The organism is Stutzerimonas sp. VN223-3 (assembly GCF_045999685.1).
GTDB lineage: Bacteria > Pseudomonadota > Gammaproteobacteria > Pseudomonadales > Pseudomonadaceae > Stutzerimonas > Stutzerimonas stutzeri_AR.
The window spans coordinates 1,316,636-1,373,197 of the sequence record NZ_RBEC01000002.1; the positions used below are offsets into that span (position 1 = coordinate 1,316,636).

The following is a 56,562-nucleotide window of genomic DNA, read 5'->3' on the forward strand; positions in this document are numbered from 1 at the left end:
GGAAGCCTACAAGGACACCCCAGTGGTTCTTGGTGGCATCGAGGCCTCGCTGCGGCGCATCGCGCATTACGATTACTGGCAGGACAAGGTCCGTCGCTCGATCCTCATGGACGCGACCGCCGATATCCTGCTCTACGGCAATGCAGAGCGCGCCATCGTCGAAGTGGCGCAGCGCCTTTCACGCGGTGAGGCAGTCGAGCAAATTACCGATGTACGTGGTACTGCATTCATCCGCCGGGATGCGCCTGAGGGCTGGTTCGAAATCGACTCCACCCGCATCGACCGCCCAGGCAAGGTCGACAAAATCATCAACCCCTACGTCAACACCCAGGATCTGCAAGCCTGCGCGATTGAGCAAGAGAAAGGCCCGGCAGAGGACCCGAACGAGGCCAAAGTCGTTCAGCTGCTGCCGAATCCGGCGATCGAACGAGACAAAACGGTAATTCGCCTGCCTTCGTTCGAGAAGGTGCGCAACGATCCGGCGCTCTACGCGCACGCCAACCGCGTTCTGCATCTGGAAACCAACCCGGGCAACGCCCGCGCCCTGGTGCAGCGTCATGGCGAGCATGACATCTGGCTGAACCCGCCGCCGATCCCATTGACCACTGAAGAGATGGACTACGTGTTCGCCTCGCCATACGCGCGCGTGCCGCATCCGTCCTACGGCGGTGAGAAAATCCCTGCCTACGACATGATTCGCTTCTCGGTGAACATCATGCGCGGCTGTTTTGGCGGCTGCACCTTCTGCTCGATCACTGAGCACGAAGGCCGGATCATTCAGAACCGCTCGCATGAGTCGATCCTGCACGAGATTGAGGAGATGAAAAAGCTGCCGGGCTTCACCGGCGTGGTCTCGGACCTTGGCGGGCCGACGGCGAACATGTACCGCATCGCCTGCAAAAGTCCGGAGATCGAAAAGCATTGCCGCAAGCCATCGTGCGTCTATCCAGGCATATGCGAGAACCTCAACACCGACCACAGCTCGTTGATCGAGCTGTACCGCAAGGCGCGTGCGCTGCCGGGCGTGAAGAAGATCCTGATTGCATCCGGGCTGCGTTACGACCTGGCCGTCGAGTCGCCGGAGTATGTAAAAGAACTGGTCACCCATCATGTCGGCGGCTATCTGAAGATCGCCCCGGAGCACACCGAGCGCGGTCCGCTGGACAAGATGATGAAGCCGGGGATTGGCAGCTACGACAAGTTCAAGCGGATGTTCGACAAGTATTCGAAGGAGGCGGGCAAGGAGCAATACCTGATCCCGTACTTCATCGCCGCGCATCCCGGTACTACCGACGAGGACATGATGAACCTCGCGCTGTGGCTCAAGGCCAACGGTTTCCGTGCCGATCAGGTCCAGGCCTTTTACCCGTCACCAATGGCCAGTGCCACGGCGATGTACCACAGTGGCAAGAACCCGTTGCGCAAAGTGACTTACAAGAGCGAAGGCGTCACCATCGTCAAGAGTGAGGAACAGCGCCGTCTGCACAAGGCCTTCCTGCGCTATCACGATCCCAAAGGCTGGCCGATGCTGCGCGAAGCCTTGCAGCGCATGGGGCGCGCCGATCTGATCGGCAACGGCAAGCATCAGCTGATACCAACTCATCAGCCGGCAACCGAGGGCTATCAGAGCGCTAGGCGCAAGAATTCGACGCCGGTAGGCAGCAAAAAGGCCGGGCAGGGCGGCAAGATTCTCACTCAGCACAATGGTCTGCCGCCTCGCAGTCATGACGGCAATGCCTGGGACAAGCGCGAACAGGCCAAGGCGGCTGCGGAAGCTCGACGCAAGGCCGCTGCCGGTGGTAGCAAACCGTCCGGCAAGAGCCGTAAACCGTCCCAGCGTCCCGCCGTGCCGCGCTGATAGAGAACGTCGACAAGCTGCCTCTCGCATCTTCCTGCTGAGGGGCTGCTGTTAACTTTTAAAGGCAAGCGTCGCCTGGTTCAACTCGCTGGCTAGGCGCAGCATTTGTTCGCTCTGCTCACGCCCTCGGCTGATGTGTGCCAGATTGCTGTCCCCCAGTTGATGGATACGCTCGCTGTGGCCGCGTATTTCACTTACGGCCTCGCTCTGCTGTGCAGTGGCCAATGCGATCTGCTCCGCCATCATTTCGATAGTGCTGATGGTGGCGACGATCTGATTCAGCGCCGAGTCGGCTGTTTCGGCGAGTTCGGCGGTCGCTTCGGCATGATTGACCTGTACGCGCATCGCTTCCACAGACTGATGGGCAGTCGTCTGCAAGTTGCCGATCAGCAGTTGGATATCCTCAGTAGCACCGCTGGTACGTTGCGCCAAAGTACGCACTTCGTCGGCAACCACGGCGAAACCGCGGCCCTGTTCGCCTGCTCGGGCGGCCTCGATCGCTGCATTCAAAGCGAGCAGATTGGTTTGCTCGGCGATCGAGCGAATCACGGTCAGCACCTTGCCTATGGTGCTGGTTTCGTCCGCCAAGCGCTCGATATCCAGCGCGTTGTGCTGTACTTCGTTGACGAGGGCGTGTAGGCCGGCAAGGCTCTGACTGATGACTCGCTGCCCTTCGCTGACTGCTTGGCCTGCCGCCCGGCTGGCTTCAGCTGTCTGGCCGGCACCGTTAGCCACATCCTGAATGGTTGCTTCCAGTTCGCCCAGCGAGTCGCGGATCTGCGCTGTGTCTCCGGTCTGATGGCTGGCGCCGTGGTGAAGGTCGCTGCTCATTTCCGCCAGTCTGCGGCTGCTGCTCGTGACCTCTTGAGCATGCTGATGCAGCGTATCGACAAGCGTCAGCAGGTAGCTGCGCAATTGGTTCAGCGATGCTGCAATCTCGATAATTTCGGGCGTTTTCGAATTGATCTGCACCGCTGTGCCGAAATCACCCCGAGCCCAGGCGGAGAGAGCGGGAGCCAATTGGCCCAGCGCGCGCGTCAGCCGGCGCTGCAGGCGGTCGATGGCCAGCGCGATCAATAGTATCAGGGCGATGATCGTTCCCTGGATCAGACCTACTTCCAGTTGGATGCGCCCATGCTCAGCGCGAATCACGGGCTCCAGCTGTGCGAGCGCCAGCTGCAAAGACGCTATCTTCTGTTCGCTGCTGGTCATCAGCTCGCTACGCTGGCGGATAAGTGCGCGGGTGCGTTGAAGCTCGGCGGGGTAGCGTTTAATCAGGCTGGAAAGGTCGCGCTTGATTGCAATGCCTTGGTCTTCGTCAGGTTGTTTCTGCTCCTGATTGTTGAGATCCAGCAATGCGGCGAAGGCGCTGCCACCAGAGCGCTGCTCGGTTGCGATCCCGAGCAAGGGAAGTGTATTGAGTGCAGCCGCTTCCTTACCCAACGCCTGCAAGGCTTGCTCGACTTCCGCCGCCAGATCGTCTCGTCCACTGCTTACCAGTTTTCCGCGCGCATGACTCAGACGCAGCAGTTGGCGGCTGGCTTCGAACAGAGGTGTCTGATATTCGACCGCAACAAGCTGGGTGCTCTGCGTGACGTAGCGTTGTAATTGTTCCAGCGCGCCGGCCATCTCCCGTTCAGCTTGCAGCAGCAGGCCCTGCGGATCCCCGGCGAGTTTGCCCGCGGCCAAGAGCTCGGTGGCGGTGAACTGGCGGAGTTGCTCCAGGCTCGGTCGTAGCCGGTCGGCGAATTGGTTCGGTAAGGCAGCGATGTTTGTTGAGAGATCGTCCAGCGCCTGCAATGCTGCGCTGTGGCGCACCGCATTGCCGCTGGCCAAGTAACCATGGATATTGCTTGCGGCCTGATGCTGAAACTGCTGAGAAAGGCCAAGATAGCGCTCCATCAGTTGATAGGGGCGCGCTAGTGCACGCTCCGACCACCAGAGCGTGACGCCCAATGCGAGACAGATCGCAACGAGCAGGAATGTGTTGAGCGTGGTGAGCGACTTCAGGTGCATCCTGACCTCCGGTGGGTTGGGAGGTCAGCAATGTATGGCTATTTGATGTCACTCGCGTGACAGGGTGAACCGCTCGACTCGATTACGGCCCCCGTGCTTGGCACGGTAAAGGGCTTCGTCGGCCTGTTGGGTAAGCGACTTGATGTCGGCATGGGGCGTCAGCTCTGCAATGCCGCAGCTGAATGTGCAAGAGAGATCGGTTGGTTGTGCCGGGTAACGGATTTCGGCGAAGCGCTGACGGATATCGTTCAGGACCTTGAGTGCATCCTCTGCGCAGGTATCCGGCAGTATCACGGCAAATTCCTCCCCACCGTAACGGCCGATATGGTCGGTCTTGCGCAGACGCTGTTTGAGGAACAGGGCGAGGCTTTTGATTACCCGATCCCCCATCGGATGCCCGTAGGTATCGTTGACCTTCTTGAAATGATCGATATCGATCATGGCAAAACATAGGGGCTTGCCGTCGCGGAGGGCTCGTGAGCTGGCATCCTCGAGCAGCTGCAGGCTATGCGTATGGTTGTAGAGGCCGGTGAGGCTGTCACGAACGATTCGTGCTTTGAGATTGCGCGCTCGCTCGGCACGGGTCCGTACTGTTGCGATCAGGTGGCTGGGTTTGATCGGTTTGGTCAGGAAGTCATCGCCTCCTTCATTCATTGCATCGAGCTGTTTGTCGAGATCGTCTTCAGCCGAAAGATAGATGATCGGTACGCTTACGTAGCGCTCATGCTGGCGAATCACCTTGGCCAGTTCGGTGCCCATGCATTCGGGCATGTACATGTCGAGAATGATCAGGTCGGGCTGAAACTCAGCCAGATAGGCAATGGCCTGAATCGGCTCGTTAAGCGTCTGGGTGATGATCCCCGCATTATTCAGGACTCGCTCGGTATGCGTCGCCTGAGCCCGCGAATCGTCGATGATAAGCACTCGGAACGGCTCGTAATGGGCGGTGCGGGTGAAAATCTCGATCTTTTCAAGCAGACTCGATGCATCGATGGCGCTGGTGAAGAATTCCAGCCCACCGGCGCGCACGGCGGCCAGGCGCATGGGGGTGTCGGTTTCCTGATGGCTGAAGAAAATCAACGGCAGTTTTTCTTCCAAGCCCTGTTGCACGCGTTCAGCTAGTTTCAATCCCTCACCGGGCCCATTGAAATCGACATCCATGACCAAAGCCGCGGGGTGGCGTTCATGCATGGCTGCACGAAAGTCCCTATCGCTGGCGAAAGCCTGAGCGGCCATGCTGAAAAATTCGAGCTGACGGACCACGTGGTTGGCGCGCTGATGATCCTCGAGAGCGATGTAGACAGGCTTGCTTAAGGGCGGAACGTAGCCGGACTGCCCGCGCGGATCGCTGTGGCGCAGGCCGGTACGAGCGAGGCGATAGATCAGTTGGCTGAGGGTAGCGATGGTGTCGCTTGACAGCCGCCCGCGGTTGTCTTTGATATCACTGAGACAGTCTTCGATGCCGAGCGCGAGTTGCCTGTGCTCGTTCTGCTCGAAGCGCTCGGCGAAACGCCGCAAGCGGTGGTTGGCGTCGGAAAGAGCGGCTCGATAGGCATCGCTCCATTCGCTGCGCTGCAGTTGCTGCCAAACTTCGAGCACTTCTCGTGCTTGGTGAATGACCCGCTGCGCGAAGTGCTGTTTAAGTTCTTCCTGGTCCGACATGTCCGGTTCCCTGGCCCCGCTGCGGCAGTCCTGTCAGAGGGCGCTAGTGGCGGCATGCTACCACCGATCCGGCCGTTGCAAGGCGATTGCATAAGCGGTCTGGTTCTCATTATGACGCTTGCCATGGACTGGCTGCGTTATAGTGGTTCTCTTGCCGCAACGCTCCGAGTGACCGGCGGTCGAATCCCTGAACTCCGAGAAAAAGAAAGGAAAGATGCCCATGTTGGATTGGAAGAACCGCTTCGGCCGCCTCGGCTTGTCGGGAAATGCAGCCACAACGGAGGGGGCAGCTCGCAATCCGCTATTGCTGGCATTTGCCGTGCTGGTTGGCCTTTGCCTGTTGGTGGCGCTGATTCTTGGCTGGTATTGGAGCTCCGAGCCTGATCGGTTCCCGGTACAGCAGCATGTTCGGCAGGCGGCGGAGGCTTCGCAGCGGCAGATCGTCAACGGCTATACCACGGTCGAGACGCTCAAGCAGGTGGCTACCACCCTGTTGGACAAACCAGGCGGCTATCTGACCAACGACATTGCACCCCCTGGCCTATGGCTGGATAACATGCCCAGCTGGGAGTATGGCGTGCTGGTTCAAGTGCGTGACCTCAGCCGAGCGTTGCGCAAAGATTTTGCTCGCTCGCAATCCCAGTCGACCGAGGATCCGGATCTTTCCAAGGCCGAGCCGTTGTTCAATTTCGACAACCGCAGTTGGGCGCTTCCCGCGAGCGAATCAGAGTACCGCAACGGGATCCGTTTTCTGGATCGCTACTTGGCGCGTTTGAGCGATCCGGCGCCCAAGGCACAATTTTATTCGCGTGCTGACAACCTCAATAATTGGCTGGGAGATGTGGGCACTCGCTTGGGATCACTCTCTCAGCGGCTATCAGCCAGCGTCGGGCGTGTGCGCCTGGATGCGCAGGTGGCGCCGGAGCTGGAGCGTGACGGCGTAAATCAAGTGTTAGAAGAAGAGCGCGTCGAGACGACCTGGTTGCAGATCGATAATGTTTTCTACGAAGCGCGCGGACAGGCCTGGGCGTTATCGCATTTGCTGCGCGCCGTTGAGGTGGATTTTGCCGATGTGTTGGCCAAGAAGAACGCCACCATCAGTGTTAGACAAATCATTCGCGAGCTAGAGGCTGCGCAGGAGCCGCTCTGGAGCCCGATGGTGCTCAACGGAAGCGGCTATGGCGTGCTAGCCAACCATTCCCTTGTAATGGCGAACTACATATCGCGCGCGAACGCGGCGATTATCGATCTGCGCAATTTACTGTCGCAGGGATAAGAAAACGGCTGCAAGCCTTAGCGACAAGCTTCTAGACAAGCTTCTAATGGATAGCATTGCGCGACTGACACAGCGATGTCGCACTCGGCCTAGCTAGCAGCTTGCTGTTAGTCCAAACCGAGCTTTTTCAATCGATAACGCATTGAGCGGAACGATAAGCCCAGCCGCTGGGCAGCCGCCGTGCGATTCCAGCGAGTCTCTTCCAGCGCTTGCATGATCAGCTTGCGCTCGACCTCCTCGAGGTGGTCTTCGAGATTATCAATCTGCGCCAGGCTTGCTTCGCCGTTCTCGGAAATGCCTGGTGCGTCGGACAAGCGCAAATCGCTGGGCTTGATCTCCTCGCCTTCGCAAAGTGTATAAGCGCGCTCCAGCATGTTTTCAAGCTCGCGCACGTTCCCCGGAAAGCGATAGTTCTGCAGTTTGGCCAGTGCATCGGGATGCAGGCGCGCCGGGCTGTCGCTACATTCCTGGGCGAGCCGACGCAGCATGACATCAGCAAGCTGGGTGATGTCTTCGCGTCGTTCACGCAACGGTGGTACGCGCAGTTCAATAACGTTCAGGCGATAGTACAAGTCCTGGCGGAAACGGCCGGCTGCGACTTCGCTGGCGAGATCCTTGTGGGTAGCACAAAGAATTCGTACGTCCACAATCACTTCCTTTGCACCGCCGACCGAGCGCACGGCCTTTTCCTGGATGGCGCGTAGCAGCTTCACTTGCATCGGAAGCGGAAGATCGGCTACTTCGTCGAGGAATAGTGTGCCGCCATTGGCCGCCTGGAACAGCCCTAGCTTGTCTTCGATGGCCCCGGTAAAGCTGCCCTTCTTGTGGCCGAAGAACTCACTTTCCATCAGCTCCGATGGGATCGCGCCGCAGTTGACCGGCACGAAAGGACGTTCGTGACGTGGCCCTTGTTCATGGATCAGTCGCGCCACCAGCTCCTTTCCGCTGCCGGACTCGCCGCTGATATACACCGGAGCCTGGCTGCGCGCCAGTTTACTGATCTGTTTGCGCAGTACGTTCATCGGTGGCGAGGCGCCGAGCAAACGGCTATCGACGCTCAGGTCATTAGGGTTCGGGTTGCGTAATCGCAGCGCAGTATTGACCAGCTCGCGTAGCCGTCCGAGGTCGACCGGCTTGGTCAGGAAATCGAACGCCCCGGCTTTCAGCGCGCCGATGGCGGTATCGAGGCTGCCGTATGCGGTGATCATAGCCACCGGGAGTTGCGGATACTGTTGCTGGATGAACTGCACCAGTTCCAGCCCGCAGCCGTCTGGCAAACGCATGTCGGTGAGGCACAGATCGTAATGCTCGCGCGCCAGACACTCTCGGGCTTCCTTGAGGTTGCGGGCGCTGCGGGTGTCTAACTTCATTCGCCCAAGGGTGATCTCCAGGAGCTCCCGGATGTCGGGTTCGTCATCGATGATCAACGCTTTCTGGCGGGTGGTCATGGTCTCGGTCTTTCAATTACGACGGTTGGCGAAGGCCTGCAATGTTAACGCTACCGCGCGCGCTTTGTACCGTGGCCATCACCGATGTGTGACCTGTGCCGGCTCGCAGGCCTCAGCCCAGCTTGCGCGGATGAGCAAAAACGATACGGAAACAACTGCCACCCTCGTCTCTTTCACGATAGTCCAGACGCGCCTGATTGCTTTCGCACAGCTCTCGTGAAATGTACAGCCCCAGCCCGGTGCCCTTGTTCTCCGTGGTAAAGAACGGCTCAAAGATGTTTTGCACCTGCTCGGTCGGCACGCCGGGTCCATCATCAAGCACTTCCAGCACTGGCAGATCACTGGTCTCGTCGCGGAACAAATGTAGCCATACCTGTGCCTGGTCATGTGTCTGGCCGCTGTAACGCAGACCATTCTGCACCAGGTTAGTCAGGATCTGGATCAATTGGTTGGGGTCCATGCGGGTCTGCAGCGATCTACCCCTGGTTTCAACATGCACGCTCTGGTGGGGCGGGAGCGCCCCGCGAAATTCACTGGCGAATCGATGCGCCCAGTATTTCAGATCCAATAGTTGCGGTTCAGCCTGGCGTCTGCGCGAAAGTTGCAGCACGTTCTCGATAACCAGGTTCATCCGTCGCGAATGATCCTGGATGATCTGCGTCAGGCGAAGGTCCGCGGGATCTAGCGCTTCGGATTCCTGCAACAGCTGCGCTGCATGGCTGATCGCCCCGAGCGGGTTGCGGATTTCGTGGGCGATGCTCGCCGTTAACCGGCCGAGCGATGCCAGCTTGAGTTGCTGGGCCTTTTGTGCGATTTGCGAGATGTCCTCAAGGAAGACCAGCGTGTCCTGCGTCACACCGTGCTGCAGGGCGGCGAAGCTCGGTTGCAGGGTGGCGCCGCTCGGCGTTGCCTTGAAGGTGGGAGGGCGCATCGTTGGATTATCACGCCATTGCTGTAACCCTTTGATTAATTCGGGGCAGCGGGGTGCCAGTCTTTCGCCGGTCAGCGCTTGTTGGCCGAGCAGTTCGAGTGCGCCTTGATTGGCAAGTAGCACGCGCTGCTGTGGGTCTAGCACGAGAATCCCGGTCCGCATGCGCTGCAGGATCTGCGCGTTCAGCGCTTCGAGATTGGCGACTTCCTCTGCGCGCTGGTGGGCCAGGGTTTCACTGACCTGCAGCCGACGCGTCAGACCTTGTACCAACAGCGCTGCGGCGAAGCATAACGTCCCTAGCGCTGCAGCCTGGATATATTGATTGCTCGCGGTGGTATCGCTGAGGCTGAGATAGAAGGTCAGGTAGATAAGGCCGGTAGCTGCAACCGCTGCAATGAAAAAACCGATGCGCCCATGTAGCAGAACGTTCGCAATGGCAACGGCGATGATCAGCAAATTGCCGATGCCGCTTGGCGTGCCGCCGGCGAAATAGAACAGCGCTGCGAGTAGCGTTACGTCCATCAGCGCGAGGGCGAGAACGGGTAGCTCCCGTTTCGGGTTTTGTAGCAGGACGGCGATAACGATATTGAGGATCAGATAGAGCCAGGCGCCGTATTGGAACGCCGCCGGATTGCTCATGCGCATCAGGTCATTGTGCAGATCGCTGCTGATCAGCAGGACCAGCACTAGCCCGATCGCGACGCGATAAAGATGATAAATGCGAAGGATTCGTCGACCCTGGTAGCCGAAGAATGTCAGCCCTTCAGTGCCCACCCGACTTGCTGTCCTGTTCTAGATGCGTCTGGCTGCAGTACCACTGGTCGTGGTTTTGTAATGCTTGCTCGCGTGGCAGATGCACACCGCACTGGGCGCAGCGAACCATCGTCACAGTGGTCTGTTGCGGTTTGTTGATATTTGCAGGTTTGCTTACCAAGCGACGCCAGAGCCAGAACGCCGCAGCAATCAAGATGATCCAGAACAACAGACGAAACAGACCCATATTTCTAGTTCCTGGCTAAACCGTAACCTGTCGATCTGGCAGGCTGTGCTCTGATCGGACCGGCCTTTTGCGTTGGGCCACTATCTCAGTCGAACAGACCGAAGGTCAGATAGCTCCACCAAGAGCGGCCTTCGCTTTGCTGTTCATCTTCGGCTTCTGCTTCGGCTTCCGCCTCCCTCAAGACCGGGCGCAGCTCATCAGGCAGATCCTGCGCGGCGTTTTCGTACTGGCGCACCACGTCACGGTTGGATTGCGAACTGTCGGGGGCTGCGTTTTCCGTTTCGATCAGGCCGAGGGTGGCGCGGGATAGCCAACTGCGATTGTCGGCTTCCTTTTCCCGTGGCACGAATTCGCCATCTTCCAGGCTGGGATGTTCCGGGTAGTTGAGCTTGAGGGTTTCCAGGCTGGTACTGGCGAGATCGTCCAGCTCCAGTCGTTGATAGGCCTCTGTCATCACCGCGAGCCCATCGCCGACAGCTGGCGTGCCCTGAAAGTTTTCCACTACGTAACGCCCGCGATTGGCCGCGGCAACGTAAGCCTGGCGGCGCAGGTAGTAGTCGGCAACGTGGATTTCGTTGGCCGCCAGCAAGTTACGCAGATAAACCATTCGCGCCTTGGCGTCCGGGGCGTAGCGGCTGTTCGGAAAGCGAGTGGTCAGTTGCGCGAACTCATTGAAAGAGTCGCGAGCGGCGCCTGGATCACGTTTGGTCATATCCAGCGGCAGAAAGCGCGCGAGCAGCCCGCGGTCTTGGTCGAAGGAGGCCAATCCCTTCAGGTAATAGGCGTAGTCGACACTGGGATGCTGAGGGTGCAGACGAATGAATCGCTCGGCGGAAGAGCGGGCGGCTTCCGGCTCGGAGTTCCGGTAGTACGCGTAGATCAGCTCCAGCTGTGCCTGTTCGGCGAAGCGACCGAAAGGATAGCGAGACTCCAGCGTCTTCAGCTTGTTGATGGCGCTGGTGTAGCTCTTGTTGTCCAGGTCGGTCTGCGCCTGCCGGTACAGTTCCGCTTCGCCGAGGTTTTCGCTGATGGTTTCGTTGGATGAGCAGGCAGCGGTGAGGGCGAAAATGGCGATCAGCAGCAGGTGTTTCACTTGCATGGCGGCTTGCGTCCCTGTGACGGCTGGCTGTCTCGCGCTGAGCCGTCCTGTTATGATGAGCGTCCCGGCTGGCCGGGACAAAGACGCCGTATTTAAACACAAGCGTGTTGCTGAAACCAAAGGCTCCACCTGTGCTGCAGCCAAAGGCTATGTTCATCGTGGTAAACAGCCTCGGCGCGCGCCTGAGGTCAATCGGTAGTTTGTACCGATCATGCTGCCTATGGCTAATGAGCGACCTGCAGCTAGGCTGCAGTTCTTGAATCCCATGGCTGCCTCCGTCGATGACACGGCCAGCTATCGAATACGGCGGCGCTCGCCTGCTGTTTCTTACTTAGCAAGACGGCCACGCCGCTAGCTCCCCCTTACTTTGAAGCGCTCATAATTATGTCCACGATCTCCACGCAGGCCATTCAACTTCGCGCCGAGGTGCCGTTCGATCTCGGTGGGCAGCGTCTCGATCAGGTCGCGGCTCAGCTTTTCTCGGAGCACTCCCGCTCGCGTCTCGCTGCATGGATCAAGGATGGTCAGCTGACCGTCGACGGCGCCTCGTTGCGCCCCCGCGATACCGTGCATGCCGGTGCCGTTCTGGAGCTTTCCGCTGAACAGCAGGCGCAGGGGGAGTGGGTCGCGCAGGACATACCGCTGGATATCGTCTTCGAGGATGAGCACATCCTGGTGCTGAACAAGCCATCCGGTTTGGTGGTGCACCCGGCGGCTGGTCATGCCGACGGTACGCTGCTCAATGCCTTACTGCACCACGTGCCGGATCTGATCAATGTGCCGCGCGCTGGCATCGTGCATCGCCTGGACAAGGACACGACGGGTCTGATGGTGGTCGCCAAGACGCTGCAGGCGCAGACGCGTCTGGTCGAGCAGCTGCAGGCACGCAGTGTCAGCCGCATCTACGAAGCCATCGTCATTGGCGTGATCATTACGGGTGGCACGGTCAATGCGCCGATCGGGCGGCACGGCCAACAGCGCCAACGCATGGCGGTGGTCGAAGGCGGCAAGCCGGCTGTCAGCCATTATCGAGTGCTTGAGCGCTTTCGCTCGCACACTCATGTCAGAGTCAAACTTGAAACTGGCCGCACTCACCAGATTCGCGTGCATATGACCCATATCGGTTATCCGCTGGTTGGCGACCCGCTGTACAGCGGCCGTTTCCGCATTCCGCCCGCGGCGAATCCAACCATGGTGCAGACCCTGCGAGATTTCCCGCGTCAGGCGCTGCATGCGCGCTTCCTCGAGTTGGACCATCCCGTCAGTGGCGAGCGGATGAAATGGGAGTCGCCATTACCGGATGATTTCGTCTGGCTGCTGACGCTGCTCCAGCAGGATCGCGAGGCCTTCGTCGGGTGAATCGCTGGCCTGACGACTGGATCACCCCGGATTGGCCGGCGCCTCTGCATGTGCGGGCTTGCGTTACGACGCGTAACGAAGGGCTGAGTCAGCCACCTTTCGACAGTTTCAATCTGGGCGATCACGTCGGTGATGACCCTGCGGCGGTGATGGCCAACAGGCAGCGCCTACGAAATTTTCTCGGTTGCGAACCCGCCTGGCTGAGCCAGGTGCATTCGGCCAAAACCGTCCAGGCCGATCCGGCTCTTGTCCCGATCGCGGATGCCAGCTGGACGGATGCCACCGGTATCGCCTGCACCGTGCTGACGGCCGATTGCCTGCCGGTACTCTTCTGCAATCGGGCCGGTACTCGTGTGGCCGCTGCGCATGCCGGCTGGCGAGGGCTGGCGAGTGGCATGCTGGAATCGACCGTGGCGGCCATGCAATCACCGGGCGAACAGCTGCTGGTTTGGCTGGGGCCGGCGATAGGGCCGGATGCGTTCGAGGTTGGCCCTGAGGTCCGTGAAGCATTCATCGAGCAGCACGCGGTGGCGGCAGAAGCCTTTCGGCCAAGCCCCAACGCCGGGCGCTACATGGCTGATCTCTACCATCTTGCCCGTATTCACCTCGCCGCTTGCGGCGTTACCGCGGTGTTCGGCGGTGAGCTCTGCACTTTCAGCGATCCGCGCTTCTACTCCTATCGCCGCACCGCCCGCACCGCCCGCACCGGGCGCTTCGCCAGTCTTATCTGGATAGATAAAAGCAGCGGCAAGCTTCAAGCCTCAAGCTGCAAGCCGTAAGTAAAAAGCCGAGAAAGCGCTGAGGGCTGGACGGCAAGGGCGGCAATAGGTTGCAAGCTTCAAGATATACGGAAAGCCTGACGGCGTTGACGCCGCGCCTGATGGTCCTTCTGGCTTTCGGTTCGGAACGCGTCCGGCGCTTCGACTTGAATCTCCATCGATCAACCTCATCTAAGTTTCATCACGCAGGCTTTGTCGAGGTGCGATTTGAGTGCGCCGGCCTGCCTTACTAGAAAGGTGATTACATGCGTATCGATCGTCTGACCAGCAAGCTGCAGCTTGCGCTTTCCGATGCCCAGTCCATCGCGGTTGGTCTTGATCATCCGTCCATTGAGCCGCTGCACCTGATGCAGGCGCTGCTCGACCAGCAGGGTGGCTCGATCAGGCCGCTGCTGATGCAGGTGGGTTTCGATATCAACGGCTTGCGCCAGGCACTGACCAAGGAGCTGGATCAGCTGCCCAAGCTGCAGAATCCTACGGGCGACATGAACATGTCGCAGGATCTGGCGCGCTTGTTGAACCAGGCTGATCGCCTGGCACAGCAGAAAGGCGACCAGTACATCTCCAGCGAACTGGTACTGCTCGCCGCGCTAGATAGCAACACCCGTCTGGGCAAGCTGCTGCTGGCACAGGGCGTGAGCAAGAAAGCATTGGAAAATGCCATCAGCAATCTGCGCGGTGGCGATGCGGTCAACGACCCCAATGCCGAGGAGTCGCGCCAGGCGCTGGATAAATACACCGTCGACATGACCAAGCGTGCCGAGGATGGCAAGCTCGATCCGGTTATCGGGCGCGATGATGAAATCCGTCGGACCATTCAAGTGCTGCAGCGTCGAACCAAGAACAACCCCGTACTCATTGGTGAGCCGGGTGTGGGTAAGACCGCCATTGTTGAAGGTCTGGCTCAGCGCATCGTCAACGGAGAGGTGCCGGACGGGCTCAAAGACAAACGTTTGCTGGCACTGGACATGGGCGCGCTGATTGCTGGGGCCAAGTTTCGCGGCGAGTTCGAGGAACGACTCAAGGCCGTGCTCAACGAGTTGGGCAAGCAGGAAGGTCGAGTCATTCTGTTTATCGATGAATTGCACACCATGGTCGGCGCTGGCAAGGCCGAGGGTGCCATGGACGCCGGGAATATGCTCAAGCCGGCGCTAGCCCGTGGCGAACTGCATTGCGTCGGCGCAACCACGCTCGACGAATATCGACAGTACATCGAAAAGGATGCGGCGCTGGAGCGACGCTTCCAGCGCGTGCAGGTCGACGAGCCGAGCGAGGAAGATACCATCGCCATTCTGCGCGGGCTGAAGGAGCGCTACGAGGTGCACCATGGCGTTTCCATCACGGACGGCGCGATCATTGCGGCGGCGAAGCTTTCGCACCGTTACATCACTGATCGCCAATTGCCGGACAAAGCCATCGATCTGATCGACGAGGCCGGCAGCCGCATCCGCATGGAGATCGACTCCAAGCCCGAGGAACTGGATCGCCTCGATCGCCGCCTCATTCAGCTGAAGATCGAGCGCGAAGCGTTGAAGAACGAAGACGACGAGGCGACCCGGAAGCGCTTGGCCAAGCTTGACGAGGAAATCGTCAAGCTGGAGCGCGAATACGCCGACCTCGATGAGATCTGGAAATCGGAAAAGGCCGAGGTGCAGGGCTCCGCTCAGATGCAGCAGAAGATTGAGCAGGCCAAGGCCGATCTCGAGGCGGCACGGCGCAAGGGCGACCTGGCGCGCATGGCTGAGTTGCAATACGGCATCATTCCCGATCTCGAGCGCAGCCTGCAGATGGTCGACCAGCATGGCAAGTCCGAGAACCAGTTGCTGCGCAACAAGGTGACCGACGAGGAGATCGCCGAGGTGGTCTCGAAGTGGACCGGAATTCCCGTATCGAAGATGCTCGAGGGTGAGCGCGAGAAACTGCTAAAGATGGAAAACTTGTTGCACCAGCGCGTGATCGGCCAACACGAAGCTGTTGTTTCCGTCGCCAATGCGGTCCGTCGCTCACGTGCCGGGCTGGCCGATCCGAATCGTCCCAGTGGCTCGTTCCTTTTTCTCGGGCCGACCGGCGTGGGCAAGACCGAGCTGTGCAAGGCCTTGGCGGAGTTCCTCTTCGATACAGAGGAGGCAATGATTCGTATCGACATGTCCGAATTCATGGAAAAACATTCGGTGGCCCGCCTGATTGGCGCGCCGCCGGGCTATGTGGGCTACGAAGAGGGTGGCTACCTGACCGAGGCGGTGCGCCGCAGGCCGTATTCGGTGGTGCTACTGGATGAGGTTGAGAAGGCTCATCCTGACGTGTTCAACATTCTCTTGCAGGTCCTGGAAGACGGGCGCCTGACCGATAGCCATGGTCGTACGGTGGATTTCCGCAACACCGTGATCGTCATGACGTCGAACCTGGGCTCGACGCAAATTCAGGAGTTGGTGGGTGACCCGGATGCGCAGCGCGCGGCGGTGATGGACGCGGTGAGCAGCCATTTCCGGCCGGAATTTATCAACCGCATCGATGAGGTGGTGGTATTCGACCCGCTGGCGCGCGAGCAGATCGCCGGCATCGCTCAGATTCAGCTGGGTCGCTTGCGGCAGCGTCTGACCGAGCGCGAGCTGAGCCTCGAACTGAGTGACGAGGCTATGGATAAACTGGTTGCCGTTGGCTATGACCCGGTCTATGGCGCACGTCCGCTGAAACGCGCCATCCAGCGTTGGATCGAAAACCCGCTTGCTCAGAACATACTGTCTGGTGAGTTCGGGCCAGGTTCAGCCATCGTTGGCAAGGTAGAGGCCGGCGAGATCCGCTTCGCCAGTGCTTGACCTCGCTTCGCAGAGCCGCTCGAACGGGGCGGCTTCGCGGTTGTGCTGGCGGGGTCCAGAGCATGCTTGTCCGCACGGGTCATGGTATCGCGCAACGCATTGTAGTAAATCGCATTTTTTCTGTTGACAGGCGCGCCGAGAACCGTAAAATGGCGCGCCTCTGAGGGGGGTTTGCAAAGCAGCATCGCAGACAATCCAATGAGCTGGAAGTAGTAGTTCCGCGATAGCTCAGTCGGTAGAGCAAATGACTGTTAATCATTGGGTCCCAGGTTCGAGTCCTGGTCGCGGAGCCAAATTCCAATCGGGGTATAGCGCAGTCCGGTAGCGCGCCTGCTTTGGGAGCAGGATGTCGGGAGTTCGAATCCCCCTACCCCGACCATTTTTGGGTCGTTAGCTCAGTTGGTAGAGCAGTTGGCTTTTAACCAATTGGTCGTAGGTTCGAATCCCACACGACCCACCAAAACCGCTTCGCAAGAGGCGTAAGAAGCCGGAAGGTCCGCGAGGGTCTTCCGGTTTTTTCTTATCTACGTTTTTCTCTTCGGCGTTCATGTCACGCGCCGTCAATCGTTTTCCACTGCCGCGCCAGCGCCTTCCCCTATGCGGTTCGCGGGAGGCGCGGCGGCAGGCTAATCAATGAAGTTTAAGACGCGGTACGGTGCTAGTGCTGAGCTTGTCGCCAATCATCATCAGCGTGGTACGGGCGATTCCATACAGTGCGATCTGGTGCATTCGGTACAGCGAGACATAAAACATGCGTGCCAGCCAACCTTCGAGCATGACATTGCCGGTGAGATTGCCCATCAGGTTGCCTACGGCGGAGAAGCTCGATAAAGAAATCAGCGAGCCGTAATCACGGTACCGATAATCGAGCAGACTTTTGCCTTCGAGCCGTCGGGCGATCGACTTGGCCAGCAGCGAGGCTTGCTGGTGCGCCGCCTGCGCTCGCGGCGGCACATTGCGGTCGCTGCCCGGTTGCGGGCAGGCGGCGCAGTCACCGAAGGCGAAGATGTTCTCGTCGCGGGTTGTTTGGAGTGTCGGCAATACCACCAGCTGATTGATCCGGTTGGTTTCCAATCTACCTATTTCATGGAGGAAGCCAGGCGCTCTGATACCGGCGGCCCATACCTTCAGCGTAGCGGGCACAAAGTCGCCGTTCTTGGTATGCAGCCCCTCTTCCGTGACCTCGCTGACTGCAGCGTTGGTGAGTACGGTCACGCCCAGGCGTTGGAGCGTCTGATGTACTGGCTGACTGATGCGCTCCGGTAGCGCTGGCAGAACTCGCGGGCCTGCTTCGATAAGGCTGATATGGACGTTTTCGGGTTTGATTCCGTCCAGGCCGTAGGCGGCTAGTTCGCGTGCGGCATGGTGAAGCTCTGCGGCCAGTTCGACACCGGTTGCGCCGGCGCCAACGATGGCCATGTTGATGGTGCTGTGGCGGCCCTCGCTGGCGTGGGCGCGCATATAGTGGCTGAGCAGGTGGCGGTGGAAACGTTCAGCCTGCGCGCGCGTATCGAGGAAAATACAGTGCTCGGCTGCGCCCTTGGTCCCGAAATCGTTGGTAGTGCTGCCGACTGCAATCACCAGCGTGTCATAACTGAGGGTGCGCGCGGGTACTAGCTCGACGCCTTGCTCATCGAACGAGGCGGCAAGGTGTACGCACTTACTTTCACTTTCCAGGTCGTTCATACGGCCCATCTGGAATTCGAAATGATTCCATTTGGCCTGCGCGAGATAGTTGAGCTCATCGGCGGATGAATTCAGCGAGCCGGCGGCCACCTCGTGCAGCAGGGGCTTCCAGATATGCGTCAGGTTGGCGTCGATTAGAGTGATGCGGGCCTTGCCGCGCTTGCCCAGGGTTCTACCCAGGCGGGTGGCAAGCTCCAGGCCGCCGGCGCCGCCGCCAACGATTACGATGCGATGTGTCATGGAATGAACTCATAAGGCTTTGCGGAATTAGGTCTGCGCCTGGGAGGGGTATCGAAATACTCATAACACCAGGCGACTCAGGAGGCGGCTCAGCAAGCCCAAGCCAATCACCACGGCCAGCACCAGCACAAGGAGCAGCCAGGGCCTAAAAGGCTGACGCTCGACTTGGTGCTGCGGCGCGCTTAGGTATTGATCAACGCGTTTCTGGTCTTCAGGTTTCAGGCGGCTGGGCATACGCACCTCGAAAGGGGGATGCAGGCATTCTAGCGGCGCGACGGCAAAAGCCAAGCGCGTAGCTGGTCGATAACTGCCAGTGAGTCAGTCGTGCCGGCAGGAAGCCGGCAGCTGGTTGTGGCAGCTTGCGTGGTGGGTGGGGCATACACCCCGAATTGAAAAAAGTTAGTGGCCGTTGCTCTTCAGGCTGCGCAGGTTACCGATTACCGATTCCAGCGCGCGGTCGAACAGCAGGGCATCGTTGAGCAGGCGGATGGCGCCACGACGGAACTCGATGGCGAGCCCCATGCGCGTCTTCTCGAGTACTTTCATGCCGGTGCGGTTGACGAAGATATATTTGCCCGTGGGCTTGATCACTGCGGCCAGTTTGCAACGCAGCTTGTGATCTTCGTCTTCCTGGAACTCAACCCAGCTGCCGACACGCAGATTGTCCACCTGAGTCAATGCCTCGTCATTGTCTGCCAGGTTTATCTCAGGCTCCTGCTCGCGGCTCTCGCCAGGGGCAAGCAGCACGATTTCCGCAACAACCTCAACCATTGCAGGAGCTTCGGCTTCATCGGCGTGCTCTTCGCGTGGAGGCAATTCCAGCTTCTGTTCGGTGACAATTTCCCCGCGGGCGAGCGGGTCATGAGTCGGTGCTGGTTGAGTCGGCTGCTTGAATTGCTGCAGCGTCTGTACATGCAGCGCTTCGAGCTGGGTGAAGAAGTCGCTGGTAGAAAAGGGGTCGAACGCTGCACTTACCAGGCCTTCACGAAGATTTTTCAGCAGGCTCGGGACCAGTTCCAAAAGCCGTGCTCGAGACTCCGGATCGTCGTGCGGTGCGACGCTCCAGATCAAATCGTCCATTGTTGCCAGGGCTGCTTGCCATTGCTCGGACTGAGTGCCGTGTTTCAGGCAGGTCAGCAGCAGAACCTTGCTCCAGGCCTCCTGGAGCAGGCGTACCACAACTTCGGGAAGAATTTTGCCGAGCAATCGTTGATTGAGTGCATGTTCGACTTCCTGGCGAGCCATTTCGGCCTTGGCGCGTCCTTCTTCCGCATCGCGAGTGCGCTGTTCAAGGAGCTCGCTACGACGGCGCTCGTCGCCGGTGAAGGCGAGGAAATCTGCAAGCAGCTCAGAGAAGATTGAGGGGTCATCGACGAAGTCGTTCAGCAGGCGAGCCACGACCTGCTCGATTTTTTGATACAGACTGTCTCGCTGGGCTTCATCCTGATCGCCCCAGCCCATTGCGGCGGAGGCGATTTCGTTGAGCAGGCGGCGGGCCGGGTGGCTACCGCGGCTGAAGAAGGTCTTGTCCAAAACAGCGACTTTCAACACCGGGATTTGCAGGCGGCCAATCAGTGCTTTCAGGGAGTCAGGCAGCGTGCGGTCGTCGAGAATGAACTCGAACAACATCGACACAAGGTTTATGACGTCCTCGTCGACTTCACCGACCACGCGGGATTTACCGCTCTTGGCGCTAACGCGATGCAATAGTTGCTCAAGTTGACCTTGTAGGTCGACTTCATCGACCTGCTGCGGCGTGCGTGATTGAAGATGGGAGAGCAGGCGCATCAGGTCGTTGCTGGAAATCGGCACCGCGTCGATGGGAGCGTTGCGTGCTGGAAGGGCGCTTCCGCGCAGCTCCGAAAGGAGAGTCTGCAAGGCGCCGAACGCTTCGTGGACACCCTCGTCCATATATCCTGGCGATTCGCTGAAGCCTTGTCGCGGTGCGCTGTTTCCCGGTGCGGCAGGGCGGCTGGGCGCCCGGCGCGGCTGGGCCGACTGCAGCTCCGGTAATATGCCGGCTGCAACCAGTGTCTGGTTCGATTCGGCGTAAAGCTGATCGAGATCCGTTAGCACGTAGCGCTCGAACAATTTGAGGATGATCAGTTTGACCTTGATGTCCACGCCCAGGCTGCGGCAGGCCTCCAGAAAGTACTCGCAAAGCTGCTGCGGACCGAGCGGATTGCTCTTGTCGTCGAGCTTCTTGCTCACCAGTGCATTCATTCGGGTGGTCAGGTGGCTCAGCGGCTGGGTGGCGCGGCTCATCACCTTGGCGACCATGGTATCGATCGCAACCGATTCTTCGAGCTCGTCGTTCTGCACCAGGGCCAGGCTATCGAAGGATGCTTCCTGCTGCGCAGGTTTGCCAATCTCATACTGATTGAGCTTTGCGAAGGATTCGAAAACTTGCTGCAGGAAGCCGCGCTCGATACTGCGACGCTTCATGCGCAAGTCGCGCATGGCTTCGAAGAACGCGTTCTGCTCGGCGTTACTGGTGGCGCGGTCGGCTATCTCGAAAAGCGAGTCGTCAGCATTGTCGAATAGGGTCTGTAGCGCCAGTCGCAGCTGTTGTGCAGCCTTGTCGCGCACGCTAATAAGCGCGACAGGCAGTCTACCTGCCGGTGAGGTCGGCTTTTGCTCAGGGGCAGCCTTGAGGTGCACCACTTTCGCATCGGTTCGCATCGAGACTCTCTCCGGGTCACCCTACTGATTCAGGTGCTCAAACAACACATAGCATGCCGCTGATCATGGATCGGGACAACGGCTTGTCAAGTTTTGGTAAATCATCGCCATTTCAGTGGCGCCAATTTATGAGGCCATTATAGGCATCTAGTTCAGCAGCCAAGCCCGGATTTGTTTTGGACATGATGCGGCTCACAGATACTTCCTGCAATTCCTACAGGCGGTCAGAAAAGTACCGCAGGCAGAACCCAGATCAGTCAGGCGTGACATCTTCTCGAAGCGGTGCGCCTCTGCGCGATCGCCGGGCGAAGCCTTATACTCTCGCCGAACTCAATGGGAGCGCGTCGTGACCAATCTCACTCTTGCGGACCTTTCCGCCGAAATTGAAACCAATGTACGTAAAGCATTGGCCGAGGATATCGGTACCGGCGACATCACGGCGCAGTTGATCCCTGCCGAACGGCTCGCCCATGCTTCGGTCATTACTCGCGAGGCGGCTGTTATTAGCGGCACGGCTTGGGTGGATGCAGTGTTTCGCCAGCTCGATCCGCGGGTTGCGGTGCACTGGCAGGTAACCGACGGCGAGCATGTTGCTGCCGATCGTGTCCTGTTCCATCTAGAAGGACCGGCGCGGGCACTGCTCAGCGGTGAACGTACGGCGTTGAATTTTTTGCAGTCGCTGTCGGGTGTTGCCACGCGATGCAGACACTACGCCGATCTCGTCGAAGGCACTGGCGTCCAGCTGCTCGACACGCGAAAAACCATTCCCGGCTTGCGTCTGGCGCAGAAATACGCGGTCACTTGTGGTGGTTGTCATAACCATCGAATCGGTCTGTACGACGCATTCCTGATTAAGGAGAACCACATCGCCGCCTGTGGCGGGATTGCCGAGGCTGTTGCGGCTGCTCATCGCATCGCGCCGGGCAAGCCGGTAGAGGTCGAGGTAGAGAGTCTTGACGAGTTGGAGCAGGCGCTACGAGCTGGAGTCGATATCGTCATGCTGGACGAGCTGAGTCTGGAAGACATGCGCACCGCAGTAAACCTTGCGGCGCGCCGGGCGAAGCTGGAGGCATCAGGAGGAATCAGTGACGAGACGCTGCGCGCGGTTGCTGAAACTGGCGTGGACTACATTTCGATCGGTGCCCTGACCAAACATGTCCGGGCAATTGATCTGTCGATGCGTCTAAAGCAATGATCTAGCAGGCGGCCACAACGTGTACCGCCATTCGGCTCAGTGCTTGCTTTTCAGACCGAAGTTCTCGTGTAGCGTGCCGGGGACGTCGGTGTCCTTTGGTGCGTAGTCTTTCGGCGGCTCCGTGAAGGTTGGTGAATTGAGGCGTTCCCGGTGGCTATGGGTCTCCTCGCTGTGCAGCGCGGCGAGCAGGCGCTGACGGGTCTGCTCGTCCAACGCGAGCTTGTCGGCGCCTTCGGACAGATGATTCTGCATGTCCTGGTAGCTGTTGGTCAGCTTGCGCAGCAGGCTGGCGGTTGTATTGAAATGGGTAACCACTTCGCTTTGATAGGTGTCGAGGCGCTCCTGCAGTTCATCTACCTGACGCTGCGTGCTGTTCGGCGCGCTGTTTCGTGCGATTAGATAACCAATAGCGATGCCGGCAATCACACCGACGATCGGGAGCAACCAGGTCGCGAGGGTCTGTTCCACGAGTACTTCCTCTATATAAACGGCTGTGCTGTTCAGACCGCGGAAAACCATGCGGTGACGGGCGGACAGGACGGCTATCAGGTCAGGACGCAACTGATAGCCGGGCTCTGCACGCCTGGTGCAGTGGTTTTTCCACGGCCTGATACGTTAACGTCTCGTACCTGCCCTGTATACCGCGACACGATGCGGTGATTATGAGTCAGCGTGTAGCAAGACGAGTCGATTTGCCCCAAGGTCACGGAGTTACTTAGTTGAAACGTGAAATCCCAATTTCCATAGAGGGTCCGGCCGGTGTGCTGGAAGGTCTGTATTTCGATCAGCCCGATGCGCGCGGGCTGGCGCTGATCTGTCATCCCAATCCAGTCAAAGGGGGGACGATGCTCAACAAGGTGGTGTCGACCTTGCAGCGCACCGCGCGCGATGCTGGCTACATCACGCTGCGCTTCAATTTTCGTGGAGTGGGTGGTAGTGCCGGTAGTCATGACATGAACATTGGCGAAATCGACGACGCCGAAGCTGCATTGCGCTGGCTGCAGGCGCAGCACCCCGGGCTACCGCTGACATTGCTGGGCTTTTCCTTTGGCGGTTTCGTGGCGGCGGCATTGGCCGGGCGGGTCGAGGCGCGTGGCGAGTCGCTGGAAAATCTGTTCATGGTCGCGCCGGCGGTCTCGCGACTGGCGGATCAGCCATTGGCGGAGCGTTGCGTACTGACCATTATCCAGCCCGCCGATGACGAAGTGATCGATCCGGAGTCGGTGCATGCCTTCTCCGCTGGGCTTCAGCGTCCCCACGAGCTGCTTAAAGTGGCAGAATGCGGCCACTTTTTCCACGGCAAGCTGGTGGAGCTCAAAGAGCTGGTTGCGCCGCGGCTGGGCTAGCAGTCTGTTTAAAAACTAGCTGCGTTGCCAACACTGCGTAAAAAATCGCTTCGAAATGCTCATTTACGACTTGTAAACTCGTACGCGAGCCCGGTCCGCTTTCTCAGCGATTTTTGCCTTGCTTTGGCTGCCTCGCCTACGTTTTTCAACGGCCTGCTAACTCCACCGCGACGAGCGCTGACTGAATCGAGACGATCGTATGAAAACCCGAATCCTTACCGGCATCACCACCACGGGCACGCCACATCTGGGCAACTACGCCGGGGCCATTCGGCCGGCGATTGTGGCCAGTCGCGAAGCCAATGCCGACTCCTTTTACTTTCTCGCTGATTATCACGCGTTGATCAAATGCGACGATCCGCTGCGCATTCAGCAGTCGCGACTGGAAATCGCCGCGACCTGGCTGGCCTGTGGCCTGGATGCCGATCGGGTGACCTTCTATCGCCAGTCGGACATCCCTGAAATACCGGAGCTGACTTGGTTGCTGACCTGCGTCGCCGGCAAGGGCCTGTTGAACCGTGCGCACGCCTATAAGGCGTCGGTGGACAAAAATGTCGAGAAGGGCGAAGACCCGGATGCAGGCATCACCATGGGACTGTTCAGTTACCCGGTGCTGATGGCGGCCGACATCCTGATGTTCAACGCGCACAAGGTGCCGGTCGGTCGTGATCAGATCCAGCACGTGGAAATGGCCCGCGATATTGGCCAGCGCTTCAATCATTTGTTTGGCAACGGCAAAGAGCTGTTCACCGCTCCCGAGGCGCTGATCGAAGAAGGCGTCGCGACGCTCCCCGGTCTCGATGGCCGCAAAATGTCGAAGAGCTACGACAACACCATCCCGCTGTTCGCCAGTGCCAAGGAGCTGAAAAGCACAATCGCCCGCATCGTTACCGACTCCAAACTGCCCGGCGAGCCCAAGGACCCAGACGATTCCCACCTCTTCACGCTCTATCAAGCCTTCGCCACCCCGACGCAGTTGACAGAGTTTCGTGGTGAGCTGCTTGCCGGGCTTGCCTGGGGCGAGGCTAAGCAGCGCCTGTTCCAGTTGCTCGACGACGAGCTGGGTGAGGCACGCGAGCGCTATCACGCACTGATGACACGTCCTGGCGAACTGGAGGATATTCTCCAGGTCGGAGCAGCGAAGGCGCGCAAGGTAGCTACGCCGTTCCTCGGAGAATTACGTGAGGCCGTAGGGCTGCGCAATTTCCGCAGCGATGTGAAAAGCGCGGCTCCTGCGAAGAAGAAAGGCGGCAAGATGGCCCGTTTTGCCAGCTTTCGCGAGAACGACGGCAGCTTCCGCTTCCGCTTTTTCGCCGCCGACGGTGAAGAGCTGCTGCTGTCGCGCCCATTCGGCGAGCCCAAAGCGATTGGCGTGATCAGCCAGCGCCTGATAGCGCAGGGTGTCGATGCACTGGAGCTACGTGCCGACGAAGGCAATCAGTTTACGTTGTGGCTTGATGGCGAATGCATCGCCGACAGCCCTGTCCACACCGATGAAAAATCGCTGGAAGCGGCCATGCTGCGCCTGCGTCAGGCATTGGCGACACTTGCCGTGTAATTATCCAGCCGTACCCGCCGGTCGCTGCACGGCCGGCGGTTCCGGCTGACCCCTGACTCCATCCGAGGCTCAAGCGCTTGAACGATCTGCGTAAATTGCCAACCACCGAGGGCACGGCTAAAGTGTCGGCCCCGTTTCACTACCCAGACCCCGCCATGACCCCTCTTGAGCGCTATCAGGCAGACCTGAAACGTCCTGACTTTTTCCACGACGCCGCCCAGGAAACTGCCGTGCGTCATCTGCAGCGTCTGTATGACGATCTGGTCGCCGACGATCGCAACAAATCTGGTCTGCTTGGCAAGCTGTTCGGCAAAAAACGTCAGGACCCGATCAAGGGTCTGTATTTCTGGGGCGGAGTGGGTCGCGGCAAGACCTATCTGGTTGACACCTTCTACGATGCCCTGCCGTTCGAGCAGAAAACACGTACCCACTTCCATCGCTTCATGAAGCGTGTGCATGAGGAGATGCGCACCCTCAAGGGTGAAAAGAACCCGCTGACGATCATCGGCAAGCGCTTTGCCGACGAGTCTCGCGTGATCTGTTTCGACGAGTTCTTCGTCTCCGATATCACCGACGCCATGATTCTCGCGACCCTGCTCGACGAGCTGTTCAAGAACGGCGTGAGCCTGGTCGCTACCTCGAACATCGTGCCGGATGGCCTGTACAAGGACGGCTTACAACGTGCTCGCTTCCTGCCGGCCATTGAACTGCTGAAAAAGCACACTGAAATCGTCAACGTCGACAGCGGCATCGATTACCGTCTCCGCGCGCTCGAGCAGGCCGAGCTCTACCACTTTCCGCTGGATGCCGAGGCGGAGCAGAGTCTGGAAAAGAGCTTCCGCAGCTTGCTACCTGAGAAATGCAAGATCCAGGAAAACGAAGCCTTGATGATCGAGAATCGCGAGATCGTTGCGCATAAGGTCGCCTGCGGTGTCGCCTGGTTCGAATTCCGCGAGCTGTGCGACGGACCGCGCAGTCAGAACGACTACATTGAACTGGGCAAGATCTTCGATGCGGTGCTGGTTTCCAATATCGAGCGGATGGATGTCTCCAAGGACGACATGGCACGGCGTTTCATCAACATGGTGGACGAGTTCTACGACCGCAACGTCAAGCTGATCCTCTCCGCGGAAGTCGAGCTGAAGGATCTATACGCTGGCGGGCGCCTGGAGTTCGAGTTCCAGCGCACCCTGAGCCGCTTGCTGGAAATGCAATCGCACGAATATCTGTCACGTCCGCACAAGCCTTGACCTGACTCATCTATCGAACGGCAAGCCAGCGCGTAAGCGCAACTTGCCGTTTTTTTTGCCGTCAGCTTTTGTGCCGATATTGTTGCCGATACTGGTTGGGCGACAGCTCTGTGTGCTGGCGGAACAGCCGCGCGAAGAAGCTCGCATCGTCGTAACCAACTTCGTAGCTGATGGTCTTGATGCTCTTGCGCGTGGTCGAGAGCAAGCTCTTGGCGGTTTCGATGCGCAGCCTTTGCAGGTAGTGCAGCGGCTTATCGCCGGTTGCCGTCTGGAAGCGCCGCATGAAATTACGGATGCTCATGCCGTGCTCTCGCGCCACATCCTCGAAGCGGAATTTTTCCGCGAAGTGCTCTTCCAGCCATTCCTGAATCTGCAGTACGCGTGTGTCCAGGTGCAGCTTCTGCCCACCGAAACCTATCCGTCCCGGACTGTAGTTGCGCTGCACCTCGAAAAGAATGTCACGCGCCATGCCTTGCGCGACATTCGAGCCGCAGAAGCGCTCGACCAGATGCATGTAAAGGTCCGAGGCTGAAGTGATGCCGCCCGCGCAGTAGAGATTGTCGCTGTCGGTCAGGTGCCTTTCCTGCGAAAAAAGCACACGCGGGAAGCGCTCGGCGAATTCCCCGGCAAAGCGCCAATGCGTTGTGGCCTCACGATCGTCGAGCAATCCTGCAGCGGCCATCCAGAACGCTCCAGAGGCTTCGCCGCAGATTGCGCTGCCGGCCGCGTGCCGCTCCAACAACCACGGGGTTACCTGCGGATATTGTTGGCAGAGCGCGTCGAAATCGCCCCAGAACGCCGGCAGTATTACTGCATCGGTTACATCCAATGCGCTGTCTACCTCGATGCGGGTACCGCTGAAGGTGCTGACAGGCTTGCCGTCGGGGCTGACTAAAGAGGTCTCGAAAGCAGGCTTGAGCCCCAGGCCGAGCTGTTTGCCGTAGCGCAGGCTGGCCATATGAAAGAAATCCTTGGCATGCATCAGGGTGGACGCGAACACCCCTTCAGTGGCCAGAATGCTGATGCGTTTCAATGGTTGTGCGGTGAGCATGCGTTTTCTTCTGGCTATTCCGATTATTTTTATAAGGGGCAAAGCAGGGTAAATCTGCCGCTATCCGGCAGGAGCGTCTTATTTTTTTCCGCGACTGTCCAGTCACAATCAGTCTAATGGGGCGGAACCGCTCGCGGCGCTACCCATCAGAGTTACATCAGAGGGGATTTTCATGACAGCAGTCGCACCACCAGGTCATCCCGATGCGTTTTCCGGATGGGATGGCAGCACCGCCGCCGCCCGGGAAATGCAGAAGCAACTGGCAGGCAAGGTCGTGCTGGAAGATGACTTCGGTCCGTTGCGGCTGATTGCCGGCGTCGATGTCGGATTCGAGGAGGGCGGCAAGATCACCCGTGCTGCAGTGGTTCTGCTCGATGCCGAAACACTTGAGCCAGTGGCGCAGGCACTCGCGCGGATTCCGACTTGCATGCCGTATATTCCGGGCCTGTTGTCCTTTCGCGAGCTGCCCGCTGTGTTGCAAGCGCTCGATTCGCTTGGTCAGGTGCCGGATCTTATTCTCTCCGATGGGCACGGCATCGCTCATCCGCGTGGGCTTGGCATCGCCGCCCACCTGGGTGTGATTACCGGCCTGCCGACGATCGGTGTGGCGAAGAAGATCCTTACCGGTCACCACGCGGAACTCGGCGAGCAGCGTGGTGATCAGGTTGATCTGTTGGCAAAGGATGGCAGGGTGATCGGCGCTGTTTTACGCAGCAAGGATAAGGTGCGCCCGTTGATCATTTCGCCCGGCAACCGGGTAAGCCTGGCGACCGCACCGCAGTTGGTGATGCGTTATGTCACCCGTTATCGCCTGCCGGAACCGACGCGGTTGGCCGACCGCCTGGCCTCGCGCCGGGATGAAAAGCGCGCCAGCACCCAGCAGACGATGAGCTTCGAATAGCGCGACGGCTTGCAGTAAGCCGCTTGCAGGCGCTAGCCTGCAGACCCGCAGGTTTTCCAGGTTCCGCCCCGATGCTGTTGGATCATGCGACAGGCTGGTGTCGAGGCATTCGCCATTGCCCCTCGCCCAACTTCAATCAGCGCCCCGACGGCGAAATATCGCTGTTGGTCATTCACAACATCAGCCTGCCGCCCGGTTGTTTCGGGACTGGCAAGGTTCAGCAGTTTTTTCAGAACTGCCTGCCCACCGAAGAGCACCCTTTCTTCGAAGAAATCGCGACCCTGCAGGTGTCGGCGCATTTCCTCATCGAACGTGATGGCGCCATCACCCAGTTTGTCTCCTGCCTGGATCGTGCTTGGCACGCAGGCATGTCGCGCTTCGACGGGCGCGACAGTTGCAACGATTTTTCCCTTGGCATCGAATTGGAGGGCACCGATGACGCGCCATTCAGCGAGGCTCAGTACGAAAGCCTGATCCAGCTCTGCCACCTGCTGCAGCAAGCCTACCCGGCGATCACGCCGGATCGGGTCTGTGGCCACAGCGACATCGCTCCGGGACGCAAGACCGACCCGGGACCAGCATTCGATTGGCAGCGCCTGCGCGCGACGGCGATCGTTGCGTGGGACTGCCCAGAAGGATAGATAGATGATTTTTCTCGTGGTGTTGCTGGTACTGCTGATCGACAAACTCACCGATTGGCGGCGAGATGTGCAGCAGGATGGTCCTTGGCTGCATCTGCTGCGACGGATCGAAAGTCGCCCTGCGCTGGCGTCCAAACCATGGCTGAGCCTGCTGGTGGCGGTGCTGCTGCCGATCCTGCTGCTCGGCTTGTTGTTGATCGCGCTCAAGCCATTGGCCTACGGCTGGCTCAGCTTGCCTCTGCATCTACTAGTGCTGCTTTACAGCCTTGGTCGCGGACAAAGCAAGCGCGAGCTCGGGCCGTTCCGCGATGCCTGGCGGCGTGACGATGGTGAGGCGGCCGCGTTGGTGGCCGAGCGCGATCTGGGCATCAATGCGTCGGACGCGCCAAGCCTGCTGCGAGCTGTAGAAGCGCAACTGCTTTGGCGCAGCCACCAAGGTTTTTTTGCTGTGATCTTCTGGTATGTGCTGCTTGGGCCCATGGCCGCACTGGCCTACCGCCTGCTTTCATTAACCGTCGAGCACGCCCGGAGCGAAGCCCTGCGCGAGCGGGCCGGGCAGCTACTGCACGCCTTCGACTGGTTGCCCGTGCGGGTCCTGCTTGCCAGCTTCGGGCTGGTTGGCAACTTCGTCGCGGTCAATCGCGCGTTGCTGCATGACTTGCTGCACTGGGAGATTCCCGCCAGGCAGCTGCTGGCGGATGTAGGCCCGGCTGCGGCCGATCTGAGCGACGCCTTCGAAGGTGAAGCGGGCCTCGCCCGACTCGACAGTCTCGCGGCCCTGCTGGTGCGCACGCGCATGCTTTGGTACGCGGCCATCGCTCTTTGGATCATTCTTCTTTAGCGATCACGGACAGATCTTTCGGCCGATTGTGTTCCTGCCTCGCAGCGTTCCGGCAACCGCCGCTGATCGTATAAATGCCGTGGATATGCCGGAATCGGCGAGCCTTCTGCCACTTGTCGGGCCACCATCCTGCCATTACCTTAAGTTACATAACCCGCGACCGATATCCAGTATAAGTTTTCTCGTGCCACCTCTTTGACGAGCCCTGCTGCAGCCATCGATGTTGCCAGCAATACAACAAGAAACTGGGAGACGTCTTTTGAAAAGCCTGTTGTATCCCGCTATCGCATTGATGAATCGCCTGAGCTTCGGAATGAAGTTCAGTCTGATCAGCGTCCTTTTCTTCGTTCCTATGTTGCTGACTAATTTCTATTTGGTACGCGACTCGTACCGGGAGTTCGTGGGCACCCGCACGGAGCTGCAAAGCCTCGAGCTGCTGGGTACCGCATTGCAGCTGCGACGCGAGATGGAGGACTGGAAAGACCTGGTCGAAATCGAGGGTATCATCGGTCAGACCGGTGAAGTCCAGGCGCTGGTGACCCGGCTGGCGGACGCTGAACGAGAGTTGTCGTCGCGGATGCAAAGCCTGGTGCCAGTCAGCGACAACCCCGAACAGGTCGCCGAATTCAACACCCGCCGAGATGAGCTCGACGCGGCCCTGCGCGAGGCGCAGGCGCAGCAATCGCTGCAGGCTAAGGCCGCCATGGCGCGTGCGTTGCTGGGCAAGGCGCAGGTGATGATCAAGCTGATTGCCAGTCAGTCCGGCTTGAGTCAGGACAGCCAGCGCGATGTGCGGATGCTCGCCGAACTGCTGACCTCGGTCACGCCCTCGATCACGGCCATCCTCGGCGAGGGCAGGGCGATCGGCTCCTACACCTTTGGCCAGGGCTACCTGAACTCCGACGCCAGCAACAAGCTGGACGAACTGCTCCTCGAACTGGAAAAGCAACAGGCTCAATACGGCGCCCAACTGCAGGACGTGCTGGGCAGCAGCGCCTCCGCGCAGCGCCAGCTTGAAAGCTACACTGCCGCTAGCCGCGATTCTCTGAAGATCAGCAGCGATATCTTTCAAGACCAAGTGATCATGGCCGAAGCGCTGGATCATCCGTGGGAGAATTTTTACGACCTGATCAGCGCCGAGATGGCGAAGACCTACGCACTCAACGATTCGATTCTCGGCTTCCTGGACGGTGAATTGGAGCAGCGTCTGGAGCAGAAACGCCTGCTGATGATCTCGCTGCTCACCGCGCTAGTCCTGGTGTTCGTGCTTGTGGTCTATCTTTACAGCGCCTTCTACATGTCCACTCGCGCGTCGCTGAAGAGCCTTGGTGCAACCATGGACCGCGTTGCTGCTGGCGACATGACCGCGCGTTTCCAAGTGCAAAGCCGTGATGAGTTGGGTGAGCTGGGTCAGGTATTCAACGAGACCGTGGCTAAGATACGTGATCTGATCGAGCGGGTTGGTCAGACGGTCGGTGAGGTGGAACGTCAAGCTTCACGCGTCGAAACCGTCTCGGGCGAAAGCAACCAGACGGTGTCCGAGCAGCGCGGACAAATCGAGCAGGTCGCTACTGCGATGAACCAGATGTCAGCAACCGCACAGGGAGTCGCCACCAGCGCCGAAGCGGCGGTCGGCAGCGCGCAGAGCGTCAATGAAGAAACGGTTAGCGGTCGCAGCCTGGTCGAGGCGCAGGTTGGCGGCATCGAGCGATTGGCCGCTGAGATCGAGCAATCGGTCAGCGTGATCAATCAGCTGGCCAGTGACAGCAAGGCCATCAGCCAGGTACTGGATGTAATCAAAGGTGTCGCTGAGCAGACCAACCTGCTGGCGCTCAATGCCGCAATCGAGGCCGCACGCGCCGGCGAACAGGGGCGTGGTTTCGCTGTGGTCGCTGATGAAGTGCGCAGCCTGGCCAAACGCACCCAGCAGTCCACCGAAGAAATCGAGCAGATGATCGGGCGGCTCCAGGGCGGTGTCGGCGCCGCGGTCAAAACCATGCATTCCAGCCATTCGATGGCCGAGGAAACGGTCAGCCAGTCGGCGCAGGTTCGTCAGGCGCTGGAGAATATCCTTGGCGCGGTCGGCGTCATCGTCGACCAGAACCAGCAGATCGCCGCGGCGGCAGAGGAGCAAACCGCGGTGGCTCACGACATCGATCGCAACATCGTCGCGATCAACGAAGCCGGGCAGCGAACTGCTGAAGGAGCCGGGCATACCGAGCAAGCCAGCCGCGAGCTGACCGAACTGGTGGGACGCCTGCAACAATTGATCGGTGCGTTCCGCGTCTGATCGTTGGCCTCAGGCGACGACGCGCAGCCGTCCATCGCATCCTTGTGAACAGCGCCTCACATACCCGGGTCTGCCAAAAAGGCGAACCCGGGAGCGCGCTATGTCCAGCACCGCGAAAAAGACCGATCCGCAACTGTGGGAGCGGGTCAAGAAAGAGGTCACCGATGGCGACAAGGGCGGCGAGCCCGGCCAGTGGTCCGCGCGCAAGGCGCAATATGCCGTGCAGGAATACAAAAAGCGCGGCGGTGGCTACGAAGGCAAGAAATCGGCCGACAACCATCTACGAGAGTGGACCCGCGAGGATTGGGGCACCCAGTCCGGTAAACCTTCTGGCGAAACCGGCGAGCGTTATCTGCCCAAGCACGCGCGAGAATCACTCAGCGACGAAGAACATGCCCGCACGACACGCAAGAAACGCGCGGACTCACGGCGCGGCAAGCAGCATTCAAAGCAACCGGCAGACGTCGCGCACAAGGCCAGCCGCGAGCGCGAACCGGCCCTGAGCGGACTGAACAAACCCGAACTGATGCGCCGCGCCGCCCAGCGCGGCATTCGTGGGCGCTCGAAGATGAAGAAGGATGAGCTGGTCGCGGCGCTGAAGCGGGAGGGCGAGCGATGAGCACACTTGATGACAATGCTCGGCGGGATATCCGCGAAGAGTTCCATCAGGTCGTGAACATGACGCCGTCAGCCCTGCGCCGTTGGCTTGAGAGTGAGATCAGCCGCAGTGTCGGCATGACTGCCGAGGGGGAAAAAGTCACCGCGCCGAGCGATGGCGAAGCGGTTGGCCATGCCATGGGCGAGCGCATTCTGGAACTCAAGGGGCGGCGTCAGGCTGATCTCGAAGAAGACGACTACCAAGCCATGCGCAAGGTCATCGGTTACGTCCATCGGCATCTGGCCCAGCGGCCAAAGGGCGACATCCAAGATAGCCGTTGGCGCCGCTCGTTAATGAATTGGGGACACGATCCGCTGGAGGACTGAGTTCCGCTGTTCCGTATTGAAGCTGGTGATCTCGGCTTCAACGTTGCCAGGGCGTTCCGTCTGATCGTAGTGATTCGCTGGCAGCTGCGGCGATGCGGCGTTCGATGAAGCACGTGCCGGTTTGGTCAGCTGATCCTCACTTCCAGCCGAACAGCTCGCAGCTGTTTCGGTAGCTGACATTAGCCAGTTCGTCGGGACTGATGCCACGCAGCTCGGCCAATTCACGGCAGATATCGGGAAGGAATTCCGGACTGTTGCGTTGGCCGGCATGGCTGTGCGGCGTGATATCCGGGGCATCCGTTTCCAGCACGATGCTTTCCAGCGGCAGTTGCTGAAGTACCCGATGCATGCGATGCGCTTGGGGCCAGGTGCCGGCGCCGCCGAGGCCGAGTTTGTAGCCGAGTCTGATGTATTCCCGCGCTTCCTCCCAACTACCGCTGAACGCGTGGGCGATACCCGCACGTTTGAGCTTGCGCTGCTTCAGCGCGGCAATCATCGGGGCATGGGCGCGGCGCACATGCAACAGCACCGGGTGTTCGAACTCGTCGGCCAAGTCGAGTTGAGCTTCCAATAACTGCTGCTGGCGCTCCTTGTTTGGGGTCTCGATGTAATAATCCAGACCGATCTCGCCGATGGCACAGAGCTTGTCTTGCCCGCTCAAGCGCTGCAGCCAATCGCGCAGATTGTCGATATGCTCGGGTCTGTGGTCTTGCAGAAATACCGGATGCAACCCCAGCGCGGCGTATACGGCCGGTTCGTCCAGCGCCAGCTGCCAGACCCTTTCCCAATTCGCCTGGTGCACGCCTAGCACCAGCACGCGCTCCACACCGACCGCCGTGCAGCGGGCCAGCACTTCACTGCGATCGGCGTCGAAGGGGTCGAAGTCGAGATGAGTGTGGGTGTCGATCAGGGGCACGGCAGATCTCCTGGCCTGGTATCGGTAGGGCTGAAAGGCGGAGGTGGCGGAACTCAGCGGAGCGTTTCTTCCTCGATCTGGATGTCGCTGACGCCCAGCTCGGCCATGCGGCTGTGCTCGCTCGAACGTACCGGAATTTCCCAGGGTGCGTCAGTCGTCGCGCGTGGCTCGCGGACATGATGCAGGAGAATTTCCAGTTCGGCCTGTTCCATGTCGGGTTCTTCGAAGGAGCTGAGCGTCAGCGAGGCCGGGTTTCCGTTGATGAGATAGTGAATGCGGTAGCGTTTCAGTTCGGTCATGGCGGCTCTCTGCTTCTTGGTTCGGGGATATGCAATATCCGACCGCCGAATCGCGCTCAGGCTCCCGAATCGTCACGCTCCGATTCAAGCAATGCCGCCTTGCGCTCGATGCCCCAGCGGTAGCCGGTCAGCGCTTGGTTGGCCCCAACGACCCGATGGCAGGGCACCAGCAGCCCGACTGGATTGCTCGCACAGGCACGGGCAACGGCGCGGGCATGGCTGCCGAGGCTTTCGGCCAGCTCGCCGTAGCGGCGGGTCTGGCCAGGGGGGATGTCTTGCAATGCCTGCCAGACGCGCTGCTGGAAAGCACTGCCTCGCAGATCCAGTGGTAGCCGAACGGCGTGTGATGGCTCGGCCAGTTGGGCCAAAATCGGCTGCAGCCAGTCGCCCAGGCCAGTCTGATCGCGCCGCAATTCGGCTGCGGCGAAGCGCGACTGCAGTTCGCTCAACAATTCCTGCTCGTCGTTACCGAACAATAGTGCGCAGATTCCCTTGTCGCTGGCAGCGACCAACAGCAGACCCAGCGGACAGACGCTGATTGCATAGCGCAGCGACTCGCCAGCACCCTTGCGCCGGCGCTGCGCCGGGCTCAGTGCCGTGACGTTCTGGTAGGCGCCGCGAGTGCTGCCGTAACCCGCATCCAGCGCTGCACCCAATACCGAATCGGCTGCTGGCAGACGCGTCTCCAGCCGCTCGCGGCGACGCGCTGCGGCCCAGGCGTGGGGTGTAAAGCCGATGCGGGCCTTGAAGGCGCGGGCCAGATGCGACGAGGACAGGCCAATGCGGGCAGCCAGCTTGTCCAGTGTTATCGGCTCAGGACTTTCGTCGAGCAGGCGACAAGCGGCAATCACCAGTTCATCCAGCTGTTCGGCCGGGCTCTGGCCGTGTGGCGAGCAACGCATGCAGGCACGATAGCCTGCGGCTTCGGCATCGGCGGCATTGCTAAAAAAGCTGACGCCGTCACGCCGTGGTCGGCGCGCCGGGCAACTCGGACGGCAGAAGATGCGGGTCGAGCGGACGGCGAACACGAAGCGGCCGTCGAAGCCTGCATCGCGCTCACAGAGGGCTTGCCAGCAGCGGTCGAAATCGATCATCGCGCGGCTCCATCGTGGGTTGAATTCGATTGTCCGTCCTGATCGCCTTGTACGCCAATACGCATTGCGCTTTCAAACTTGCGGGCGAGCATGGAAGCGTGCTGACGATTACCGTAACCTGCAGGTCTGCATAGTCGAATAGGGTCTGTAAGCCGCTGATGAAAACGCCAAAACGACTCGAGCCGCTGGTCGAGGATGGGCTGATCGACGAAGTGTTGCGGCCGCTGATGAGCGGCAAGGAAGCAGCTGTATATGTGGTGCGCTGTGGTGACGAGCTGCGCTGCGCAAAGGTGTACAAAGAAGCTAACAACCGCAGCTTTCGCCAGGCGGTTAAATATCAGGAAGGCCGCAAGGTCCGCAGCAGCCGCGACGCCCGTGCCATGGCCAAGGGCTCGAAGCATGGGCGCAAGGAAAAGGAAGAGAACTGGCAGAACGCTGAAGTGGCTGCACTGTTCCGCCTGGCGGACGCCGGTGTACGCGTGCCCAAGCCTTACGACTTTCTCGACGGCGTGCTGTTGATGGAGATGATCTCGGACGAAGACGGCGACGCCGCGCCGCGTCTCAACGACGTCGACCTGCATCCCGACGATGCCCGGGAATTTCATGCCTTCATGATCGGCGAAGTCGTGAAAATGCTCTGTGCCGGATTGGTACATGGCGACCTTTCTGAATTCAACGTGCTGCTCGACGAACACGGCCCAGTGATCATCGACCTGCCGCAGGCGGTGGACGCAGCGGGTAACAACCACGCCTTCGAAATGCTCGAGCGCGATGTTGGCAACATGGCGGCGTATTTCGGACGCTTCGCGCCGGAGCTCAAGTTCACTCGCTACGCCAAGGAAATGTGGGCACTTTACGAAGATGGCAAGTTAACGGCGGATACCGAATTGACCGGTGAGTTCGCCGAGCCGGAAGACGCCGCCGATCTGGACGCGGTAATGCGCGAGATCAAGGCGACACTCGCAGACCAGGCGCGCAAAGAAGCCCTGCGCAACGCAACGGATGCGCCTGGCGACGAGCCGCCAACACCGCCGTGGATGCGCAACTGAGCTGCCTCTGAGCCGTGCCGACATGCTTAATATGAGTTGTCGGCCTATGCTGAACTCACCGGGCACGCTTACACGGTAATGGCAGGGGCACGCTTCGTCCGACGCGGATTGGGCGTATCATTGCCGGCGTTTCAATGCGAGCAGGAGAGAGTCGCAATGCAAGGTCAGCCACAAGTCATCGAATATCTGAAAGAACTGCTGCGTGGAGAGCTGGCCGCGCGCGACCAGTATTTTCTGCACTCGCGTATGTATGCCGATTGGGGTTTCAGCAAACTCTACGAGCGAATCAATCACGAGATGGAGGAGGAAACCCAGCACGCCGATGCGTTGCTGCAACGCATCCTGTTCCTCGAAGGCACGCCCGATATGACGCCCGAGGCGATAAACGCAGGACATACCGTGCCGGAGATGCTGCGCAGCGATCTGGCGCTGGAGTACAAGGTTCGTGAAGCCCTCGCCAAAGGCATGGCGCTGGCCGAGCAGCAGGGCGATTACCAGACGCGCGATATTCTGGCGCTGCAGTTGATGGATACCGAAGAAGATCACGCCTACTGGCTGGAGCAGCAGCTCGGACTGATCGACCGCATCGGTTTACAGAACTATCTGCAGTCGCAGGCGTGAAAGCATCTAAGCTTCAGCCATAAGCTACAAGTTGAAACAGACATCTCTACTACCGTTATAAGCCAGCAAACCAGCTGCCGCTCAACCGCACCCGCCGGACTCCAGGCCCTTCAGAATTGGGCAATCCGGGCGGTCATCGCCGTGGCAGGTATCGACTAGCTCCTGCAATGTGTCGCGCAGACCTACCAGCTCGGCGATCTTCTGGGTCAACGCGTCGATGTGCGAACCAGCCAGCGCCTTCACATCGGCGCTGGCACGCTGGCGGTCCTGCCAGAGCGTGAGCAGCTTGCCCACTTCTTCCAGCGAAAAGCCCATATCGCGTGAGCGCTTGATGAAGGCGAGGCGGTGCAGGTCTTCCTGGGCATAGTGACGATAACCGTTGGCGCTGCGTCCGGCGGGGCTGATCAGGTCGATGGATTCGTAGTAGCGAATCATCTTTGCCGACAGGCCGGTGTTCTTCGCTGCCTGACCAATATTCATGCTGTCTCCAATTCTTTGCAGGGGTCGAGGTTGCATCCGTTTAACGTGGCCTCGTTGCGATGGGTACATCTGCTACCGCTCCGGTTTCCAGCGCTTGAGCAGCAGCGCATTGCTGACCACGCTGACGCTCGACAGCGCCATCGCCGCGCCGGCCATCACCGGGTTAAGGAAGCCCAAGGCTGCAAGCGGAATGCCCACCAGGTTATAGATGAACGCCCAGAACAGATTCTGCTGGATCTTGCTATACGTGCGCCGACTGATCTCCAGCGCCGCCGGTACCAGTCGCGGATCGCCGCGCATCAGGGTGATGCCGGCGGCGTGCATGGCCACGTCTGTGCCGCCGCCCATGGCGATGCCGACGTCGGCTGCGGCCAATGCCGGCGCATCGTTGATGCCGTCGCCGACCATCGCCACCACCGCGCCACCTTTCTTCAGTTCGACGACCGTTGCGGCTTTGTCCGCAGGCAAGACCTCGGCATGCACGCTGTGGATCTGCAGCGCCTCCGCCACCACACGGGCACTGCCGCGGTTGTCGCCGGTGATCAGGTGGCTTTCGATATTTCTCGTGTTCAGCGCGGCGATTGCGTCCGCCGCGCCGTCCTTGAGGCTATCGCCGAAAGCGAACAGGCCAAGCACACGCGGCTGCGGAGCCGTCTCGATCAGCCAGGACAGGGTGCGCCCTTCGGCTTCCCAGGCCTGCGCCTGCTCAGTGAAATCGCCTGGCTGAAGGCCGTTATCGTCCAGCAGCCGCCGGTTGCCCAGGACCAGCGAACGGCCGTCTAGATCACCAGCGATGCCGCGCCCGGTCAGCGATTGGCTCTGCTCTACATCAGGCACGTCCAGCCCGCGCTCTTCGCAGCGGTCCAGTACTGCCCGCGCCAGCGGATGCTCACTGCCGCGTTGCAGCGCACCGGCCAGCTGCAGCAGCGCGGCCTCATCGCCATCGTTTGCATGAAGATGCACGATTCGTGGCTTGCCTGAGGTCAGGGTGCCGGTCTTGTCGAAGGCTACCGCCGTGACAGCGTGAGCGACTTCCAGCGCCTCGGCGTCCTTGATCAGAATGCCGTAACGCGCCGCCACGCCAGTTCCGGCCATGATCGCCGCCGGGGTGGCGAGCCCGAGGGCGCAGGGGCAGGCGATCACCAGTACCGCGACCGCGTTGATCAGCGCGACTTCCGCCGACGCGCCGGCCAATAGCCAGCCGATCACCGTGCATACCGCGATCACCAGCACTGCCGGGACGAACACCTGGCTGACCTTGTCGACCAATTTCTGGATCGGCGCCTTGGCGGCCTGGGCGTCTTCGACCAGACGGATGATGCGCGCCAGCACCGTCTCGCCACCCAGCGCGGTGGTGCGTACCAACAGCCGCCCCTCACCATTGATAGCGCCGCCGGTGATGCGGTCGCCGGGAGCTTTGGCAACCGGCAGGCTCTCGCCGCTGATCAACGCCTCGTCGGCCTGACTTTCGCCGTCGACCACCTCGCCATCGACCGGAAAGCGCTCGCCGGGCTTCACCAGCACCAAGTCATCCAGCCGCAGCACAGCGATCGCGACATCCTCTTCGCGACCGCCGACGACCCGCACCGCTCGATCGGGACGTAGCGCTTCAAGGGCGCGGATGGCGGCACTGGTCTGGCGTTTGGCGCGGCTCTCTAGATACTTGCCGAGCAACACCAGGGCGATGACGACTGCCGATGCCTCGAAGTACAAATGCGGCGTTTGGCCGGCAGACGCGACCCACCATTGGTAGAGGCTCAAGCCGTAGCCGGCGCTGGTGCCGATAGCGACCAACAAATCCATGTTGCCGGCGCCGGCCCGTACCGCCTTCCAGCCGGCGATGTAGAAGCGCGCTCCGAGGATGAACTGCACCGGCGTCGCCAGCAGGAATTGCACCCAGGGCGGCAGCATCCAGTGCTGATCGAACAGCTCGCCAAACATCGGCACTACCAGCGGCGCAGCCAGCAGCAGCGCGGCGATGACCGCCCAGCGCTCGTGACGCAGACGGCGCTCGGTATTGTCTGAGGTTGGCTGTTCCGAATGGCTGGCCTGAGCCTTATAGCCGGCTGCTTCGACCGCCTGGAGCAATACCGCCGAATCGACCGCGCCAAGCACCTCGATATGGGCGCGCTCGCTGGCCAGATTCACCGATGCACTACGCACGCCCGGCACTTTTAGCAGCGCCCGCTCGACCCGGCCTGCGCAACTGGCGCAGGTCATCCCGTCGATTGTCAGTTCTAGGGTCTGTACCGGCACGCCATATCCGGCGTTCTCCACGGCTTGTATCAGCCCGGCGAGATTGCCCTTGGCGGCTTCGATACGAGCTTGCTCGGCGGCCAGGTTCACGGCTGCGCGCTCTACACCGGGCACCTTCAGCAGAGCGCGCTCGACTCGTCCGGCGCAGCTGGCGCAGGTCATGCCGGTGATAGGCAGGGTGTAGGTTGAGCTGGACATCTTCACTCCCGATTAGCCTGTCAGCGATGATCAACCTTAACCCTATGGCAAGGTCAACCCCGGCGTCCCGTGCCGTATTTGAGCTGTTGGACGCTGTCCATGCGACAAAGTCGAGCTATCCGTAGGACAGTTAAAGGGCGTGTCGACGCAGACGTCAAAATGAGCGGTATGACTGGCGCATTGTGAGCGCGCTGTGACCACACGATCCGGTTGCGATGGCAATGCCAGCGTCGACATGATCTCGATGCTGGCGGGGTGCGGGTTGGGGCAAGACTCAGTGAGGCGGCAATACCTGAGTGATCGAGCAAAGAGGGGGCATCAGGTCCGGTAAGCGGATCGGCAGCAGAGAGACTGCCGCCTATCGCGCTCGGATCAGATAATGGGCGAGCTTTCCCAGTCTTTTGCCAGGCCACGGAAAATCGGGTCGATCAGCGCGGGGCCGTCGACTTCGGGGTCGAATATTGTCGGGTCACGGGTCCAGTCGCTGAACAAGCCAACTATCAATGCATGCAGCGTACGGGCGGCGAGTCGTGGGGTGACTCCGGGATTAAGGTGGCTGGCCGCGCTTTCCAGCAACTTTTCGCAGAGCTCGATGAACAGATTGATAAACGCATGGTGGCGCTCTTCGGCTTCACGCAGTTCTTCGGTGAACTCGCAGCGGTGAAGCAGGATGGTCATCACTCGTCGCTTTTGCTCATCGCGGCCCAACGAAGTGATGCCCTCGATGCAGAGCTCACGCAGCGCCCGCAAAGGTTGCTGTTGCGTGCAACTACAGAGGCGTTCAGCCATCTGCTCGGGCGGCAGGCGAACCTGATTGAGCATTTCATGAAACAGATGAGCCTTGTTCTGGAAGTGCCAATACACAGCGCCACGGGTAACGCCGGCATCGCGAGCGATCTGGTCGAGGCTGGTATGCGCCACCCCCTTGTCCAGGAACAACCGCTCGGCGGAAGCCAGTAGGGCAATGCGGGTCTTTTCGGCGTCTTCTTTGGTTCTTCGCATGTTTGAGCTACGGCAGCTTCTGGCTGCGTTAGGGCCCTGTCGGGCGTAGTGGTGTGCAGTTCGTCTTCAACTTCTGCAACTTTGGTTGTTTACAATCGTCTGTGTATGTAACAGCATCTTACCTTCTCTGTAAACGTTCGATCTCAGCCGCGACCTTGTCGTGCGCTGTGCATCTGCTTTTTTCCAGCTTGTGAGTTATCTCAATGCGCCTCCCGCTTCTCCTGATATTGGGCGCCCTCAGTGCCTTCGGCCCGCTGGCCATCGACTTTTATCTGCCCGCGTTTCCGGCAATGGCGCGAGATTTCGCCACCGATGCCGAGCATGTGCAACTGTCGCTGGCTGCTTACTTCATTGGGCTCGCATTCGGCCAGTTGGTCTATGGCCCCTTGGCTGATCGCTACGGGCGGCGCTGGCCGCTGCTGGTCGGCGTGACGCTGTTTACCCTGGCTTCTCTGGCGTGTTCCTTCGCGCCGACGCTGGACTGGCTAATCGCGGCGCGATTCGTTCAGGCGCTTGGTGGTTGCGCCGGGATCGTGGTGACGCGTGCAGTAGTGCGTGATAGCTGCGATCCGGTGCAGGCGGCCAAGGTGTTTTCCCAGCTGATGTTGGTGATGGGGCTGGCACCGATCCTCGCGCCGCTGGCCGGTGGCCTGTTGAATAACGCTTTTGGCTGGCAATCGATATTCATCTCGCTAACGGTCTTCAGTGCTGTCTGCGGCCTTGCGGTCGCGCTGTGGTTGCCGGAAACCCTTCCGGCGGATGCGCCGAAACACCACCTCGGCGGCACCCTTGGGCGTTATATCGAGCTGTTCCGTGATCGCGAATTCATCGCCTTCGCGCTCTGCGGCGGCGTGGCGATGGCCGGAATGTTCGCCTACATTGCCGGATCACCATTTGTTTTCATCGAACTTTATGGCGTGCCGGCCGAGCATTACGGCTGGCTGTTCGGCAGCAATGCGGCAGGCTTCATTCTGGTCTCGCAAATCAATGCGCGCCTGGTGCGGCTGCGTGGTCCGGGATTCTGGCTGCGACGTTTCGTCTGGTTCTATTCCGCCTGCGGTGCCGTGCTGCTGGTGGTCGCATTGAGCGAGCCCGATGCGCTCTGGCCGTTGCTGATTCCGCTGTTCATGGGCCTGGCGACCCTCGGCAGCATTCTGCCGAACGTGACCGCCTGTGCCATGGCGCGGCAAGGCCAGCAGGCTGGAATGGCCTCGGCGTTGATGGGCAGTCTGCAGTTCGGCATCGCTGCGGCTGCTTCGGCAGCGGTGGGTGCGTTGCACAACGGCACGGCGGTGCCGATGGCTTTTGTAATCTCCGTTTGCGCCCTGGTGGCTGCATGCCTGGCCTGGTACACAGGCCAGCAGATGGCTTCGCGACGGCCCGACGGCGGTGCGTCGTCTTAACGGTGAGCACAGCCTGTAGAGCGATTCAGAAGCCTTCGAGCACGATCTTGCCCTTGGCTTTGCCGCTTTCGATAAAGGCATGGGCGCGGCGCAAGTTCTGCGCGTTGATCCGCCCGTAGTGTTCGCCCAAGGTCGTCTTTAGCACACCGTTGTCGATTAGCTCGGCAACGCGGTTGAGCAACTGGTGCTGAGCGATCATGTCCGGCGTCTGGTACAGCGAGCGCGTGTACATAAACTCCCAGTGCAACGACAGGCTTTTGCGCTTGAGCAGGCTGATATCGAGGCTTGCTGGGTCGTCGATCAGCGCCAGCCGGCCCTGCGGTTGAAGAGCTTCGACGATTTGCGGCAAGTGCAGGTCGGTGTGGGTCAGACTGGCGACGTGAGTGACATCCGCGATGCCCAGGCGCTGCAGTTCATCGGCGAGCGGCTGGCTGTGATCGATCACCTCGTGGGCGCCGTGCTCACGGACCCACGCCTGGGTGTCGGGGCGCGAGGCGCTGCCGATCACCTTGAGCCCGGTCAGCTGGCGGGCCAACTGAGTAAGAATTGAACCGACACCGCCGGCGGCACCGACGATCAGCAGGCGTTGGTTTTGGTCTTCGGTTCCCTCGCTGATCTGCAGCCGTTCGAAGAGCAGCTCCCAGGCCGTAATCGAGGTTAGCGGTAGAGCCGCCGCTGCAGCGAAATCCAATGAAGACGGCTTGCGACCGACGATGCGTTCATCGACCAGATGCAATTCGCTGTTGGCGCCCGGACGATCCAGTGCCCCGGCATAGAACACCTCGTCGCCAGGCTTGAACAAGCTGACCTCGCTGCCCACCGCACGCACCACGCCTGCAACGTCCCAGCCGAGTACCTGATGTTGGCCGTCCTCCGGCTGCACGCGCATGCGGATCTTGGTATCCACCGGATTCACCGAAATCGCACGGACCTCGACCAACAGATCACGCGGCCCTGGCGTCGGCTCGGGCAGCTCGATATCCAGCAACGATTGTGGGTTATCGATGGGTAGGGATTGGCGGTACGCAATAGCTTTCATGTTGTTCCTTTGATGACGGTGCGAAGTGATGCCATGTTCGGCTTTTGTTGCGAAGAAAAACCTCATATTAGGCGACGCTCTTTCAACGAAATATTGAAAATGCTACGCACCGATGATCTGCAAATTTTCGTTCGCACCGCTGACCTGGGCAGCCTGTCCGCGGCGGCCCGCGCATTGGAGTTATCGCCAGCAGTAGCCAGTGCCGCGCTCAAGCGGCTGGAGGCGGAGCTGGGATGCCGATTGCTGGTGCGCTCCACGCGAAGCCTGCGCCTGACCGGTGAGGGTGAGCAGTATCTGGTGCACGCACGAGCCGCCTTGCAGAGCTTGAGCGAGGGCCAGCAGCTGCTGGCCGGTGGCAAGGCATCCATCAGCGGCCAGTTGCAGCTGGCCGCACCGTCTGATTTCGGCCGCAATGTGTTGTTGCCCTGGCTCGACGAGTTTCAGCGGCAGCATCCGCTGATCAGCCTGCGATTGCTCCTGGCAGACCGCAATGCCGATCTTTTCCGTCAGCCGGTAGATATCGCCTTGCGCTATGGCACGCCGGAAGATTCCAGTCTGGTGGCGCTACCGGTGGCGACGGCGAATCGACGTGTGCTGTGCGCCGCGCCAACGTATCTGGCGCGTCATGGCGCGCCGCGTCAGCTGAATGAACTGACCGAACATAACTGTCTGCGCTTCATGCTGGCCGGGCGTGTTCACGAGCGCTGGTGTTTTCATGACGGGCGCAGGGAGATGGTGCAGGTGGTAGCAGGCGATCGCATCAGTGACGACGCCGATGTGGTACATCGCTGGGCGTTGGCGGGGCACGGGCTGGTCTACAAGTCATGGCTGGATGTCGCTCAGGACGTGCAGGCCGGGCGGCTGACGGTACTGTTGCCGGCCCTGCTGGGAGAGCCGGCTCCGCTGAACTTGATCTGCGCGCATCGGGCTCACCTGGGCGAAACCCTGCGCTTGCTGCGCGAACACCTGATCGAGCGTTGCCGGGCGCTGATCGATCAGGCGCCGTTCATGCCTTGATCCGAGCCGCTGGAATCGGCTCGGATCGATTCAGTTGGCCAGGCGCGCGTCGAGGCTGTTCTGCGCCAGGCGCCGCGCCTGATCTTCGGTCATGCCCAGGCCGTCGTGCAGAGCCATGAAATTCTCGGTTACGTAACCGCCGAAATAGGCCGGGTCGTCGGAATTCACCGTGACCTTCACGCCTTGCTCCAGCAGTTGCAGGATGTTGTGCTGGCTCATGTCGTCGAACACGCAGAGCTTGGTATTCGACAACGGGCAGACGGTCAGCGGGATCTGTTCGTCGATCAGCCGAGCGATCAACTTTGGGTCTTCAGCGGCGCGAACGCCATGGTCGATGCGGCTGACTTTGAGCAGATCCAACGCCTCCCAAATGTATTCCGGTGGTCCTTCTTCACCGGCGTGAGCAACGGCAAGGAAGCCTTCGGCGCGGGCTTTGGCGAAAACGCGCTCGAATTTGCTCGGCGGGTGGCCGAGCTCAGAGCTGTCGAGACCTACCGCGAAAAAGGCATCGCGAAACGGCATGGCCTGTTCCAGCGTCTTGAAGGCTTCTTCTTCGGGCAGGTGGCGCAGAAAGCTGAGAATCAGGCCGCTGCTGATGCCGAGAAGCTTGCGACCGTCGGCCAGCGCGCCGCTGATGCCGCGCATCGCCACTTCGAACGGAATGCCGCGGTCTGTATGGGTTTGCGGGTCGAAAAAGGGCTCGGTATGGACCACGTTCTGCTCTTTACACTTCTGCAGGTAGGCCCAGGTTAGGTCGTAGAAATCTTGCTCGGTGCGCAGCACGTCAGCGCCTGCGTAGTAAAGATCGAGAAACTCCTGCAGGTTGCCGAAGGCATAGGCACCGCGTAGCGCATCGACGTCAGCCCAGGGCAGGGCAATCTTGTTGCGTTCGGCCAGTTTGAACAGCAGCTCGGGCTCCAGCGAACCTTCGAGGTGCAGGTGCAGCTCGGCTTTGGGCAAGGCATTGAGCCAGTCGTACATAGGAACCCCCCATCCGGAAGAAAAACTGCATTCTAACCATGTTGCCTGACCCCAGGGTCAACTTGACCGTTGCGTTTTGGCTGGACTGCAAGGTGGAACATCTCGACGCTGTGCAAAAAACGATCACAGCGGCCCACACCAAGGCCGACGCGCTTGAACACGCGCTTTCCAAAGGTTACCCACAATCTTTTCCACATGACTTGGGTATAAGTGGAGCCAGCTTGATAGCTTTAAACGCTATAGCATGATTAGTCGTTGATCAGGAAAAAAGCTTTTAAATCAATTATTTCTATACGGAAGATGGGGGTTTAGGCGGCTTAGATTTGCTCGGTCCTTTTAGCTACGTCACTGCTGGGGTCGGCGCGTTAATCCCACGGTTATCCACATAGCGATCCACATCAACAGTGGAAAACTTGCATATCGAAAAAAGCCATGCCCGACCGAGGTCGGGCATGGCTCATTAAGCGCGCCCCATGAAGGCACGCATGTCAGGTAGCGATCAATTCTTTGGTGCAGGAGCAGGCTCGACCGGCTCACCCATATCCGGCTCATCGTCCTCGGGCATGTTCACGTCGACGTCAGGTACGGTGACGGTCTTTTCCTCGGTACCAACGTCCACGTCCGGCGCATCCACATCGTACGCGGGCATTTTGCCGCCTTCGACTTCCACATCGGGTAGCGAGCCTTCCTCGGTTTTTTCGACATCGCAACCGGCCAGGCCTAGAGAAGCGAGCAATACAGCTCCTGGGATGAGCCACTTGTAATTGCTTTTCATGGTTGATTCCTCTTTCGCAACGGAAGGTGCGTTCGGCACTTCCACTCGTAGTTGGTCAGCGCCAAAACGCCGGCCCAACGGTAAGTGCCGTTGTATTAGGGACTTCTCCGGTAGCAGGCAGTTCCACGAGTTGAGGTGGTCAGGTGTCCAGCGAACGCAACTCACTGCGTCCACGGCTGATGTCTGCAAGCAATTGCTGCAGTCTTGGTTGTTGCGCTACAGGCAGTGCCAGCTGCAGTTCGGCGCCCTCCGCATCGAACGCCTCGCTCTCGATCAGGGCGTCGTATTCGCTCAGGCGTGCCTTGAGCAGTGCCAGTTCGGCGAAGCGGCAATGAAAGCTGCAGCGAACCCGCGATACCAGCTCGACGCGCTCGCCGGATTGCAGGCATTTAGCCGCCGCGCCGCCGTAGGCGCGGGCCAGCCCCCCAGTGCCGAGCTGAATGCCACCGAACCAGCGAATCACCACCACCACGACCCGGTCGCAATCCTGACCTTCAATGGCGGTGAGCATCGGCCGGCCCGCCGTTCCGCCGGGCTCACCGTCATCGTTGAAGCGATATTGATTTCCTATCTTCCAGGCCCAGCAATTATGTGACGCGCTGGCGTCGCTGACAGCGTCGATGAATGCCTGGGCGGCTTCCGGACTGGACACCGGCGCGGCTTTCGCCAGAAAGCGGCTCTTGCGGACGATTTCCTGGAATTCGCAAGGCGCGGCGAGGGTGAACGTCATAGGGCGGCATGAGTGCGGAGTGAACGGGCATTGTAACGGCGCCTTGTGTGTCCCGCTGGTGTGCGAGGTGCCGCCCGGTGGATCAGTCTGAACTTTAAGTCGCTCGGCACCCCCCAAACGAAAGACGCTCGCCGGGATGGCGACCCATACCCAACCGCAATCACCGAGGAGAACAGCGATGCTCAATTCCAAGTATCAGGCATGTATTCAGGCTTGTTCCAATTGCGCGCTGGTCTGTGAGACCTGCGCTGCGTCCTGCCTGCGCGAGGACGACGTGAAAATGATGGCTCGCTGCATCGAGCTGGACCGCGACTGCGCCGATATGTGCGCGATGGCTGCCGTGTTGATGACCCGTGACAGCGCCTATGCTCAAGCCTTTTGCAAACTCTGCGCACAAGTTTGCCGCCAGTGCGGCGAGGAATGCGGTAAGCATCAGATGGACCATTGCCAGGCTTGCGCCGAGGCCTGCCGCAAGTGCGCCGAAGAATGCGAGCGCATGGCCGCCTGATTCCATTCGGACCGAAAGGTCACGCTTCAGCAGTTGCATGACCTTTTGGGCAGCTTTTCCCAGATCGCCGGCAGCTCGGAACACGCCGAATACTGCCGGGAGCGTCACGTTGCGGTGTCCAACGAATTCAGGCGACCGCCTGATGCCAAGTGCCGAACGGGTCCGGCAGGCGCAGCCAGTGCTCCACGCCGAGATTCCACTCGGTATCGCTGAGCAGGCAATCATTAAGCTCGACGCGCAACTGATCGAAGTCGATGTGCTGCCCGATGAACACCAGTTCCTGGCGGCAATCGCCGCAGTCCTCGTGCCACTTGCTGCGGATCGCTGCGCGGCTGTCCTCGTCGTCCGGCCATTGTGCTTCGGGAGTGAAGCGCCACCAACGACCGGCGTAGTCGTAGCGCATCAGCCCGCCGGCCTGTGACCAGCTACCAGCCTCTTGCGGGCGGCTCGCCAGCCAAAAATAGCCCTTTGAACGCAAGAGCCGGCCATTGCTCCACTCGCGGTTGAGAAAGTCGTGGAAGCGTTGCGGATGAAACGGCCGTCGCGCCAGATAAGCGGTGGACGCGATGCCGTATTCCTCGGTTTCCGGCGCATGCTCGCCGCGCATTTCCCTGAGCCAACCCGGCGCCTCGGCAGCACGCTCGAAGTCGAAGCGGCCGGTGTTGAGGATCTTCACCAGCGGCACGCTACCCATACTCATCGGCAGAACCTCGGCATGGGTGTTCAAGCGGCCAAGGATGGCGGTGAGCTCTTCGCGTTCGGCGCTGGAGATCAGATCGACTTTGCTGATCAGGATGACATCGGCGAATTCCACCTGCTCGATCAGCAAGTCAGTGATCGAGCGCTGGTCATCGTCACCGAGGGTTTCGCCGCGGCTCGCCAGGCTTTCCGCTTCATGAAAATCGCGGAGAAAGTTCACCCCGTCGACCACTGTGACCATGGTGTCCAGCCGCGCCAGGTCGGAGAGGCTCTCGCCCTGGTCGTCGCGGAAGGTGAAGGTCTCGGCCACTGGCAAGGGCTCGGATATACCGGTGGATTCGATCAGCAAATAGTCGAAACGCCCTTCGCGGGCCAGCTTGCCGACCTCCTCCAGCAGATCCTCACGCAATGTGCAGCAAATGCAGCCGTTGCTCATTTCCACCAACTTTTCTTCGGCGCGGTTGAGGCTGACATCGCGCTGGACCTCGCCGCCGTCGATGTTGATTTCGCTCATGTCGTTGACAATCACCGCCACGCGGCGGCCTTCGCGATTCTTCAGGACGTGGTTGAGCAGAGTGCTTTTGCCGGCACCGAGGAAGCCGGACAGCACGGTTACAGGAAGGCGGTTCATGGTGATCTCTCAGGCCGTTCGTTGATGTTTTTCGCGTTGTTCCTGACGTTCTTTCGCTTCGATGCACAGCGTCGTGGTTGGGCGTAGCAGTAGCCGCTTCAGGCCGATGGGCTCGCCGGTTTCAGCGCACCAGCCGTACTCACCGCGCGCGATGCCATCGAGCGAGTCGTCAATCTTGTCGAGCAGCTTTTTCTCGCGTTCCAGCAAGCGCAGCTGCCACTGGCGCTGTTCCTCGGCGGTGCCGATATCGGATGGGTCGCTGCTGGGCTCCTGCTCGCGCAGCAGCTGGAATTCCTCGGCGATACGTGCCTGCAACTCCGCACGCTGGCGCAGCAGCAGGTCGCGGAAGAAGGCTTGCTGGGCTTCGTTCATATAAGCGTCGGCGGGTTGGACGAGGAGTTCGGCTTCGGTCATGGGGTGCTTGCGGACAGTGGTTATGTAGTAGTTATAACATAACAATTAGCTATTCGCGCAAGGCTTCATCTCGAAGGCAGGCAGCTTGGATAGGGACTGAAAGGAGTATTCGCACTGCAGCTACGCGAATTTGGTGTAGCGAGGGCACAGGATCATGTTCCGTGAGGACGTTAGTGATCAGCCCACCGCACAATGGCACCGCTCCGGTGGGCTAAAGCCCACCCTACATGCAAGTCATACCGGCGCACTTTGGCTGTCGTCAACGCGTTGCGCAGAAGCGCTACACCAACCGTTGGCCGACTGTGACAGGGATGCCGTGCCAGCCGGGTGTTGGCGTTACGCCGCTTGTTCCCCGTAACGCCTGCGTTGGTTTACGCCGGCTGGCGCTGCCGGTGGGCCTCTGCAATCTGGACCAGCACGACAAGCGTCACGATCGGCAAGAGCCCGATGTTGACTGCGGCCCAACCCGCCTGAGCGATGAGCGCGCCCGAGGCGAACGACATCACTGCGGCGACGCTGCCGTTGCTGAGTTCCATGAGGCCTTGTGCACGTGCTCGTTCTTGCGGCGCATGGCCGTGGCCCAGTTGGGTAGTGCCTGCTACCAGCATGAGGTTCCAGCCGATACCGAGCAGGCAGCTGCTGACCATGAAGTGCCAATGGCTGGCGCCGAGCAGGGCAACCATGGCGCTCGATATGAGCAAGCCACCGCCGAGACAGGCCACCAGCCGGCTGCCCAGCCTGTCCACCAACGGTCCGGCAACGAACGCCGGCAGGAACATTCCGAGCATGTGCCACTGGATCACCTGGCCGCTGGCCTGGAGATTCAGGCCTTCGCCATGCATCGCCAATGGCGTCGCGTTCATCACTAGCACCATCAGGCCGTGGCCGGCAGCGGTGGTCAGCACCGCTGCCCTGACGGTGGGGCGCGCGAGAAGCTCACGCCACGACACCGCCGAAGGGGTCGTCGACGAAGAGGCGACTTGCGAGGCGGCCATTCCACTGCCTGACGTCAGCCCAGCAAGAACGACGAGCCCCGTCGCAGCCAGCGCGGCGATTAGCAAGTAGGCGCCGGCGAACGGTACGGATACCAGGCTGCGTGCCGCCGTGCCGAGCGTCGGCGCCACCAGTGCGGCGACCACGCCACCGCCGATCACGCATGCCGCAGCCCGGCCCTTGAAGGCTTCGCCCACCGCTTCCAGCGCGGCAAAACGGTAGTACATCGCCGAGGCCTGATAGGCGCCGATCGGCAGCGCGCCGAGGCAGAGCAAGGTAAAGCTGTCGAACCAGAGCGATAGTGCGCTGACAAGACCGCCCGCCACGCCGGCCAGGGCTCCGAATAGAAAGCCGACCTTGCGGCCGCGCTGCTGCATGAGCCAGGCGATGGGCTGTAAGGCGAGCAGGCCGCCGAGCATCAGCAGCGCGAGTGGCAGGGTCGCCAAGCCCGCTGAAGGTGCCAGGCGAAGGCCGACGATCGAGGTGAGGATGATGCCGGTCATTGCGCAGGACCAGAACAGCGCCTGGGCGACGAACAAGCGGAAAACCTGGGCGTTGCTGAACAGAAGATGCATAAGGTCAATCCCGTGTTATGAGAAAGCAGGCACAGCCGCGCCGGGCTTGACGCCGGGCCTGTGGTCGAGAAGTGATGTCCGGCTGGGATTTCGATCAGCCGAAACGCTGAAAAAAGTCCCGAGGGCTCACCGAAAGGTGTTTCTGGAAGGTGCGTCTGAGATTTTCCGGGTGGCCGAAACCGGTTAAGCGCGCCACCGTCGCGATCGACACCTGTGCACTTAAAAGCAGGCTACGAGCGGCCTCCAGCCGCACTCGCTCGATATATTGCCCCGGTCCCATGCCCACTTCCTGGTTGAACAGGCGGCACAGGGTGCGCGGCGTCATGTGCGTCTGGTCGGCCAAGGCCTCTATGGAAAGATCGTCGCCCAGATGACCCGGTATCCATTCGAGCAGCGCGGCGAGACGGGCCACGGCGCCGGTCGGTGCGGCCAGCAGGGGACTGAATTGCGTCTGGCCGCCCGGTCGACGGAGAAACATCACTAGCCGCTGGGCGACCGAGAGAGCGAGTGCGCGGCCCAGATCCGCCTCGACCAACGCCAGCGCGAGATCGATGCCGGCGGTGACACCTGCAGAGCTGAACAGGTGGGCTGCTTCTGGATCCGCCGGGTCGTAGGTATGCAATCTGTCGCCTTGCACCTCTACGGCTGGGTATTCACCAAGGGCCTGTATATCGGCCCAATGGGTGGTCGCCTTGCGCCCATCGAGCAGTCCGGCTTCGGCCAGAATCAAGGCGCCGGAACACACCGATCCCAGGCGTCGCACATTCGGTTCGGCGCGGCGCAACCAGTCGAGCAACGGCCGGTTGCGCATCTGCAGCTCCACGCCCCTGCCTCCCGGTATCAGCAGCGTATCCAGCGCGACTGGATCGGTACTGGCCCACTCGACGTCGGCGACCAGCTTCAGCCCCGCGGAGGTCGAGCAGGGACCGGGCTCTTCGCCAATCAGCAGAAGTTCGTAACAGGGCGGCAGACCTTGTCGTTGGCGCTCGACATTGGCCGATGCGAACACCTGCATCGGGCCGGTGACATCAAGGCTCATGACATCCGAATAAACCAGGCAGGCGATGGTGCGGGTGGCGTCCATGGTGCACCTCAACAGGAAAGTGAGTGCAGTGTGCGACGGCGGTGCCATTGTCACAATGACAAGGTTCGCACAGATCTTGCCACTGCTGACGTTCGCTTCTGCCGCATTATGTGCCGGTCACCTACGCGCCAAGCCGAACACGGATGAAATGAGTCTGGTCGGCGTAACCGCGTACCTGCGCCATGCTCACCGGCCCGATGCGCCACCCGTGTAGGAGCGAGCTTGCTCGCGAAGCTTTAGAGCATCGTCAGCAAGCTAACTCCTACGGGGCAACAGGGGTGCCGGCGTCCGCTTTCTCTTAACAGAGCGGCGTATGGCTTTAGATGCTAGCGAAGCGCCTCAACGCTTTACCGTCCCAAGCCGTATGAAGCGCGTTTCGCCGCTGATGTCTTCCACGCCGTCCTTGCGGGTCGGTGTTCTTATGCGGGCCTCGGCATCGTATTTGGGGTTAGCCAAAACACGCTAGGCGGGGATTGTTACGAGTGAGTGACGGGATGCTGGGCCGCGCTTAGACGAGGTGATCGTGCTGCGTGTTCGCTTAACGCCGGGCGAGTCGCTCAAGGCCCGTGGCGACAAGCCAATAGACTGCAAACCAGGCCAAGGCCGAGAGAAGCCAACCCAGGAAATTGGGTGATGACATTCCCCAGCCGCTTAAACCGCCATTCTGCAAAACAGGCAAACCGGCTTGATGCAGGAGATACGGGACCATCACCGCGGTAATTCCGAAGGCCTCGAATGGCGTCCCTTGAAACGCTGTCGTGAACACCGCAAGCGCCAATATCAAGCCATGTAGAAGGCAGCTGGCGAGCCAAATCCAAAAGATGCGGTGCCTCATCGCCTGGCTCATCGGTCAGCCTGTCTCAGTCGTACTCAGCATGCTGAGGCAAATCATCCGTGATTTGAAACCACGGCGCTTTGCTGTCGACAAATACGTGGCGCTGCGCTTTTACCCCTGGGTTGGTATCGAGCGTTCCGAGTGGGAAACCGTACACCTCGGGGTGGGCGTCGAATTTTGTGTACAGGCTAGAGCCGCAGTTCGAGCAGAACCCTTTGTGCTCGCCTGGGGATGACTCATAGAACTTGATCAGCTCTTGGCCGGTGACGGTTTTCCAGTCCGCCGAGCGCACCTTGGCGCGAGTTCTGAAAGCAGAAGCATGCAGCTTTCGGCACATTGAACAATGACAGTTCAGAACGTCCGTGAGGGGACCATGTATCTCGTATCGGATGCCGCCGCAGAGACAACTGCCTGCTTGCTTCATTGATTCGCCTTCCTTGATAACGATTGGTCAATCAGCCTGTGCATTCGAACTGCAAACAGGGCAGCCATGGCACGTGCCGAGGTGTCCATGGCGGCTGTGTAGACCGCTGCAAGCGGGCTCGATCCGCATGGTTTTCGGCGATATGTACAGGAGCGGGTCGAGCCTGTCGAGGGGAGGTTGGAGGCCAAAGGGAGCGGATATTTAGCGCGTCGCTTCACCGGCTAAATAACCTTTCCCCGTGTACAGGGCGCTGGCTCTACTTCGGTTGAAGTTCGAGCAGACGACCGCCGTCCCCGTCTTCCAGCAGCCAGAGGCTGCCGTCCGGGCCTTGTTCGACTTCGCGTATGCGTGCGTCCATGTCGTAGCGTGCCGCCTCGGTGGCTTCTTCGCCATCCAAGGTGATGCGCAGCAGGCCCCTGGCTGAAAGGCCGCCAATGAATGCGTCGCCTCTCCAATCGGCGAACCGCTCACCGCTGTAGATCACGAGTCCGGCAGGGGAGATCACCGGCGTCCAGGCAATCTTGGGCGCGATGAACTCAGGGCGCGTGTCGTGATCGGGGATGGGCTTGCCACCGTAATGATCGCCGTTGGAAACCTCTGGATAACCGTAGTTGCCGCCCTTCTGGATCAGGTTGAACTCGTCGCCGCCTTCCGGTCCCATTTCGTGCTCCCACAAGCGACCTTGGGCGTCGAACGCAATCCCGAGTGGATTGCGATGCCCCAGTGACCAGATCTGCGCCGTCACGCCGCCCTGATCGGCAAACGGATTGTCGGACGGCACACTGCCATCCTCCTTCAGGCGGATGATCTTGCCGAGGGTGCTTTTCATGTCCTGTGCCGGCGTGAACTTCTGCCGCTCCCCAGAGGAAATCCAGAGCTTGCCGTCCGGGCCGAACGCGAGGCGATGCCCATAATGCCCGCCGCCGGACACCTTGGGCGTCTGCCGCCAGATCACTTTCAGATCGGAAAGCGAGCCGCCGCCAGCGCCCAGCTCAAGCGTTGCGCGCGCGACGGCCGCGCCACGGTTGCCGCCGTCACCTTTTTCGGCGTAGCTGATGTAAACGACACGATTCTGCGCATAGTCCGGGTGAAGGATGACGTCGCCAAGCCCACCCTGGCCGCCATACGCCACGTCGGGTACGCCGCCTATCTCATGCGCCTCGCCCGTTTTCACATCGACGTGCTTGAGCACGCCGCGTTTTTCCGTGACGAGCGCCGTGCCGTCCGGAAGAAAGGTCATGGCCCAGGGTTCGGAGAAGGTGGCGCGAGGTGTTGCGCTGAATGGCCATTGAGCCCTGTCAATGGCCTCAGGCGCTGCGTAGCTGGCGAGCGAGGCGAACCCTAGTGCGAGTGCGCTGAGCGGATAACTCTTCATGACTGTCCTCCCGTCGAATCAGACCTTCGACCTTACTGCGCACCGCCCAGGAAAATGACTCCAATTTTGTTACCTGAGGCGTCAGCGGAAGTGGTCCATGCCTGTGCTAGCTGGTCCGCAGATCGTCAAGACCCATGAAGCGCAGCACAACGTCGTTATCACCGGATCCGGTGTCTTGGAAGGTTAGACCGTTCCATATTGCGCGACCTAACGTTTGGTTAAGAAACGGGCTTTGGCCCGTCCCAGTGAGCGAGGTGAACGATTTGAACCAACTGCTAGACGCGCCTTTGATCGCATGCTGGTATGCGCATACCATATGCGCGTCAAGGCCCGGAAGGAAATGCTCATGCTCGCCTACAACCCCAATGCGCCCAAACGGGCTGCCAACCTCAGCGTTAACGGTGACCTACTCAGTAAAGCCAAGGATTTGGATATCAACCTCTCCGCGACATTGGAGCAGGCTCTGGCCGAGGCCCTGAGGAAGAAACAGCGCGAGCAATGGCTGGCAGAAAACCGCAAAGCCATAAATGCCTACAACGAACACGTGGAAGCCCACGGGGTGTTCAGTGACGACCTACGGAGCTTCTGATGCCTCAGTTCGCCGTTCACAAGAACACCAACGCAGCCACCAAGACTGCCGTGCCCTTCCTGCTCGATGTGCAAAGCGACTTAATTGCCGAACTCGGCACGCGGGTCGTAGTGCCTCTCTACACGGCTACTGCCATGAAGGGGAAAACTCTCAGAACCCTCACTCCAACGTTTGAAATTGACGACAAGCAATACGTGATGGTGACCCCGCAACTGGCCGGTATTGCGAGAAAACAACTCGGTACCCAAGTTGCCGACCTCTCAGCACAACGCAATGAAATAATTGCTGCACTTGATTTGCTTATCACCGGCATCTGATAGGAGCGTTCAACGTTTGGTTAAGGGGCGGACTTTAGCCCGTCCCAGTGATCGCAAAGACGGTTTGAACCAGTTGTGTTTCCTGCATTTCTGTCGACCCACGCAATGGATCAGTGCGTCGAGAAGCGCATACAGCGCGCGTTCATACGTGCGGTTGCTACATCCGGGGTGGCTAAGCTTGCACCCCGATATTTTGACGCACAGCTTCGCCACCGATTTGCTTGAGCCGCTTGATTGGCTTTCGAGCCGTATTTCGTAGCGAGTAACCTGCCGGGTAATATGCCGAAGCAGCCGATCACGTGGATCGTTGGCTGCTTCGAGCGTCAGTCGAACATCACTGAGTTCGGGTCACCCGCCACACAGTATTCGCCAGATCGTCAGCGACGATCAGCGCACCGCTCGGGTCGACGGTTACACCGACCGGCCGCCCACGAGTCTTCGCGTCGGAGGTCTGAAAGCCTGTTACGAAGTCCACCGGCTCCCCGGATGGGCGACCGTTGCTGAACGGCACGAAGACGACCTTGTAGCCGGACGGGCTCTCGCGGTTCCAGCTGCCGTGCTCACCGACGAACACGCCTTCAGCAAACTGCTCGCCCATGACCGGCGAGGAGAAGTCCAGGCCGAGCGCGGCGACGTGGGGCCCTAGCGCGTAGTCCGGCTTTATCGCCGCGGCGACAAGGTCAGGGTTCTGCGGTCGCACACGATCATCGACATTCTGGCCCCAGTAGCTGTAGGGCCAGCCGTAGAAGGCGCCTTCGCGTACCGACGTCAGGTAGTCGGGAACGAGGTTCGGCCCCAGTTCGTCCCGCTCGTTCACCACCGCCCACAGTTGGTCGGACCCGGGCTGTATCGCCAGCGCGGTCGGGTTACGCAGGCCGGTTGCGTAGGGCTTGTGGGCACCCGTCTCGGCGTCTATCTGCCAGACCAGGGCGCGATCGACTTCGGCCTCCATTCCGCGTTCGGTGATATTGCTGTTGGAGCCGATGCCGACGTAAAGGAAGCGTCCATCGGGGCTGACGGCCAGTGACTTGGTCCAGTGATGGTTGATCTCGGACGGAAGATCGGTGACTTTGGTCGGCGGGCCGCTGGCTTCGGTCTGACCCTCCTGATAATCGAAGCGTACCAGCGCGTCCTGATTGGCCACATACAGGTTGCCCTCGAACAGGGCCAGCCCGTAGGGCGCGTTGAGGTTCTCTGCAAACACGGTCTGTAGCTCATAGGTACCGTCGCCATCGGCATCTCGCAACAAAGTCAGACGGTTGCCACTTTTGACCGAGGTGTTGCCCTGCGCCTTGATATAGCCGGCGATCACATCCTTCGGCTTGAGCTTCGCGGCGTTGCCTCCCCGG

General features: G+C 60.1%; 50 protein-coding genes and 3 tRNA genes (2 of these 53 only partly in view). 25 read left to right on the forward strand and 28 right to left on the reverse strand.

What is annotated here, in order from left to right; all coding sequences use genetic code 11:
• Nucleotides 1-1,858: the 3' portion of a YgiQ family radical SAM protein gene (locus tag D7241_RS14710; protein ID WP_408102126.1), read on the forward strand. It extends 428 nt beyond the left edge of the window; only the last 1,858 of its 2,286 coding nucleotides appear in the window; its start codon lies beyond the left edge, outside the window; the stop codon is at nt 1,856-1,858.
• A gap of 51 nt (nt 1,859-1,909) precedes the next feature.
• On the opposite strand, the gene D7241_RS14715 is transcribed toward D7241_RS14710, so the two are convergent.
• Entirely contained in the window at nt 1,910-3,874 is a 1,965-nt protein-coding gene (locus D7241_RS14715; RefSeq protein ID WP_408102127.1) for a methyl-accepting chemotaxis protein, read from the reverse strand.
• 48 nt (nt 3,875-3,922) lie between these two features.
• Complete coding sequence (locus tag D7241_RS14720) at nt 3,923-5,536, reverse strand: diguanylate cyclase (protein ID WP_408102128.1); 1,614 nt, start codon at nt 5,534-5,536, stop codon at nt 3,923-3,925.
• 220 nt (nt 5,537-5,756) lie between these two features.
• Here D7241_RS14720 and D7241_RS14725 point away from each other — a divergent pair, with 220 nt between their 5' ends.
• Nucleotides 5,757-6,812 (forward strand): DUF2333 family protein, encoded by a 1,056-nt coding sequence (locus tag D7241_RS14725; protein ID WP_408102129.1) that lies wholly within the window; start codon nt 5,757-5,759, stop codon nt 6,810-6,812.
• A 107-nt stretch (nt 6,813-6,919) separates the two neighbouring features.
• Here the strand turns inward: D7241_RS14725 and D7241_RS14730 are convergent, their stop codons facing one another.
• From D7241_RS14730 to D7241_RS14745, 4 genes are all read right to left on the reverse strand, one after another.
• Entirely contained in the window at nt 6,920-8,260 is a 1,341-nt protein-coding gene (locus D7241_RS14730; protein ID WP_408102130.1) for a sigma-54-dependent transcriptional regulator, read from the reverse strand.
• 112 nt (nt 8,261-8,372) lie between these two features.
• Entirely contained in the window at nt 8,373-9,965 is a 1,593-nt protein-coding gene (locus tag D7241_RS14735) for a sensor histidine kinase (protein WP_408102131.1), read from the reverse strand.
• Nucleotides 9,955-10,191, reverse strand: coding sequence for a PP0621 family protein (locus D7241_RS14740; protein ID WP_408102132.1), 237 nt, complete (start codon nt 10,189-10,191; stop codon nt 9,955-9,957). Before D7241_RS14740 ends, D7241_RS14735 begins: the two co-directional genes overlap by 11 nt.
• An 85-nt stretch (nt 10,192-10,276) precedes the next feature.
• Entirely contained in the window at nt 10,277-11,290 is a 1,014-nt protein-coding gene (locus D7241_RS14745) for an outer membrane protein assembly factor BamD (RefSeq protein WP_408102133.1), read from the reverse strand.
• A gap of 384 nt (nt 11,291-11,674) precedes the next feature.
• Here D7241_RS14745 and rluD point away from each other — a divergent pair, with 384 nt between their 5' ends.
• The 6 genes from rluD (at nt 11,675) to D7241_RS14775 (ending at nt 16,704) form a co-directional block, all read left to right on the forward strand.
• The gene (rluD, locus tag D7241_RS14750; protein ID WP_408102134.1) at nt 11,675-12,649 is read left to right on the forward strand and encodes a 23S rRNA pseudouridine(1911/1915/1917) synthase RluD; all 975 of its coding nucleotides are present in this window, start codon (nt 11,675-11,677) and stop codon (nt 12,647-12,649) included.
• Nucleotides 12,646-13,428 (forward strand): peptidoglycan editing factor PgeF, encoded by a 783-nt coding sequence (pgeF, locus tag D7241_RS14755; RefSeq protein ID WP_408102135.1) that lies wholly within the window; start codon nt 12,646-12,648, stop codon nt 13,426-13,428. Before rluD ends, pgeF begins: the two co-directional genes overlap by 4 nt.
• A 245-nt stretch (nt 13,429-13,673) precedes the next feature.
• The gene (clpB, locus tag D7241_RS14760; protein WP_408102136.1) at nt 13,674-16,244 is read left to right on the forward strand and encodes an ATP-dependent chaperone ClpB; all 2,571 of its coding nucleotides are present in this window, start codon (nt 13,674-13,676) and stop codon (nt 16,242-16,244) included.
• A 217-nt stretch (nt 16,245-16,461) separates the two neighbouring features.
• Nucleotides 16,462-16,537 (forward strand) — tRNA-Asn (locus D7241_RS14765).
• Between the two features lie 9 nt (nt 16,538-16,546).
• Nucleotides 16,547-16,623: transfer RNA gene (locus tag D7241_RS14770), tRNA-Pro, on the forward strand.
• Nucleotides 16,624-16,628: 5 nt separating this feature from the next.
• A tRNA-Lys gene (locus D7241_RS14775) sits at nt 16,629-16,704 on the forward strand.
• A 170-nt stretch (nt 16,705-16,874) separates the two neighbouring features.
• Here D7241_RS14775 and D7241_RS14780 read toward each other — a convergent pair.
• From D7241_RS14780 to D7241_RS14790, 3 genes are all read right to left on the reverse strand, one after another.
• Complete coding sequence (locus D7241_RS14780) at nt 16,875-18,170, reverse strand: NAD(P)/FAD-dependent oxidoreductase (protein WP_408102137.1); 1,296 nt, start codon at nt 18,168-18,170, stop codon at nt 16,875-16,877.
• Nucleotides 18,171-18,230: 60 nt separating this feature from the next.
• Entirely contained in the window at nt 18,231-18,404 is a 174-nt protein-coding gene (locus tag D7241_RS14785) for a DUF3094 family protein (protein ID WP_408102138.1), read from the reverse strand.
• Nucleotides 18,405-18,569: 165 nt separating this feature from the next.
• A complete protein-coding gene (locus D7241_RS14790) occupies nt 18,570-20,852 on the reverse strand; it encodes a DUF1631 domain-containing protein (RefSeq protein WP_408102139.1) in 2,283 nt (760 codons plus the stop codon).
• 346 nt (nt 20,853-21,198) lie between these two features.
• Here D7241_RS14790 and nadC point away from each other — a divergent pair, with 346 nt between their 5' ends.
• Nucleotides 21,199-22,047: a carboxylating nicotinate-nucleotide diphosphorylase gene (gene nadC / locus D7241_RS14795; RefSeq protein ID WP_408102140.1), complete on the forward strand. Its 849-nt coding sequence runs from the start codon at nt 21,199-21,201 to the stop codon at nt 22,045-22,047.
• A 36-nt stretch (nt 22,048-22,083) separates the two neighbouring features.
• Here the strand turns inward: nadC and D7241_RS14800 are convergent, their stop codons facing one another.
• Entirely contained in the window at nt 22,084-22,515 is a 432-nt protein-coding gene (locus tag D7241_RS14800; RefSeq protein ID WP_408102141.1) for a YhcB family protein, read from the reverse strand.
• A 251-nt stretch (nt 22,516-22,766) separates the two neighbouring features.
• Here D7241_RS14800 and D7241_RS14805 point away from each other — a divergent pair, with 251 nt between their 5' ends.
• The 3 genes from D7241_RS14805 (at nt 22,767) to zapE (ending at nt 26,201) form a co-directional block, all read left to right on the forward strand.
• Nucleotides 22,767-23,393 (forward strand): alpha/beta hydrolase, encoded by a 627-nt coding sequence (locus D7241_RS14805; protein ID WP_408102142.1) that lies wholly within the window; start codon nt 22,767-22,769, stop codon nt 23,391-23,393.
• Between the two features lie 199 nt (nt 23,394-23,592).
• Complete coding sequence (locus tag D7241_RS14810; RefSeq protein WP_408102143.1) at nt 23,593-24,951, forward strand: tryptophan--tRNA ligase; 1,359 nt, start codon at nt 23,593-23,595, stop codon at nt 24,949-24,951.
• 155 nt (nt 24,952-25,106) lie between these two features.
• The gene (gene zapE / locus D7241_RS14815; RefSeq protein ID WP_408102144.1) at nt 25,107-26,201 is read left to right on the forward strand and encodes a cell division protein ZapE; all 1,095 of its coding nucleotides are present in this window, start codon (nt 25,107-25,109) and stop codon (nt 26,199-26,201) included.
• 61 nt (nt 26,202-26,262) lie between these two features.
• Here the strand turns inward: zapE and D7241_RS14820 are convergent, their stop codons facing one another.
• Complete coding sequence (locus D7241_RS14820) at nt 26,263-27,252, reverse strand: GlxA family transcriptional regulator (RefSeq protein WP_408102145.1); 990 nt, start codon at nt 27,250-27,252, stop codon at nt 26,263-26,265.
• Between the two features lie 172 nt (nt 27,253-27,424).
• Between D7241_RS14820 and nfi the strand changes: the two genes are divergently transcribed.
• From nfi to D7241_RS14850, 6 genes are all read left to right on the forward strand, one after another.
• Nucleotides 27,425-28,153, forward strand: a complete 729-nt coding sequence (gene nfi / locus D7241_RS14825) for a deoxyribonuclease V (RefSeq protein ID WP_408102146.1) — start codon at nt 27,425-27,427, stop codon at nt 28,151-28,153.
• A gap of 71 nt (nt 28,154-28,224) precedes the next feature.
• Nucleotides 28,225-28,794: a 1,6-anhydro-N-acetylmuramyl-L-alanine amidase AmpD gene (gene ampD, locus D7241_RS14830; protein WP_408102147.1), complete on the forward strand. Its 570-nt coding sequence runs from the start codon at nt 28,225-28,227 to the stop codon at nt 28,792-28,794.
• 4 nt (nt 28,795-28,798) lie between these two features.
• Nucleotides 28,799-29,635, forward strand: a complete 837-nt coding sequence (ampE, locus tag D7241_RS14835) for a regulatory signaling modulator protein AmpE (protein ID WP_408102148.1) — start codon at nt 28,799-28,801, stop codon at nt 29,633-29,635.
• Between the two features lie 259 nt (nt 29,636-29,894).
• Entirely contained in the window at nt 29,895-31,925 is a 2,031-nt protein-coding gene (locus D7241_RS14840; RefSeq protein ID WP_408102149.1) for a methyl-accepting chemotaxis protein, read from the forward strand.
• A 100-nt stretch (nt 31,926-32,025) separates the two neighbouring features.
• Complete coding sequence (locus D7241_RS14845) at nt 32,026-32,544, forward strand: DUF5872 domain-containing protein (RefSeq protein ID WP_408102150.1); 519 nt, start codon at nt 32,026-32,028, stop codon at nt 32,542-32,544.
• The gene (locus tag D7241_RS14850) at nt 32,541-32,909 is read left to right on the forward strand and encodes a DUF3140 domain-containing protein (protein WP_408102151.1); all 369 of its coding nucleotides are present in this window, start codon (nt 32,541-32,543) and stop codon (nt 32,907-32,909) included. The genes D7241_RS14845 and D7241_RS14850 overlap by 4 nt, the downstream gene beginning before the upstream one ends.
• A gap of 136 nt (nt 32,910-33,045) precedes the next feature.
• Here D7241_RS14850 and D7241_RS14855 read toward each other — a convergent pair whose 3' ends face one another.
• From D7241_RS14855 to ada, 3 genes are read right to left on the reverse strand one after another with little or no spacing between them, the layout of a single operon-like run.
• The gene (locus D7241_RS14855) at nt 33,046-33,825 is read right to left on the reverse strand and encodes a TatD family hydrolase (protein WP_408102152.1); all 780 of its coding nucleotides are present in this window, start codon (nt 33,823-33,825) and stop codon (nt 33,046-33,048) included.
• A 53-nt stretch (nt 33,826-33,878) separates the two neighbouring features.
• A complete protein-coding gene (locus D7241_RS14860) occupies nt 33,879-34,124 on the reverse strand; it encodes a hypothetical protein (RefSeq protein ID WP_255977084.1) in 246 nt (81 codons plus the stop codon).
• Nucleotides 34,125-34,180: 56 nt separating this feature from the next.
• On the reverse strand, nt 34,181-35,218 hold the full coding sequence (gene ada / locus D7241_RS14865; protein ID WP_408102153.1) for a bifunctional DNA-binding transcriptional regulator/O6-methylguanine-DNA methyltransferase Ada: 1,038 nt from the start codon (nt 35,216-35,218) through the stop codon (nt 34,181-34,183).
• 158 nt (nt 35,219-35,376) lie between these two features.
• On the opposite strand from ada, the gene D7241_RS14870 reads away from it, so the two are divergent.
• Entirely contained in the window at nt 35,377-36,267 is an 891-nt protein-coding gene (locus tag D7241_RS14870) for a PA4780 family RIO1-like protein kinase (RefSeq protein ID WP_408102154.1), read from the forward strand.
• 156 nt (nt 36,268-36,423) lie between these two features.
• Nucleotides 36,424-36,888, forward strand: coding sequence for a bacterioferritin (bfr, locus tag D7241_RS14875; protein ID WP_255977077.1), 465 nt, complete (start codon nt 36,424-36,426; stop codon nt 36,886-36,888).
• A gap of 81 nt (nt 36,889-36,969) precedes the next feature.
• Here bfr and cueR read toward each other — a convergent pair whose 3' ends face one another.
• The 3 genes from cueR to D7241_RS14890 all read right to left on the reverse strand — a co-directional run bounded on the left by cueR (nt 36,970) and on the right by D7241_RS14890 (nt 40,824).
• The gene (gene cueR, locus D7241_RS14880; protein WP_408102155.1) at nt 36,970-37,368 is read right to left on the reverse strand and encodes a Cu(I)-responsive transcriptional regulator; all 399 of its coding nucleotides are present in this window, start codon (nt 37,366-37,368) and stop codon (nt 36,970-36,972) included.
• Between the two features lie 72 nt (nt 37,369-37,440).
• Entirely contained in the window at nt 37,441-39,822 is a 2,382-nt protein-coding gene (locus D7241_RS14885) for a heavy metal translocating P-type ATPase (RefSeq protein ID WP_408102156.1), read from the reverse strand.
• A 372-nt stretch (nt 39,823-40,194) separates the two neighbouring features.
• Nucleotides 40,195-40,824 (reverse strand): TetR family transcriptional regulator, encoded by a 630-nt coding sequence (locus D7241_RS14890; RefSeq protein ID WP_255977070.1) that lies wholly within the window; start codon nt 40,822-40,824, stop codon nt 40,195-40,197.
• Between the two features lie 203 nt (nt 40,825-41,027).
• Here D7241_RS14890 and D7241_RS14895 point away from each other — a divergent pair, with 203 nt between their 5' ends.
• The gene (locus tag D7241_RS14895; RefSeq protein ID WP_408102157.1) at nt 41,028-42,227 is read left to right on the forward strand and encodes a Bcr/CflA family multidrug efflux MFS transporter; all 1,200 of its coding nucleotides are present in this window, start codon (nt 41,028-41,030) and stop codon (nt 42,225-42,227) included.
• 25 nt (nt 42,228-42,252) lie between these two features.
• On the opposite strand, the gene D7241_RS14900 is transcribed toward D7241_RS14895, so the two are convergent.
• Nucleotides 42,253-43,266 carry a zinc-binding alcohol dehydrogenase family protein gene (locus D7241_RS14900; RefSeq protein ID WP_408102158.1) on the reverse strand — a complete coding sequence of 338 codons (1,014 nt, stop codon included), beginning with the start codon at nt 43,264-43,266 and terminating at the stop codon, nt 42,253-42,255.
• 99 nt (nt 43,267-43,365) lie between these two features.
• Between D7241_RS14900 and D7241_RS14905 the strand changes: the two genes are divergently transcribed.
• On the forward strand, nt 43,366-44,283 hold the full coding sequence (locus tag D7241_RS14905) for a LysR substrate-binding domain-containing protein (RefSeq protein WP_408102159.1): 918 nt from the start codon (nt 43,366-43,368) through the stop codon (nt 44,281-44,283).
• A 30-nt stretch (nt 44,284-44,313) separates the two neighbouring features.
• Here D7241_RS14905 and D7241_RS14910 read toward each other — a convergent pair whose 3' ends face one another.
• The 3 genes from D7241_RS14910 to D7241_RS14920 all read right to left on the reverse strand — a co-directional run bounded on the left by D7241_RS14910 (nt 44,314) and on the right by D7241_RS14920 (nt 46,769).
• Nucleotides 44,314-45,264, reverse strand: coding sequence for an adenosine deaminase (locus tag D7241_RS14910; RefSeq protein ID WP_408102160.1), 951 nt, complete (start codon nt 45,262-45,264; stop codon nt 44,314-44,316).
• Nucleotides 45,265-45,763: 499 nt separating this feature from the next.
• Entirely contained in the window at nt 45,764-46,039 is a 276-nt protein-coding gene (locus tag D7241_RS14915; protein ID WP_408102161.1) for a hypothetical protein, read from the reverse strand.
• 139 nt (nt 46,040-46,178) lie between these two features.
• Complete coding sequence (locus tag D7241_RS14920; protein WP_408102162.1) at nt 46,179-46,769, reverse strand: IMPACT family protein; 591 nt, start codon at nt 46,767-46,769, stop codon at nt 46,179-46,181.
• 178 nt (nt 46,770-46,947) lie between these two features.
• On the opposite strand from D7241_RS14920, the gene D7241_RS14925 reads away from it, so the two are divergent.
• Complete coding sequence (locus tag D7241_RS14925) at nt 46,948-47,277, forward strand: four-helix bundle copper-binding protein (RefSeq protein ID WP_408102163.1); 330 nt, start codon at nt 46,948-46,950, stop codon at nt 47,275-47,277.
• A gap of 127 nt (nt 47,278-47,404) precedes the next feature.
• On the opposite strand, the gene zigA is transcribed toward D7241_RS14925, so the two are convergent.
• The 6 genes from zigA to D7241_RS14955 all read right to left on the reverse strand — a co-directional run bounded on the left by zigA (nt 47,405) and on the right by D7241_RS14955 (nt 54,307).
• Nucleotides 47,405-48,607: a zinc metallochaperone GTPase ZigA gene (zigA, locus tag D7241_RS14930; RefSeq protein WP_408102164.1), complete on the reverse strand. Its 1,203-nt coding sequence runs from the start codon at nt 48,605-48,607 to the stop codon at nt 47,405-47,407.
• Nucleotides 48,608-48,616: 9 nt separating this feature from the next.
• A complete protein-coding gene (gene dksA, locus D7241_RS14935; RefSeq protein ID WP_408102165.1) occupies nt 48,617-49,021 on the reverse strand; it encodes an RNA polymerase-binding protein DksA in 405 nt (134 codons plus the stop codon).
• 371 nt (nt 49,022-49,392) lie between these two features.
• The gene (locus D7241_RS14940) at nt 49,393-50,589 is read right to left on the reverse strand and encodes an MFS transporter (RefSeq protein ID WP_408102166.1); all 1,197 of its coding nucleotides are present in this window, start codon (nt 50,587-50,589) and stop codon (nt 49,393-49,395) included.
• A 94-nt stretch (nt 50,590-50,683) separates the two neighbouring features.
• Nucleotides 50,684-51,673 (reverse strand): GlxA family transcriptional regulator, encoded by a 990-nt coding sequence (locus tag D7241_RS14945; RefSeq protein ID WP_408102167.1) that lies wholly within the window; start codon nt 51,671-51,673, stop codon nt 50,684-50,686.
• A gap of 860 nt (nt 51,674-52,533) precedes the next feature.
• A complete protein-coding gene (locus tag D7241_RS14950; RefSeq protein ID WP_408102168.1) occupies nt 52,534-52,932 on the reverse strand; it encodes a GFA family protein in 399 nt (132 codons plus the stop codon).
• A 256-nt stretch (nt 52,933-53,188) separates the two neighbouring features.
• The gene (locus D7241_RS14955; protein WP_408102169.1) at nt 53,189-54,307 is read right to left on the reverse strand and encodes a PQQ-dependent sugar dehydrogenase; all 1,119 of its coding nucleotides are present in this window, start codon (nt 54,305-54,307) and stop codon (nt 53,189-53,191) included.
• Between the two features lie 346 nt (nt 54,308-54,653).
• Here D7241_RS14955 and D7241_RS14960 point away from each other — a divergent pair, with 346 nt between their 5' ends.
• Both D7241_RS14960 and D7241_RS14965 read left to right on the forward strand, forming a co-directional pair.
• Complete coding sequence (locus D7241_RS14960) at nt 54,654-54,896, forward strand: type II toxin-antitoxin system CcdA family antitoxin (RefSeq protein WP_408102170.1); 243 nt, start codon at nt 54,654-54,656, stop codon at nt 54,894-54,896.
• A complete protein-coding gene (locus D7241_RS14965) occupies nt 54,896-55,213 on the forward strand; it encodes a CcdB family protein (protein ID WP_408102171.1) in 318 nt (105 codons plus the stop codon). The genes D7241_RS14960 and D7241_RS14965 overlap by 1 nt, the downstream gene beginning before the upstream one ends.
• Before the next feature lie 334 nt (nt 55,214-55,547).
• Here the strand turns inward: D7241_RS14965 and D7241_RS14970 are convergent, their stop codons facing one another.
• Nucleotides 55,548-56,562, reverse strand: partial view of a PQQ-dependent sugar dehydrogenase gene (locus D7241_RS14970; protein ID WP_408102172.1) — the 3' portion only. 281 nt of this gene lie beyond the right edge of the window; the window shows 1,015 of its 1,296 coding nt (coding positions 282-1,296); its start codon lies off the right edge, out of view; it ends in the stop codon at nt 55,548-55,550.

What these genes read in the sequence shown, in the direction of transcription:
- dksA (WP_408102165.1), bottom strand. Translation starts at nt 49,021, where the DNA reads ATGACCGAAGCCGAACTCCTCGTCCAACCCGCCGACGCTTATATGAAC.
- D7241_RS14885 (WP_408102156.1), bottom strand. Translation starts at nt 39,822, where the DNA reads ATGTCCAGCTCAACCTACACCCTGCCTATCACCGGCATGACCTGCGCC.
- D7241_RS14725 (WP_408102129.1), top strand. Translation starts at nt 5,757, where the DNA reads ATGTTGGATTGGAAGAACCGCTTCGGCCGCCTCGGCTTGTCGGGAAAT.
- D7241_RS14720 (WP_408102128.1), bottom strand. Translation starts at nt 5,536, where the DNA reads ATGTCGGACCAGGAAGAACTTAAACAGCACTTCGCGCAGCGGGTCATT.
- D7241_RS14740 (WP_408102132.1), bottom strand. Translation starts at nt 10,191, where the DNA reads ATGGGTCTGTTTCGTCTGTTGTTCTGGATCATCTTGATTGCTGCGGCG.
- D7241_RS14955 (WP_408102169.1), bottom strand. Translation starts at nt 54,307, where the DNA reads ATGAAGAGTTATCCGCTCAGCGCACTCGCACTAGGGTTCGCCTCGCTC.
- D7241_RS14745 (WP_408102133.1), bottom strand. Translation starts at nt 11,290, where the DNA reads ATGCAAGTGAAACACCTGCTGCTGATCGCCATTTTCGCCCTCACCGCT.
- D7241_RS14950 (WP_408102168.1), bottom strand. Translation starts at nt 52,932, where the DNA reads ATGAAGCAAGCAGGCAGTTGTCTCTGCGGCGGCATCCGATACGAGATA.
- cueR (WP_408102155.1), bottom strand. Translation starts at nt 37,368, where the DNA reads ATGAATATTGGTCAGGCAGCGAAGAACACCGGCCTGTCGGCAAAGATG.
- D7241_RS14925 (WP_408102163.1), top strand. Translation starts at nt 46,948, where the DNA reads ATGCTCAATTCCAAGTATCAGGCATGTATTCAGGCTTGTTCCAATTGC.
- D7241_RS14870 (WP_408102154.1), top strand. Translation starts at nt 35,377, where the DNA reads ATGAAAACGCCAAAACGACTCGAGCCGCTGGTCGAGGATGGGCTGATC.
- D7241_RS14900 (WP_408102158.1), bottom strand. Translation starts at nt 43,266, where the DNA reads ATGAAAGCTATTGCGTACCGCCAATCCCTACCCATCGATAACCCACAA.
- rluD (WP_408102134.1), top strand. Translation starts at nt 11,675, where the DNA reads ATGTCCACGATCTCCACGCAGGCCATTCAACTTCGCGCCGAGGTGCCG.
- D7241_RS14860 (WP_255977084.1), bottom strand. Translation starts at nt 34,124, where the DNA reads ATGACCGAACTGAAACGCTACCGCATTCACTATCTCATCAACGGAAAC.
- D7241_RS14715 (WP_408102127.1), bottom strand. Translation starts at nt 3,874, where the DNA reads ATGCACCTGAAGTCGCTCACCACGCTCAACACATTCCTGCTCGTTGCG.
- D7241_RS14850 (WP_408102151.1), top strand. Translation starts at nt 32,541, where the DNA reads ATGAGCACACTTGATGACAATGCTCGGCGGGATATCCGCGAAGAGTTC.
- D7241_RS14905 (WP_408102159.1), top strand. Translation starts at nt 43,366, where the DNA reads ATGCTACGCACCGATGATCTGCAAATTTTCGTTCGCACCGCTGACCTG.
- ampD (WP_408102147.1), top strand. Translation starts at nt 28,225, where the DNA reads ATGCTGTTGGATCATGCGACAGGCTGGTGTCGAGGCATTCGCCATTGC.
- D7241_RS14945 (WP_408102167.1), bottom strand. Translation starts at nt 51,673, where the DNA reads ATGGACGCCACCCGCACCATCGCCTGCCTGGTTTATTCGGATGTCATG.
- D7241_RS14730 (WP_408102130.1), bottom strand. Translation starts at nt 8,260, where the DNA reads ATGACCACCCGCCAGAAAGCGTTGATCATCGATGACGAACCCGACATC.
- D7241_RS14890 (WP_255977070.1), bottom strand. Translation starts at nt 40,824, where the DNA reads ATGCGAAGAACCAAAGAAGACGCCGAAAAGACCCGCATTGCCCTACTG.
- D7241_RS14960 (WP_408102170.1), top strand. Translation starts at nt 54,654, where the DNA reads ATGCTCGCCTACAACCCCAATGCGCCCAAACGGGCTGCCAACCTCAGC.
- D7241_RS14810 (WP_408102143.1), top strand. Translation starts at nt 23,593, where the DNA reads ATGAAAACCCGAATCCTTACCGGCATCACCACCACGGGCACGCCACAT.
- D7241_RS14920 (WP_408102162.1), bottom strand. Translation starts at nt 46,769, where the DNA reads ATGACGTTCACCCTCGCCGCGCCTTGCGAATTCCAGGAAATCGTCCGC.
- D7241_RS14785 (WP_408102138.1), bottom strand. Translation starts at nt 18,404, where the DNA reads ATGCCCAGCCGCCTGAAACCTGAAGACCAGAAACGCGTTGATCAATAC.
- bfr (WP_255977077.1), top strand. Translation starts at nt 36,424, where the DNA reads ATGCAAGGTCAGCCACAAGTCATCGAATATCTGAAAGAACTGCTGCGT.
- clpB (WP_408102136.1), top strand. Translation starts at nt 13,674, where the DNA reads ATGCGTATCGATCGTCTGACCAGCAAGCTGCAGCTTGCGCTTTCCGAT.
- D7241_RS14910 (WP_408102160.1), bottom strand. Translation starts at nt 45,264, where the DNA reads ATGTACGACTGGCTCAATGCCTTGCCCAAAGCCGAGCTGCACCTGCAC.
- D7241_RS14915 (WP_408102161.1), bottom strand. Translation starts at nt 46,039, where the DNA reads ATGAAAAGCAATTACAAGTGGCTCATCCCAGGAGCTGTATTGCTCGCT.
- ampE (WP_408102148.1), top strand. Translation starts at nt 28,799, where the DNA reads ATGATTTTTCTCGTGGTGTTGCTGGTACTGCTGATCGACAAACTCACC.
- zapE (WP_408102144.1), top strand. Translation starts at nt 25,107, where the DNA reads ATGACCCCTCTTGAGCGCTATCAGGCAGACCTGAAACGTCCTGACTTT.
- zigA (WP_408102164.1), bottom strand. Translation starts at nt 48,607, where the DNA reads ATGAACCGCCTTCCTGTAACCGTGCTGTCCGGCTTCCTCGGTGCCGGC.
- nfi (WP_408102146.1), top strand. Translation starts at nt 27,425, where the DNA reads ATGACAGCAGTCGCACCACCAGGTCATCCCGATGCGTTTTCCGGATGG.
- ada (WP_408102153.1), bottom strand. Translation starts at nt 35,218, where the DNA reads ATGATCGATTTCGACCGCTGCTGGCAAGCCCTCTGTGAGCGCGATGCA.
- D7241_RS14895 (WP_408102157.1), top strand. Translation starts at nt 41,028, where the DNA reads ATGCGCCTCCCGCTTCTCCTGATATTGGGCGCCCTCAGTGCCTTCGGC.
- D7241_RS14845 (WP_408102150.1), top strand. Translation starts at nt 32,026, where the DNA reads ATGTCCAGCACCGCGAAAAAGACCGATCCGCAACTGTGGGAGCGGGTC.
- D7241_RS14790 (WP_408102139.1), bottom strand. Translation starts at nt 20,852, where the DNA reads ATGCGAACCGATGCGAAAGTGGTGCACCTCAAGGCTGCCCCTGAGCAA.
- D7241_RS14780 (WP_408102137.1), bottom strand. Translation starts at nt 18,170, where the DNA reads ATGACACATCGCATCGTAATCGTTGGCGGCGGCGCCGGCGGCCTGGAG.
- D7241_RS14820 (WP_408102145.1), bottom strand. Translation starts at nt 27,252, where the DNA reads ATGCTCACCGCACAACCATTGAAACGCATCAGCATTCTGGCCACTGAA.
- D7241_RS14965 (WP_408102171.1), top strand. Translation starts at nt 54,896, where the DNA reads ATGCCTCAGTTCGCCGTTCACAAGAACACCAACGCAGCCACCAAGACT.
- D7241_RS14940 (WP_408102166.1), bottom strand. Translation starts at nt 50,589, where the DNA reads ATGCATCTTCTGTTCAGCAACGCCCAGGTTTTCCGCTTGTTCGTCGCC.